Here is a 57,671-nt window from a genome sequence, read left to right as displayed (position 1 = left end):
ACGCAACAGCAGCATACAGCGGGGCACATGCGGGTGTCAAAACCATCTTGCAAGCACTTAGCATCCCCGAGGTCAAAACTCAATTAGCTGCTGTTTTTGGGGAAATGAGACAACTCCTGATTGCCAAATGGGATTTTACTGAGGATGCTTTGAAGGCTTATCATGCTGTTATTATCAGTCGATTTGAAAACCCTTACATAGTTGATGATGTTAGTCGGGTGGCGCGGACGCCGCTTCGCAAATTAGGCTACGATGAACGCTTTATTCGTCCAATCAGAGAATTGAAAGAGCGCAGCTTACCTTATGATAATCTCCTTAAAACGGTAGCTTACGTCTTTACTTATCGTGATGACAATGACGAACAAAGTCAGCAATTGCAACAGATGCTTTCTGAAACTGACCTACCACAAGTGGTGAAAGAGGTTACCGGCTTAGAAGACCAGGACTTAATTGCTGAAATTGTGGCCGCTATTGAGCAGGTTAGAGCTTAAGCAAACTTTCCTTAGACAAGCTTGCTGACTACTAGCTTGCTGAAGATAGACACTATAAAAATCGGGTTGGCACTGAGACTTAAAAAGCATGAGAACTTGGTCTTAAGACCATTGCTTCGGGAGTGCTAGTCATGAATCATGGATTAGTTGATATTATCTATAACTACAGTCTCGCACTAACGTGTCTAATGACCTCAGAAAGTCTTGTAAAAAAAGTAAGAACTAACACATATGGTTGCATAACGATCAGGTGTGTTAGTTCTTGCTTTTGATTTAGGTTATTTTGCTAATGTGATAGTGTTTGTGTTTAACTGACGCGATTTTCTTTTGAATGGGGGTTACTTGGTGATGACGTAAGTACCACGTCTCCTTTCGCCGCCAGAGACTGGTGTGCAGGTAGCCATCTAACTCATAAGAAAGCAGCTTTGTTTTTTGACTGAGTGAAACAAAAGAGATGTTTTCAATCTCGGTTCGTTGGGAGTAAACGTGGCTATCTAGTTGCGCCTTGGTTAAACTCTTGCCACTAGAATCAATAAGCAAAAAGTCGTCTGAGAGCAGCTCTTGGTACTGGGGAATTTTTGCCAAGATCATTTTTTCCTGACGCAGGAGCTTTGCTTGCACATTTGCTGGAATCTCATCTTCAGGGATGCGAGAAGGCTCAACATGAATATCAATATCATAAACAGCAAAGCGTTCGCTGAGCATTTGCTCAACTTGTTCGGTAATAGCATGGCTTTCATAAACAGATAAATCAGGATGCATTTCTAAGACAATATCCAGATAAACATTACTGCCATAAGTCCGTCCGCGTTGCGATTTAACGGCATTAACCTTGGGAATTTCTAAAATAGCTTGCTCATATTTTTTTAAATGCCGGTTATCAAAACCGTCCGACAAACTAAAGGCACTTTGCATAAAAATATCAAAGGCTGTCTTTAAAATGAAGAAGGTAATGATAATCGCGGCAATTCTATCAATAATGGTTAAATGCAGCGAAGCAGCCGAAATAGCAACCGCTGTGCCGATCGAAGTGACCGCATCTGATAAGTTATCTTTAGAAGCGGCGGCCAATGCACTGGATTTGACGCGCTTAGATAAGCGCTTATTGTAGGTATAGACAAAAAACATTATTAGGGCGGATACCAGCCCAACAATGGCTCCAAGGGGGTCAACAGCAGTTTGATCATTTGCGATAATCGCCTCAATCGTTTGAGTGAGCACTTGAAATCCGACAAAAAACATCATAAAAGAAGTTATCAAACTGGAGATGTCTTCAAACTTCCAATGGCCAAAGCGGTGATTGTTATCAGCAGGCTGGCTAGCTAAATGAAGACCAATCAAGAGGGCTACATTTCCGACAATATCGGATAAGTTATTAAAACCATCAGCTATCAGAGAGTTGGAGTGCCACAGGGTCCCCATGACGAGTTTTGCAATACTAATCACTAAGTATGCACAAATACTAACAAGGGGACCACGTTTAGCCATTTTTACATTATCAATTGGATCTTGCTTCATCTTATCTCCTCTATACAATCCCCATTATATCATATGGCGTTCGTTTTTTTCAGCTGACTAGTAGGTCTTACGCCTGGTAAGAATATAACAAACGAGGTTTGTCAGCTGTCACTGTCTGTGATTATGAAAATAAGCTTGTGTTTCTTGGATGACTACTGGAGCAAGGGCCAACAAAGCAATTAGATTAGGAATCGCCATGAGGCCATTGACAATATCAGCCAGTATCCAAACAAAGTCTAACTTTAGATAGCCACCAAGTGCGACCATAGTGACAAATAGCAGCCGAAAATAATTCAGGTGGGCAGAACCCGCTAAAAAGGCGAAGCACCTTTCACCATAGTAGCTCCAACCAAGGATGGTGGTAAAGGCAAATAAGATCAAGGAAATCATAAAGGCAATCTGACCTAAATGGCCAAAAATAGAGGCAAAAGCAGCTTGCGTCAAAGGTGCCCCTTCAAGAGAAGAGGTCCATTGGCCAGAAACTAAAATAGCTAAGCCTGTTAAGGTACAGATAATGATGGTGTCAATAAATGTTCCTGTCATAGAGACTAAACCTTGCTCGACAGGTTGTTTTGTTTTAGCAGCAGCAGCTGCAATCGGAGCTGACCCAAGTCCGGCTTCATTGGAAAAGACCCCTCGAGCAATTCCTTTTTGGATAGCTTCTTTGACTAGGGCTCCGCCAAAGCCGCCCATGGCAGCAAGGGGAGTGAAAGCTGATTTAAAGACCAGTCCTAACATTGGCAGTAATTGGGTGTAGTGGCTACAAATAACCATTAATGTTGCTAGGATATAGGTAATAGCCATGAAGGGTACTAATTTTTCTGCGACTTTGGAAATACTCTGGATACCTCCAAAAATGATGAGAGCTACCAGGAGAGCTAGGAGGATGCTCAGCCATTTTGGTGATAAGCCAAAGCTATGATTGACTGCTGAAGTGATGGCATTGACTTGGGCGAATGTTCCAATCCCAAATAGGGCAACCAGAGTGCCAAAAAAGGCAAAGCAAGTGGCCAGTGGCCGCCATTTTTTGCCCATGCCTTGGGTGATGTAATACATCGGGCCTCCAGCCACCTGCCCCTTGTTATCAAGCGTACGGTATTTGATAGCTAATACGCCTTCGGCATATTTAGTGGCCATTCCCAGAAACGCCGCAACGCACATCCAAAAAAGGGCACCTGGTCCACCGGTTTTAATGGCTGTCGCCACCCCGACCATGTTACCGGTACCTACGGTGGCTGCAAGCGCCGTTGCTAAAGCAGCAAAACTCGAAATGTCCCCCTTGCCGTCGCTTTTTCGAAGAATCAGTGTCAAGGCAAAGCCTAATTTTTTGATTTGTAAGAAACCCAAGCGGATACTATAATAAAGCCCTGTACCCACTAGCAAAATCAGTAAGGGCGGTCCCCAGACGAGATTGTCAAGTTGGTTTGCTAAAGATGTCATCCTCTTCTCCTTTGTCAAAATGCCCATAACATCAAAAAAAGAAGTTATCCAAGGATAACTTCTGGTATGTAAAGACAAAAAGATACAAAAATAGAGATGTTTTGCATGCTTGTTTATCTTCTGTCCTTTTGCCTGAGAGATTGAGCAGGATTGCCTTGCCCCTTCGGCGCCATTGACTGGTCTCTCCAGAAGTTCGTCCATCAAGCAGTCCCGTTCAACAAGAGAACACCTGAGAGTATTAATCCTTCGGCGAAATGCTTTTCTTCTCCTGCTTGACATCATTCGATATTATGAAATTTACATCTATTTTACAAAAAGCGACAAAGAAAGTCAAATCTTATACCTGACTCATCAGGTGCTACTTAATGCTCACTAGCAAGCGTCCTTTTATCACGTATTACCTGGTCTGGGTCCTGGGCAAGCAGTAAGCTATCAAGCCTTACAGGCCGTCTTTTGGATGATAGTTTCTATTATCTTCAAGCAAAATGTCAGCAGCAGTTTATATTAAATAGCAATGCCTTAACAAGGTATTAAAACAAGGCATGGAGCTAAAAAGCGTACATGTTTTTTCATGCCTATGGCGGGGGGCAAATCTGTCAAATGGTTTAGTTTTTAGCTGTCTCATGTTATAATTGTAACGTTATAGGTCTGCCATTGACAGACCAAGTTAGGATAATTTTGGGAGATATGATGAATCCTTTATTGAATGGAATGAATGACAAACAGGCCTTGGCTGTGCAGACCACAGAAGGTCCCCTCTTAATTATGGCTGGTGCAGGTTCTGGTAAGACACGGGTCTTGACCCATCGCATTGCTTATTTGATTGATGAAAAATGTGTTAACCCCTGGAATATTTTAGCTATCACTTTTACCAATAAAGCGGCGCGTGAGATGAAAGAGCGGGCTTTGGCCCTTAATCCCGCTATACAAGATACCTTAATTGCTACTTTTCATAGCATGTGTGTTCGCATTTTACGGCGTGAGGCAGACCGGATTGGCTATAATCGCAATTTTACGATTGTTGATCCGGGTGAGCAGCGCACATTGATGAAGCGTATCCTTAAACAGCTCAATATTGATCCCAAAAAATGGAATGAGCGCACCATCTTGGCCACTATTTCCAATGCAAAAAATGATTTATTAGACGAAGTTGCTTATGAAGCGCAAGCTAGTGATCTTTATAGCCAGATTGTGGCCAAGTGCTATCGCTTATATCAAGAAGAGTTGCAGCGCAGCGAAGCGATGGACTTTGATGATTTGATTATGATGACCCTACGTCTTTTTGATCACCATCAGGACGTGTTGGCTTACTATCAACAACGCTATCAGTATATCCACGTTGATGAGTACCAAGATACAAACCACGCTCAATATCAATTAGTCAAATTACTGGCCTCTCGTTTTAAAAATATCTGTGTTGTAGGTGACGCCGATCAGTCTATTTATGGCTGGCGCGGCGCGGATATGCAAAATATACTTGATTTTGAAAAAGATTATCCCGATGCAAAGGTTGTCCTATTAGAAGAAAACTATCGCTCTTCTAAAAAAATTCTAAAGGCTGCTAATGATGTGATTGCTAATAATGCCAATCGCAGGCCCAAGGAATTATGGACGCAAAATCCCGAAGGTGAACAGCTCGTTTATTACCGGGCCCATGATGAGCAAGACGAAGCTGTCTTTGTAGCCTCGACTATCAGTAACATGGCACAAGAACTGGGCAAAGCCTTTAAAGAATTTGCAGTTTTGTACAGGACTAATGCACAATCTCGAACGATTGAAGAAGCTTTGTTAAAGTCAAATATTCCTTATACAATGGTTGGAGGAACGAAATTCTATAGCCGCAAAGAAATTCGTGATGTTATTGCCTATTTGACAGTCATCGCCAACCCAGCAGATAATCTATCATTTGAGCGAATTGTCAATCAACCCAAACGAGGTGTAGGACCAGGTACCTTGGAAAAATTACGGCAGTTTGCCCAAGGCAGTCAATTATCATTACTAGAAGCCTCATCTAATCTGCTCATGTCGCCTTTAAAGGGCAAAGCTGCCCAAGCAATGATGGAACTTTCTTCTATATTATATGAGTTGCGAGGAACGATGGACCGCTTGAGCGTCACCGAATTGACTGAGCAGTTATTAGATAAGACCCATTATTTAGAAGCATTAAAGGTCGAAAACACCTTAGAGAGTCATGCCCGCATTGAAAACATTGAGGAATTCTTAACTGTTACCAAGCATTTTGATGAACAAGAAAAGCTCGAAGCAGATGAGAGCGGTCTTGATCGATTAGGACGTTTTCTAAATGATTTGGCTTTAATCGCTGATACTGATGATGGTCAAACTGAAGCAGCCCAAGTAACGTTAATGACGCTACACGCTGCTAAGGGACTAGAGTTTCCAGTGGTCTTTTTAATCGGAATGGAAGAAGGTGTCTTTCCCTTGTCGCGTGCCAGTGAAGATCCTGATGAATTAGAAGAAGAGCGGCGCTTAGCCTATGTTGGCATCACACGTGCAGAACAACACCTCTTTTTAACCAATGCAAATACGAGAACTCTTTTTGGTAAGACTAGTTATAACCGCCCGACACGCTTTTTGCATGAAATATCCGAAGATTTGTTAGCTTATCAAGGCTTAGCTCGTCCAGCAAATAGTTCCTTTGGTGTTCGCTATAGCCAAGCGCAGATCCAGCAATTTGGTCAAGGGATGAGCTTATCCCAAGCTATTCAAGCGCGCAAAGCTCAAGAACAAGCTCGCTTGCAAGCGTCAGCTATTTCCCAAAAGCAAACCTCACAAGGGCTTGTTCCGGCGTGGGAGATTGGCGATATTGCCCACCATAAAAAATGGGGAGATGGTACAGTTCTTGAGGTCTCAGGAAGTGGCCCCACGATGGAATTAAAGATAAAATTTCCCCAAGTGGGTTTAAAGAAACTCTTAGCCAGTGTAGCCCCGCTTGAAAAACGTTCCTAAACATGTTTAACCTAGGTCTTTGGCCTAGGTTTTTTGTGAAAAAAGCTGAGCATAATGCTTGCCATCTCACTTCGAAGTTGTATAATTACAATATAAATTAAATAAAGAGTGGTCACTTTTTAGAAAGCTTTAAATATAAGCTTTTTAACATTAGTGATAAAAGGTTTATTCTAGCTATTTGCTAAATGACACTTATTGATTTAATTCATATAGTCACTTTTAAGAATAATAATATTCTTAAAAGATAACTTACATAAAGGAGAATGGTTATGGGAACTATTTGGTCGCTAATTGTAGGTGGACTCATCGGCCTTGTTGCTGGTGCAATTACTAAAAAAGGTGGCTCTATGGGCTGGATTGCCAATATTGTAGGTGGACTTGTTGGGGCTTATGTTGGTCAAGCATTATTAGGTACGTGGGGACCATCACTTGCGGGGATGGCACTGATTCCCTCTATTATCGGTGCCGTTATTGTTGTTATCGTTACTTCGCTGATTCTTAATCGGATGCCTAAATAGGCGTAGTGAAAAAAACTTTGCAAAATCAAGTCATATTACTTGCTATTATTTTCTGAGGGTGTATAATAACAATATAAACAATAAATAGTGTGGTCACTTAATAAAGTTTAAGTTTTAAGCAATAATCTCCTAGAGATAGGGCTTAAAAAATTTTACATTTTAAAATAACAACACTAAAATGAATTTGAGTAGTCACATTTTTGGGCTGACTCAAATTGTAAGAAAAAGGAGAAACATCATGGGAGTTATTTGGACATTAATCGTTGGCGGAATCATCGGCCTTGTTGCTGGTGCGATTACTAAAAAAGGTGGCTCTATGGGCTGGATTGCTAACATTGTAGCTGGTCTTGTTGGAGCCTATGTTGGCCAAGCATTGTTGGGTTCTTGGGGACCATCACTTGCTGGGATGGCACTGATTCCATCTATTATTGGTGCAGTAGTTGTAGTAATTATTACCTCACTAGTGCTAAGTAAAATGCATGATTAACAGTAGGTAAATCTTAAGCATAATGGGACTACTGAGAAATAGGTGCGAGTCATTCTGTTTATTTACCTTAAATTTTATAAGATTAAATCGAAGTGTCATTGGCTAGTTGAAAGCTAATTTTGGCTTAGCAGTGCTGGATGACTGATTTAGGAAAAAGGAGAATTATTATGGGAACTATTTGGACATTGATTGTTGGAGCTATTATTGGGGTGATTGCTGGTGCAATTACCAAAAAAGGCGGCTCCATGGGCTGGATTGCTAACATTGTAGCTGGTCTTGTTGGGGCCTATGTCGGTCAAGCATTATTGGGTTCTTGGGGACCATCACTTGCTGGAATGGCACTGATTCCCTCTATTATTGGTGCAGTCATTGTTGTTGCCGTTACTTCGTTTGTTCTTAGTAAGCTTCGCTAATAGGTCATAGCCTAGTTAGTGGAAGTTCTTCCATAGAGAAAAGAGGTAAATATGGCAAAGTCTTTGAAAATTATTTTCAGTCTTATTAGTCTGGTACTCTTATCTATTTTGCTGCTGGTGATTACAGCTACAGCGGGATATGTGAATTTACCAGCTAGTTATGATTGGCTCAGTTGGGATACTAACCAAGTCCCCTATTATCTAAATCCTGGTTTGTACTATTATTTCTTCTGGGCTGCTGTTGTGTTGGCAATAGTGGTTGTAATCGGATTATTAGTGGTGATTTTCTATCCACGTACCTATACCGAAATTAAGCTTGCTAAAGATAATGGCACCTTAATGTTGAAGAAAACGGCTATTGAAGGTTATGTTCGCTCGGCTGTGCAAGAAACTGGCTTAATGAAACGTCCCAATGTGAACATCTCAATGTATAAGCGTAAGTTTAAAGTGGATGTTGCTGGTCAGTTAGCCTCACGAGTAGGAGCAGCAGAGCAAATCAGCGGACTTAAAAAAGGCATTGAGACTGGTTTAAGTCAATTTCTTGGCCTTAATCGCCCAGTAAACTTTACTGTCCGTGTCAAAGATATTAAATCTACTGACCTCAGAACGGTTGACCATGATCGTGTAGAATAGGAGCATTCAGATGACATTTTTTGAAAAATATAAATATCCCATCATTGGTGCTGGAATTGGACTAATTTTAGCTATCTCATTTATTTCCTTTGGGTTTTGGAAAACCATTCTTGCATTAGTGTTTACTGCCCTAGGTGCCTATTTAGGATTGTATTTAAAGAAAACAGGCTTGTTGGAACAATTTCGTAACCGCAGATAATTAAGCAAAACTTAGTCCCAATCATATCAAAAAGGAGAATTACCATGACTGAAACTTACATTAAAAACACAACAAAAACAAACACTCATTTGGATGCTTCTGGTATCCGCGGCCAACTCACTTATGAAGATAAAGTTATCGAAAAGATTGTTGGGCTAGCCCTTGAAAATATTGATGGTTTACTAGCTGTTAATGGTGGCTTTTTCTCAAATCTTAAAGGAAAATTAGTTAACTCTGATTCCGTAAGAGATGGTGTTAATGTCGAGGTTGGTAAAAAACAAGTCGCAGTTGACTTAGATATTATTGCTGAATATCAAAAGCATGTGCCAACTATCTTCAAGCAAATTAAAGAAGTGGTTGAACAAGAAGTTAAAAAAATGACTGATCTTGATGTTATTGAAGTAAATGTCAATGTTACTGACATTAAAACACGTGCCCAATACGAAGCTGATCAAGTATCACTCCAAGATAAAATGAGCGATGCTGCCCAAGCTACTAGCCAATTTACCAGTAAACAAGTAAATAACGTCAAATCTTCTGTCAATAATGGAGTTGATAATATGCAAACGGAACCTCGTGTGCAATAATAACTGATTTTTGAGATTTAATTTAAGAAAGGTGGCCTATCATGTCTGAAGAAAAATGGAATGCAAAAGTTGATCAAGCAGGTGGTAAAATCAAAGAAGGTCTAGGAAAAGTGACCGGTGACAAATCATTAGAATCAGAAGGAAAAGTTGAAAAAGTTTCTGGTAAATTTGATGAATTTGTGGCTAATGCTAAAGATACATTAGAAGGTCTTTCTAAAGGGTTGAAAAAAGACAAAGATGAAGAAAGGAAATAAGATGGCAGAAAATACAATTAAAACAAAACTAACTTATGATGATAAGGTTATTGAAAAAATTGTGGGTCATGCCCTTGAAAATGTTGATGGCTTACTAGCTGTTAGTGGTGGCTTTTTCTCTAACATTAAAAACAACATGGTCAATTCTGACTCTGTCACCGATGGGGTGAATGTTGAGGTAGGTAGCAAAGAAGTAGCTGTTGATTTGGATGCTATTGTTGAGTACGGTAAGGATATTCCAAAAGTCGTTGAAGGCTTAAAACAAATCGTTGCCCAAAATGTTGATGTTATGACACACTTAAAAGTTGTTGAAGTTAATGTCAATGTGGTGGATATTCGGACCAAGGAAGAGCAAAAAGAAGCTGAAGTAACTGTTCAAGATCGTGTATCAAGTGCTGCAAGCTCAACTTCCAATTATGTCAGTGAAAAAACTGATCAAATCAAAACATCAGTTGCTGAAAAGTCTAATACCCATTCATCAACTAACTAGATTTGTTTTAAATACTCATTTTGATAAGACAAAGGGCTGGTTGACTAACCAGCCTTTATTTTAAACTGGATTAAAATGAGTTAAGATTGAAATTGCAATGTGATAAAAAAGATAGTAAAATGTAATAAACACTGCGATATTCAAAAGAAAGGAGTGGAAAATGACGAAAGCGAATCAAAAGGAGCTGACCAGCTCAAAATATCAACAAATCGCCATCTCTGTGGCCGGGCGAATTGCCAATGGAGAATATGAAGTTGGGGAAAAGCTAAAATCACGGACTACTATAGCTTCAACCTTTAATGTATCGCCAGAGACAGCACGTAAGGGTTTGAATATCTTAGCGGATTTGAAAATTTTAACTCTCAAACACGGTAGCGGGGCCATTGTCTTATCAAAGGAGAAGGCGATTGAATTTATAAAGCAGTATGAAACGACCCATTCTATTGCTGTTATCAAAGAAAAGATTCGGCAAAATATTGCTGCTCAGCAAAATGATATGGATCAGCTGAATGTGTTAGTAAATGACTTTTTAATGCAAAGTCAGTCGATTAGTAAGCAATATCCTTTGGCACCTTATGAAATTATAGTAAGCCGTGATACAGAACACTTTGGTAAATCGATTGGTGTGCTTAATCTTTGGCATCAAACAGGTGCAACAGTAGTTGCAATAGAGCATGATGGCAAGTTTCTAATCTCGCCAGGCCCGTATGCAGTTATTGAAAAAGGTGATCATATCTACTTTGTTGGAGATGATACGGTTTATTCTCGAATGAAAAATTTCTTCAATCTTTCTATGGGATTATAGCATCCTTACCTGATATCGTTTAGATTGAAGAAAAGGGTCATTACCAACAATTTTCTTCAATCTTTTTTTAAAGCAAAACCATACTCAAAAAGTAGCAGCGCTGCTTAGTCAAAAAACGCAAGGAAATGTTACCATTTCACGGTTTTTCTTTTGATGGTAGTTGGCAACGTTATTGCTATTGTGAGCTAGAGTGTTTCTAGCTTTTTATTTTTAGAAAGAAATCCATCGCTCTGCTATAGAAGAGAGCAAGCAGAATAGGGAGGACAATCAAATGCCATTAGTTAAAGGACAAAGCTGTAGACTTAGCTGGGCCACCACTACTGTTGTAAGTTGGTGATGTTGTACCTGATGTCAAGCAATTTAGCAAATGCCCCCTTAAACTAAAAGCTGCGAGGTCAGACTGCTAGAAATGCAAAGCCAGAAGACTATTCTAAAACGAATGAGGGAAATCAAGTGCCAGTCAAAAAGATTGGGCACCAACTTCATTCGTTTTTTGTCATCCTTGAATGCCTTCACAGTTTTGGTCTAAATCCACTTCTGTTTACTTTACGATTAAAAACACGTGCCAGGTTTCTTGAAAAATGGTTCGCGCTTCTTCAAACACTTGTGAAAGCTCTTTCATAATCATATAATAGACTTAGAACATAAAAAAGCTTTTTTGACAAAGCTTTATGGCACAGGTAACAGGGGAGGCTGATTTTGTCCTATATCTCATTAGATGAAGTATCACGGTTTTATAAGATGGGGGATCATACGATTTATGCGAATAAAGACATCACCTTTACAATAGAAAAAGGCGAGCTAGTGGTTATCCTAGGTGCTTCTGGTGCAGGAAAATCTACTTTATTAAATATTTTAGGTGGAATGGATCAAGCTGATCAGGGGCAGGTTCTGATTGATGGGCAAGATATTACCCATTTTAATAGCAAGCAATTGACGGCTTACCGCCGTGAGAATGTCGGCTTTGTATTTCAATTTTATAATTTAGTTCCCAATCTTACTGCTAAGGAAAATGTTGAATTGGCAGTTGAGCTTGTCCGGCATCATCGTGATCCTAGTGAGGCATTGGCGGATGTTGGCCTTAAGGAAAGGCAAAATCATTTTCCCAGTCAGTTATCAGGCGGGGAGCAGCAGCGCGTTTCGATTGCTCGCGCCTTGGCTAAGTCGCCTAAGCTATTGCTTTGTGATGAACCTACGGGAGCTTTAGATTATCAAACTGGTAAGCAAGTTTTGACATTATTGCAAGACCCTCGCACACACCCAAGCTACCACGGTCATTATTGTTACGCACAATAGTGCTTTAGCTTCGATGGCTGATCGAGTGATTCGTTTGCATGATGCTAAAGTCGAGTCTATCACGGTTAACGCCCAGCCAGTTCCTATCGCTAATATTGACTATTAAAAGGAGCAGTAAATGCATACGCTATGGAAATCGCTTTTTCGATTGATTAGGGAAACCAAGGCACGTTTTATCTCACTCTTTTTATTAATGACTTTGGGTTCGTTTGCTTTAGTTGGTTTAAAAGCAGCAGGACCTGACTTAGAGCAAACAGGAAATGCCTTTATTAGACGCCACCGGGTGGCTGATGTGATGGTACTAGCAAATCAAGGCTTTTCAGAGCGGGAAAAAGAGCGATTGGCTCACCTAGACAAGGTTGATACGAGTTATAGCCGAGTGTTAGAAGCAACTATGGGTCACAAAGGAAAGCAGGCTATCCGTTTGTTTCAAAAACCGAGCCAGCAGTCCTTATTTCAGCTTACAGCAGGGCGCTTGCCTCAAATGAAGACCGAGGTTGCACTAGCTCCCTGGTTAGAAAAGCAATATCCTTTAGGTAGCTCGATTAGCTTAAAGCCGCAAAATCACGGCACTTTAAGATATAGAGATTATAAGGTGGTAGGCTTTGCCTATTCTTCAGAAATTTGGTCAAAGACCAACCTTGGTGCTTCTACACAAGGTGATGGGAATCTTAAGGCCTATGCGGTACTCTCAAAAGAAGCTTTTCAAATGCCTGAGAATATGGCCCGCATCTCTTATCAGGATTTAGCTCCTCTTGGTGGCTTTACTAAGGCCTATAAAATGCAACTTCAAAAGTATCAAGCAGCCCTTGATCAAAAACTAAAAACGCTGACACAAGAAGCTAAGCAGCGCCAGCAAAAAGTCCTCCAACAGACCAAGGACAACAAAAAGATAGGGAAAGAAAGGTTTCTAGAGTCACCTAGGTTTACAAGCTTTAATCGGATGACTCTAGCTGGGTCAGAAGGTTATCAGTCGTATGATACTGCTATTAGGTCCATTCAGATGATTGGTCAAATCTTCCCCCTTGTTTTATACATAGTGGCTGCCCTAGTGACCTTTACTACGATTTCACGCTATGTTGATGAAGAGCGGCTCAATTTAGGTTTATTGTTAGCTATGGGCTACTCTAAACAGGCCACTGGAATGACGGTAATAACCTATGGCTTTTTGGCTAGCTTTTGGGGCAGCTTATTGGGAATTATTGGTGGAACCTATTATCTAGCTGATTTGATTGCAGGTATTATTGTTAAGCCACTGGGCCTTGGACAAGTTAGTCTTGTTTTTGATGTATCATCTGCAGCCTTGGCCCTTGTTTTTGCTATGGTTGCGGCAGTTTTACCAGCCTTTTTGGTCGTTCGACAGACCCTTTTAGCTCGTCCAGCGCAGCTATTGGTGCCAAAACCACCCACTAAGGGGGCAAAGGTATTTTTAGAATATTGGCCTTGGCTTTGGGGTAAGCTATCGTTTACGCAAAAGGTCACTACCCGTAATATGTTACGCTCCAAAAAAAGGATGATGATGACCTTGCTTGGGGTGGCAGGTTCTGTGACTTTAATGTATGCTGGCCTTGGGCTTCAAGCTTCTTTGTCGTCTATGGTAAAACAACAGTTTCATCAATTGACGCCTTATGATTTACTGGTTTTTGTGAAAAAGCAAAGGCAAACAAGAGATTTTAAACGGTTAGAGCATACTTTGGAAAGCTCTGCTATTGCTGATAAGCAAGAGGTCCGGATTAGTCAGCTGCAGGTCACTATTGACGGCCAGACGAATAAGCAAGCTGTTACGATCTTAGTGAGCCCAAATGCCAGCCTACACCCTTTTATTGGGCTATATGACGCTCGTTTTGGCCAGTGCCTTCGGGTGCCTGAGCGAGGAATCCTTTTATCCGATCTTTTATCCAAAGCCTATCAGGTCAAAGAGGGGCAGATGCTAACGATTACAGACGATCAAGGTCAAACCTATCAAGCACGCGTTGCGGGTATTATTGATATGAAGGTTGGGCATTACATAGTGGTTTCACAGGGTTATTATCAACATGTCTTTGCTCAGCTTCCTGTAGAAGATGGCTATTTTCTTCAATTACAGTCTAGGCGAGCAAGTGCGATTAAAGCAGCAGCAAGTACCATTTTAAAGGAGCCAGCAGTTAGCCATGTCAGTCAACAATTGACACTGCGCCATTCTGTAGAAGCTACTGTTCGCTCCTTACGTCATATCATGATTCTTTTGGTGGTTTTAGCTACGGTTTTAGCTTTGGTGATTCTGTATAATTTAACAGCTATCAACATGGCTGAGCGGGCACGAGAACTCTCAACCCTAAAAGTCTTAGGTTTTTATGATGGAGAAGTTACCTTTTATATCTATCGTGAAACGCTTGTTTTGACAGGGCTTGGTATCTTACTTGGTTTGCTTGGGGGATGGGGCCTTCACCGATTGATCATGGCACAGTTAGTAACGGAGTCCATGCAATTTGGTCATGCTATTGCGTGCTATGTGCTGGCTCTACCTATTTTTACCATTTGTTTGGTCGTTGCCAGCTTAGCTTTTTGGGTTCATTATCAGCTTAAGCGCATGGATATGCTTGAAGCCTTGAAGTCGGTTGACTAAAGTCAGAAAAAAGGCAGTAGTGGGATATATCAGCCCTTGTTTTTCATTTTTCACTTGAGGAATTAGGAGAAATGTAGTAGTATTTAAATACTATATTTTAATAGAAGGATACTAGAGTAATGCAAGAGCAGATTAGGGCTTATTTGGAAGATGGCCGTCCTAAGATTCGTTTAGCTGAGGTGACAGAATGCTTTAAAGGAAAAGCGATCGCTAAGCAGCTGCCACCAGGTGACTTTCGCCTTATTAATTTATCAGATATGGGCAATGAAGGCATTCATTATGAGAGCCTGCGCTCTTTTCAACAGGATCGCAGGCAACTCCTGCGCTATATTCTAGAAGATGGTGATGTGCTGATTGCTTCTAAGGGTACCGTCAAAAAGGTCTGTGTCTTCCATCAACAAGACCATGAAACGCTTGCTTCTTCCAATATAACGGTGCTACGTCCCACATCACATGTGCGTGGTTACTACATTAAATTTTTCCTAGATTCGATGATTGGCCAGGCATTTTTGGAGGCAGTTGACCGTGGTAAAAATGTGATGAACCTCTCAACAAAAGAATTACTGGAAATTCCGATTCCAGAATTACCTCTAGTCAAACAAGATTATCTCATTAGCCGTTATCTTAGAGGCTATAATGATTACCAACGCAAGATGCTGCGGGCCAAGCAGGAGTGGGATCACCTTCGTGCTGAAATTGAACGCCATCTTAATTAACATAATTCCATTAAAAAGAGAAAGAAAATGAAAGAAATAAAATGTCCGCATTGCCAGACTGTTTTTACGATTGATGAGTCTGAGTACAGTCAACTCCTGGCTCAAGTACGAGGAGAGGCGTTTGACAACGAGCTGACTGATCGCTTACACAAAGAGGTCCAGCTCCTTGAGGAACGTTCGCAGTCGCAACTGCAAAAAGCTATCTCAGAAAAGGAACAAGAGATTTTAGGATTACAAAGTCAGCTTGAGCAGCTTGCAAAAGAGCAAAACTTTAAACAAAATCAGCTTTTGGCTGACAAAGAAAAAGAGATCTTGACACTAGAGAGTAAGCTATCTCAGCTCAGCTCCCAAAACGCATTGGACTTGGCCAAAGGCTTAGCAGCTAAAGAAAAAGAAGTCTCCCAGTTACAACATCAACTAGATAAACTCTCACTTGAGCAAGCGCGTGCTTACCAGGAGCAATTAGTGAAAATCGAAAAAGAACGGGATCAGGCGCAAAGCCAGCTGGCTCTGCAAGAAAAAGAAAGTCAATTATCAGTTAATGCATTGAAATCTTACTATGATGCTCAATTAACCGCTGCAAATGAACAAGTTGCTTTTTATAAAAATTTTAAAGCGCAGCAATCCACTAAAGCCATTGGCGAGAGTCTGGAAAACTATGCTGAAACCGAATTTAATAAGGTGCGTAGCTATGCTTTTCCCAATGCAACTTTCACCAAGGATAATACCCTATCAGCACGTGGATCCAAGGGAGACTTTATTTACCGCGAAACAGATGAAAATGGCGTCGAGCTGCTTTCGATTATGTTTGAGATGAAAAACGAAGCTGATACGACCAAAACCAAGCATAAAAACAGTGATTTTTTCAAGGAATTGGATAAAGATCGCACTGAAAAAGAATGTGAATATGCTGTACTTGTGTCCATGCTTGAGGCAGACAATGACTATTATAATACAGGGATTGTTGATGTTAGTCATGAATTCCCCAAGATGTATGTTGTTCGTCCGCAATTATTCATCCAGTTGATTGGCTTATTGCGTAATGCCGCTTTAAATGCTCTTCACTACAAGCAGGAACTAGCTCTTGTAAGGGAACAGCATATTGACATTACCCATTTTGAAGAAGATCTGGATCACTTCAAGACTGCTTTTGCTAAAAACTATAATTCTGCCAGCCAAAACTTTAAAAAGGCGATTGACGAAATTGACAAATCAATCAAACGCATGGAGGAAGTCAAGCGTTTCTTAACGACCAGCGAAAACCAGTTGCGTCTAGCTAACAATAAACTAGAGGATGTGTCTGTGAAAAAATTAACGCGACACAATCCAACGATGCGAGCCAAATTTGATGAGCTCTAGATAATCGGATAAGAACACTCAGTGTACGCTTGATACTTTGACATTGCAAGTTGGTGACGACTAAGACTGATTGCTTGTCAAAGTTCTTTCAATGGCGTTATAATAAATAAGTTATAAGAAAGAATAAAGTAGATGAAATCGGGAATTATCAATGTCAAAAAAGACGCAGGTATGACTTCGCATGATGTTGTATTTAAGCTGCGACGGATGCTTCATGAGAAAAAAATTGGACACGGAGGGACCCTGGACCCGGATGTAGTGGGAGTGTTACCGATTGCAGTTGGACGAGCAACGCGGGTCATTGAATACATGAGCGATGCTGGTAAGAGCTACCACGGTCAAATCACCCTGGGTTATGCCACATCAACAGAAGATGCTAGTGGTGAGATTGTTCAGAGGACGCCAGTGTCTTCTGATCTGACCGAAGCAATGGTTGATCAGGCTATGACTAGTTTTTTAGGTGAAATTGAACAAATTCCTCCGATGTATTCTGCAGTAAAAGTCAAGGGACGTAAGCTGTACGAATATGCCCGTGCTGGCCAATCAGTAGAGCGTCCGAAGCGCCAGGTTCAGATTAAAAGCTTTGAACGCACAACGCCGCTTGTCTTTGAAAAAGACTTATGCCGTTTTGGTTTTAAGGTCACCTGTGGCAAAGGGACTTATGTGCGAACACTGGCTGTAGATTTGGGGCAAAAACTAGGTTACGCCAGCCATATGTCTTATTTACAACGAACGGCTGCTGCCGGCTTAGCTATTGATTCAGCACTTAGCCTAGAAGAAATTTCGTCTAAGCTAAAAGCCAACGATTGGTCCTTCTTATTGCCCATCGAAGCAGGAGTAGCAGATTTGCCACAGGTTCAACTTAGTCAAGCTGCCTATACTGATATTAGCTTTGGTCGACAGGTCATCTTAGCCGTAGAGGCGCCATTAGTGGCTGCTTTTTATAAACAAAAATTGGTTGCCATTTTAGAGCGTAGATCAAAAGCTTACAAACCCAAAAAAGTATTAATAGAATAAATAGGAATATTATGGACATTCAACAGATTGAAACCTATCAAGACATTCATGAATCCAAGCCGACAGTGCTTGTTTTAGGCTACTTTGATGGCTTACACCGAGGACATAAGTCCTTGTTTGATAAAGCGCAGACTCTAGCCCAGGCAGAAGGACTTGATGTGGTTAGTTTCACCTTTAATGAAAGTCCCAAGCTTGCTTTTGTTAAATATCAACCAGATCTTCTCTTACATATTACACGCCCTGATTTACGTTACCAAAAATTTGCCGAATATGGTGTTAAGCGTTTGTATTTAACAGATTTTACCACAACCTTTTCAAAAATTTCCTCGGATGACTTTATTGAATCGTTTATCGGAAAACTTAACCCTAAGTATATCGTGGTGGGCTTTGATTATAAATTTGGTCATAATCGCACCGATAGTGATTATTTGCGACGTAATTTTGCAGGTACTGTCTATACCATGCCAAAATTGCAAGAAGCTGGTCGGAAAATTTCCTCCACCTGGATACGAGAGGCTATCTATGCTGGCGAAGTTGCCCAGGCTAATCGCTTGCTAGGTTATCAATTTTCTACACGAGGTATGGTTGTTCATGGTGATGCTCGTGGTCGGACCATTGGTTTTCCTACAGCAAATTTAGCACCGATTGACCGCACTTTTATCCCAGCCGATGGGGTCTATGTGACTGATGTCGTGGTCCGGGGGAATCGCTACCGCTCTATGACCAGTATTGGTAAGAATGTCACTTTTGGTGGAAAAGAGATGCGCTTAGAAGTTAATATCTTTGGTTTTGATGGTGAACTTTATGGTGAGTCTTTAGAAATTATCTGGCTTGATAAGATTCGTAATATGGAAAAATTTGAGGGCATTGAAGAACTAGTGGACCAACTTAACCATGATAAAGAAATTGCATTAAATTGGAAAAAAGATAGCCAATTTAATTAAATTTTTGTATAATGAGGTAAGCAAAAACAATTGAGGAATGATATGGTTACCTTATTTTTATCACCAAGTTGTACTTCTTGTCGTAAAGCAAGAACATGGCTCTTAAAGCATGAAGTTGATTTTGAAGAACATAATATTATAACAAGCCCCTTGAATCACGATGAATTGATGACCATTTTGTCGTTTACAGAAAATGGAACAGAAGATATTATCTCTACACGGTCTAAAGTCTTTCAGAAACTGGACATTGATGTTGAAGATTTGTCGATTTCGGATTTGATTGAATTGATTGCCACCAATCCAAGTTTGCTGCGCCGGCCAATCATCATGGATGATAAGCGGATGCAGATAGGTTTCAATGAAGATGAAATTCGTGCCTTTCTTCCTAGAGACTATCGCAAACAAGAACTACGCGAAGCCACAATTCGTGCAGAAATCGAGGGATAAGATGACTACCAATTATCACTATCCTCTCGATGCAAGTTGGAGCACTGATGAAATTGTCTCAGTGCTTCATTTTTTGAATCAGGTCGAATTAGCCTATGAGTCAAAAGCTGATGCAACGACAGTACTACAAGCATATCATGCCTTTAAACAAGTTGTTAAAAGCAAGGCGCAAGAAAAACAAATTGATAAGCAATTTGGTAAAAGCAGTGGCTATTCTACCTATAAAACAGTCCAAAAGGCTAAGGAACTTAAAAAAGGATTTTTTACAGTTGAAAAATAAGTTTGAATTTGCAAAAACAATGATTAATCAGGCTGCTGACTATCTCAAAGTCCATCAGCAAGGACAACTAGATGTCCACGTCAAGTCTAAGGCCGATGATTTGGTTACAAATCTAGACAAGGAAATTCAGAACCTTCTTATTGAGGCCATTCACGAGCGCTATCCAGATGATCACATTCTAGCAGAAGAAGACAATGTTCGCCATGATATAACAGATGGTTCTGTTTGGGTTTTAGATCCCATTGATGGCACGCTGAATTTTGTTGTTCAAAAGGATAACTATGCCATCATGGTTGCCTATTATGAGAATGGTCATGGTCAGTTTGGCTTAATCTATGATGTGGTACAAGACTTATTATTAGCTGGTGGCGGTCAATTTCCGGTCACTGTGAATGACCGCAGTGTCGAACCACTTCAAGAGGTCAACTTGGAGCGCTCACTTGTTGCCTGTAATGCAGGACTTTTATTGGCTAATGACCATAATATTCAAGCGTTTATCAATCAGACCTTAGGAGTCCGAATATATGGTAGCGCGGGCATTTCGATGATGCGGGTTATGCGCCAGCAATTGCTTGCCTATTTTTCCTATATCCAACCATGGGACTATGCAGCTGCTAAGATTTTAGGCGAAGCCTTGGGTTATCAGACTCTAACTATTGATGGACAGGAACCAGATTTTATGAGTCCCCAGAAAATTATGTTTGTGCCGAAATCACTCGTACCGGCCATCTTAGCAATTACACAAAAGGGTGAACAGTAAGCAATATGAATCTACCGACTGATTTTATGAATAAATACAAAGCAATACTTGGCTTAGAAGCTGAAGTATTCTTTTCTTCTTTTGATGAAAGTGCAGTTAGTGCTTTTCGAGTTAACCCACTAAAGCCAGTTGTTAAAACCTATGAAAACCCAATTCCCAAGACACCATGGGGGTATTATGGAAAGATTTCAGGGAGAAGTATTGATCATGTGACTGGTCTGGTCTACTCACAAGAACCGGCAGCGCAAATGGTCGGCCAAGTCGCTCAGCCCTCACCTGGGATGAAAGTATTAGATTTAGCAGCAGCACCAGGCGGCAAATCAACTCATTTACTTGCTTACTTGAATAATACAGGTTTGCTTGTCAGTAATGACATTTCCAAAAAGCGAAGTCAGACTCTGGTTGAGAATATCGAACGTTTCGGTGCTCGTAATGTGATTGTCACTAATGAATCTGCTCAGCGGCTTGCGAACGTTTTTCGAGACTATTTTGATATGATTGTTTTAGATGCGCCTTGTTCTGGCGAAGGAATGTTTCGTAAAGATCCAGCAGCGATGGCTTATTGGCACCCGAATTATCCTAAGGAATGTGCTGAACTGCAAAAAGAAATCCTACAGGATGCTTTAAAAATGTTAAAACCAGGTGGTGTTTTGGTTTACTCAACGTGTACCTGGTCGCCTGAAGAAAATGAAGAAGTTGTCCAGTGGTTGTTAGACGATTACCCACTAGAACTTGAGGAACTGCCACTACTTAATGGAATGACTCCTGGCCTAGGCCTTTCTCAGGTGGCGCGCATGTATCCCCATCACTTTGTGGGTGAAGGCCAGTTTGTCGCGAGATTGCGTGATACGAGGCCAATTGGTAAAGAACCAAGGCGTAAAAGCTCGAGAAGCAACCTGACACAAGAGCAAAAGCAGCTCTGGCATGCATTTGCAAAGCACCACTTGGCCACTTCTTTAGATGGCATTTTGCAGACCTTCGGTGATCACCTCTACTTGCTACCTAGTGATTTACCTGACCTACGTGGCATTCGTATCGCTAGAAACGGCCTAGAACTTGGCACTTTTAAGAAAAAACGCTTTGAGCCGTCCTTTGCTTTGGGCTTAGCACTTGGCCCCAAGGACGTCAACCTAAGCCTAGCTATTGATGAAGAGGCTTTTAGAAAATATGTTGCCGGGCATTCCCTAAAACTAAGCCAGACTTTGCCTACTGACTGGTATTTAGTGACTGTCCAGGGGCTAGGAATTGGTTTTTCAAAGGTAGTCGGAGATACCTTAAAAAACAGTTTCCCAAAGGGGTTACGTTTTTAGTAACCTTACTTTTGCGACATTAATTTTAAGTCGAAATGACTTTTAAAGGTTTAATAGATATGGTACTATAGTTTTTGAGCTAAAATTAGCATATTATCTCATTTTTTAGTCTAACGTTAGGAAAATAATCATGCATATGAAAAAGAAATTCTTTTTAGTCAGCTTGTTAGCAGTATCAAGTTTCTTGTTAACAGCTTGTTCTAGCTGGATTCAAAAAGGCGAGTCCATTACGGCGGTGGGCTCAACAGCGCTCCAACCCTTGGTAGAGGCGGTTGCAGACGAATTTGGTCATCACCACTTAGGAAAGACGATCAATGTCCAAGGGGGCGGCTCTGGTACCGGACTGTCACAAGTTCAGTCAAAGTCAGTCCAGATTGGGAACAGTGATTTGTTTGCTGAAGAAAAAGAAGGGATTAATGCAACAAAACTAGTTGATCATCAAGTGGCTGTAGCAGGCTTAGCTGTGATTGCCAACTCCAAAGTCAAGGTCTCTAATTTAACTACTGAGCAGTTGCGCAAGATTTTTGCTGGTGAGTATACCAACTGGAAGCAAGTTGGTGGCCAGAATTTAGAGATTTCTGTAATCAACCGCGCAGCAAGTTCAGGTTCACGTGCGACTTTTGATACGGTGATCATGGGCAATACCCATGCCAAACAAGCACAAGAACAAGATTCCAATGGCATGGTTAAATCCATTGTTTCTCAAACGCCTGGAGCCATCTCCTATCTAGCTTTCTCCTATGTTGATGATTCTGTTAAATCCTTAACATTGAACGGTTTTGAACCCAATGCAAAAAATGTTGCAACCAATGACTGGCCACTCTGGTCTTACGAACATATGTATACCAATGGTCAAGCAGAGGGGCTTACCAAAGAATTTCTTGACTTCATGCGCTCAGAAGAAGTTCAAACAAAGATTGTGAAGCACATGGGATATATCTCTATCTCAGATATGAAAGTCGTTAAAAGCTATGACGGCACAGTATCTAAAAAGTAGTGGGGGAATTATGAAAAATCAGGATTTGGCTAAGACATTAGCATCACCTTCAAAAAATTCGCGCTTAGAAAAATTTGGTCGCACAATTACCTTTTTATGTTTAGCATTAATTGTTTTTATCGTGGCAATGATTTTAATCTTTGTGGCCCAAAAAGGCCTGTCAACATTTTTTGTTAATCATATTAACTTATTTGATTTCCTGTTTGGTAAAGAATGGCAACCCAGTGTAAAAGATAGCAGGGGTCTTCCTTATTTGGGAGCTTTACCAATGATTTCTGGTTCCTTTTTGGTGACCATATTATCGGCTTTGATTGCCACACCTTTTGCCATTGGCGCAGCTGTTTTTATGACGGAAATTTCACCAAAGTACGGTGCTAAATTGCTACAACCAGCAGTAGAATTACTGGTTGGCATTCCTTCGGTTGTGTATGGGTTTATTGGTTTGCAGATTGTTGTCCCATTTGTCCGTTCCATTTTTGGTGGTACCGGCTTTGGGATCCTCTCAGGTGTATTTGTCCTCTTTGTTATGATTTTACCAACCGTTACATTTATGACAACAGATAGCTTACGAGCAGTGCCTAGGCATTATCGCGAAGCGAGTATGGCAATGGGAGCTACTCGCTGGCAGACTATTTGGCGTGTTGTCTTAAATGCTGCTCGCCCGGGTATCTTTACGGCGATTATCTTTGGGATGGCTAGAGCTTTTGGTGAGGCGCTAGCGATTCAAATGGTTGTCGGCAACTCAGCTGTCATGCCAACTTCTTTGACTACACCAGCGGCCACTCTAACGTCTGTACTTACAATGGGAATTGGTAATACTGTAATGGGTACGGTTCAAAACAATGTTCTATGGTCCTTGGCCCTTGTGCTTTTATTAATGAGTCTTGCCTTTAATACCTTAGTCAAATTAATTACGAAAGAGAGAAAGAGAAACTATGAACGCTAAAAAGCTCGATAAATTAGCAACAGGTATTCTTTATAGTATTGCTGGAATTATTGTAGCTATCTTGGCTTCACTAATTCTCTTTATCTTACTGCGTGGTTTACCACACATTAGCTGGCATTTTCTGACAGGACAATCTTCCTCTTACGAAGCTGGCGGTGGGATTGGGATTCAATTGTATAACTCCTTTTTTCTATTAGTTATTACCTTATTAATTTCCATTCCCTTGTCAACAGGTGCTGGAATATATTTAGCAGAATATGCTAAAAAAGGCCCATTGACTAATTTTATTCGCACTTGTATTGAAATTTTGTCTTCCTTACCATCAGTGGTTGTTGGTTTATTTGGTTACTTGATTTTTGTGGTCCAATTTCAATATGGTTTTTCCATTATTTCTGGTGCCTTAGCTCTTACAGTATTTAATTTACCCCAGATGACCCGAAATGTTGAGGACAGTTTACTGCACGTACACCATACGCAGCGGGAAGCAGGGCTTGCTTTAGGCCTTTCTCGTTGGGAGACAGTCTTTTATGTTGTCGTACCAGAGGCACTACCTAGTATCGTAACGGGTATTGTGCTTGCTTCAGGCCGTATTTTTGGTGAAGCAGCAGCCCTCATTTATACAGCTGGTCAATCTGCACCAGCGCTTGATTGGCATAATTGGAACCCTCTAAGCGTCACGAGCCCCATCTCTATCTTTCGTCAATCAGAAACCTTAGCTGTGCATATTTGGAAGGTTAATAGTGAAGGGACTATTCCAGATGCCACCTTAGTTTCTGCTGGTAGCGCAGCAGTCTTACTAGTCTTTATACTATTATTTAATCTATCAGCTCGTTTTATTGGTAAGAGACTGCATTCTCGATTAACAGCAGCAAAATAAGTCAGAAGGAGAAAAGATGACTGAATATAATTGGAACGAACGCCATATCGTTACGTTCCCTGAAGAATCAATCGCCCTATCCACAAAGGACTTACATGTATATTATGGCAATAAAGAAGCTATCAAAGGCATTGATATGCAGTTTGAAAAAAATAAAATCACCGCTTTGATTGGTCCATCTGGTTGTGGTAAATCAACTTATTTGCGTAGCTTAAATCGCATGAATGACACCATTGATATAGCTAAGGTTACTGGCGAAATCCTATATCAAGGAATAGATGTCAATCGTAAGGACATGAATGTGTATGAAATACGCAAACATATTGGTATGGTTTTCCAGCGCCCGAATCCCTTTGCTAAATCCATTTATCGTAATATTACTTTTGCCCATGAGCGTGCTGGTGTTAAAGACAAACAAGTCCTAGATGAAATTGTCGAAACTTCCTTGAAACAAGCTGCCCTTTGGGAGCAGGTCAAGGATGATTTGCATAAGTCTGCCTTTACCTTATCAGGTGGTCAGCAACAACGCCTCTGTATTGCTCGGGCGATTTCTGTTAAACCAGATATTTTGCTCATGGATGAGCCAGCATCAGCTTTAGATCCAATTGCCACCATGCAATTAGAAGAGACCATGTTTGAATTGAAGAAAGATTATACGATTATCATCGTTACCCACAATATGCAGCAAGCAGCGCGTGCTAGTGATTATACCGCTTTCTTTTATTTGGGGGATGTTATCGAATACGATAAAACACGAAATATCTTCCAAAATGCAAAATGTCAATCGACCAATGATTATGTATCAGGTCATTTTGGATAGAAAGGAATATGATGGCAGAACCTATATTAACCGTCAATGATTTATCGGTTTACTATAACAAAAAGAAAACCTTAAACAATGTTAGTCTTGAACTCTATCCAAATGAAATTACCGCTTTTATTGGCCCGTCAGGCTCTGGAAAGTCTACCTTACTACGAGCTATCAACCGGATGAGTGATTTAAATCCGGAAGTAACAGTGACCGGTTCTATCGTCTATAATGGGCATAACATTTATAGTCCACGCACGGATACTGTTGATTTGCGTAAAGAAATTGGCATGGTTTTCCAACAACCCAATCCTTTTCCTATGTCTATTTATGAAAATGTCGTGTATGGGCTGCGCTTAAAAGGCATACGTGATAAGCAGATGCTTGACCAAGTTGTTGAATCCGCTTTAAAGGGGGCATCTATCTGGGATGAAGTAAAAGATCGCTTACACGATTCAGCCTTAGGCTTATCAGGCGGCCAGCAACAACGTGTTTGCGTTGCGCGTGTTTTAGCAACTAGCCCTAAAATCATTTTATTGGATGAGCCAACTTCAGCCTTGGACCCTATATCCGCTGGAAAAATCGAAGAAACCTTATTTGCCTTGAAAAAAGAATACACCCTAGTTATTGTTACACGCTCAATGCAGCAAGCTTCGCGTCTATCTGATCGAACTGGTTTCTTCTTAGCGGGTGATTTACTTGAATTTGGTAATACCAAAGCCATGTTTATGAATCCTAAACGAAAAGAAACAGAAGACTATATTTCTGGTAAATTTGGCTAATTAGGATTTGTTAGAAAAGAAGGAAAACAAATGTATGTTAAGAACAAAATTTGAAGAAGAATTAGATAAATTACATAATCAATTCTACTCAATGGGGACTGAAGTGCTAGCACAGCTTAACAAAACAGTTCGTGCTTTTGTGAGTCATGACCGCGACTTAGCAAAAGAAGTCATTGAGGATGATGAACTTATCAATGAATTTGAAGCAAAACTCGAAAAGAAATCGTTGGAGATTATTGCTTTGCAACAACCCGTTTCCAATGATTTACGAACAGTTATTACGGTTTTAAAGGCTTCTAGTGATATTGAACGAATCGGTGACCACGCTGCTTCCATTGCGAAGGCTACTATCCGGATGAAGGGTGAGGAACGTATCCCGATTGTTGAAGAAAAAATTAACCAGATGGGAAAAGAAGTTAAGTATATGGTTGAGGATGCTTTGAATGCCTATATCAATTCCGATGACAAAAAGGCTTACGAAATTGCAGCTCATGATGAAATCATTGACAACTATTTCCGAGATATTCAAGCCTTAGCGGTTGAAGAGGTTCGTAAAACGCCAGATGCAGTCTTTGCTGGTAAAGAATATTTTCAAGTTTTGATGTTTTTAGAGCGCATTGGAGATTATGCTCGCAATATTTGTGAGTGGGTAGTTTACCTTAAAACCGGTAAAATTATTGAATTATAACAAAATGTGCTATAATAGTGATTAAGTATTATCTAATCACTATTTTTAGTTATCATAAGGAGATTTATGAAAGCAGTAGAACATTTGATTAAAAAATTTGTTCCAGAAAACTATAATATCTTTTTAGATATTAATCGTAAGGAAAAGACATTTTCCGGAAATGTTGCCATTACTGGCGAAGCCTTGGATAATGTTATTTTGTTGCACCAAAAAGATTTAGCTATTCACTCAATTTTGTTAGATAACGAAGCTGTCCCTTACCAAGTTGATGCAGATAATGAGACAGTACGCATTGAGTTACCTATCACTGGTGTGATGACTTTAGTTATTGAGTTTTCCGGTCAGATTACAGATAACATGACGGGAATCTACCCATCTTACTACACACGCGAAGGCCTCAAAAAAGAAGTCATTTCCACACAGTTTGAGAGTCACTTTGCACGTGAAGCTTTTCCATGTATTGATGAACCCGAAGCAAAAGCAACTTTTGATTTAAGTATTAAGTTTGATCAAGAGTCCGATGAAATCGTTTTGTCAAACATGCCAGAGATTAATATTGATTTGCGACAAGAAACAGGGATTTGGACTTTTGATACGACACCGAGAATGTCCTCTTACTTGCTTGCTTTTGCCTTAGGTGATTTGCACGGCTTAACAGCAAAAACCGCTAATGGAACTGAAGTTGGTATTTTTGCCACTAAAGCACATCCAAGTTCTTCATTAGAATTTGCTTTGGATATTGCTGTGCGCGCAATTGAATTTTATGAGAATTACTTTGGCGTCAAATACCCAATTCCGCAATCTTACCATATTGGTCTGCCTGATTTTTCAAGTGGCGCAATGGAAAACTGGGGACTGGTGACCTACCGCGAGATTTATTTGTTAGTTGACCAAAACTCTACAGCAGAGAGTCGCCAACAGGTTGCACTGGTTATTGCTCACGAGTTAGCTCACCAATGGTTTGGTAACTTGGTCACCATGAAATGGTGGGACGACCTATGGCTCAATGAAAGCTTTGCCAATATGATGGAATATGTCTGTGTTGATGCCCTTGAGCCTGAGTGGAATATCTTTGAAGATTTCCAAACAGTCGGTGTACCAAATGCGCTTAAACGTGATGCTACAGATGGCGTCCAATCTGTGCATGTTGAGGTGAATCATCCAGATGAAATTAACACCTTATTTGATCCAGCCATTGTGTATGCAAAAGGTAGCCGTTTAATGCATATGTTGCGTCGTTGGCTAGGTGATGAAGCTTTCAGAGAAGGCCTTAGAGCTTACTTTGAGAAACATCAATATTCCAATACCGTCGGACGTGATTTATGGGACGCTCTTTCAGAGGCATCTGGTAAGGATGTAGCTGGCTTTATGGATGCTTGGTTAGAACAGCCCGGTTATCCTGTTTTGCATGCGCGTTTAGTGGATGACCAGTTAATTCTTAGTCAAGAGCAATTCTTTATTGGAGAAGCAAGTGATAAAGAACGCCTTTGGCCAATTCCTTTAAATGCTAATTGGTCAGGTCTGCCTGAGATTTTAAATGAAAAAGAACTCGTTATTGAGCATTATTCACAACCTGCTCAAGCTAATGAAGGGGCTCTGCGGTTTAATACCGAAAATACGGCTCACTACATTACCTTCTATGACGACCAGTTGTTCGCTGATTTGGTAGCGCAAGTCCAAGAGCTTGATAACACATCGCTCTTGCAGCTCCTCCAAGAACGTCGCCTTCTGGCAGAAAGCGGCCAGCTTGCCTACGCTGAATTACTACCATTGATCAGCAAGTTTACTGGTAAAAAATCATTCATGGTTGCTGAGGCGATTCGCCAAATCGTTATGGGCTTGAAGCGCTTTGTGGAGGAAGAATCTCCTGAGAATGCAGCCTTTAAGCGTAGTGTGATTGCTATTTTCCATGAAGACTTTAGCCACCTTGGTTTTGAAAAAACTGCTTTTGAAACGGACCAAGATGAAATGGTGCGGCAAATTGCTCTGACGCAGTTGATTACTATGGGTAGTTCAGATGTCATCGAACAAGCGCATGCGATTTTCCAAAATCATCGATCTGATATTTCAGGGCTTCCTGCAGCGATTCGCCGCTCGATCCTCTTGAATGAGATGATGTATTTTGAATCTCAAGAATTGGTTGAGCTCTTCTTTGAGACTTATATCCATACACGCGATAACAATTTACGCTCTGAGCTGGCCTTTGCCTTGTCGCATACGACCCAAGAAGATACGCTTGCACGCATTTTTGATAGTTTCACAAACAAAGATATTATCAAACCGCAAGACCTTTCGATGTGGTACCGTTTCTTGCTTGCTCGTCCTTTTACTCAAACAGCTGTTTGGGCCTGGGCGCGTGACAATTGGTCTTGGATTAAAGGAGCGCTTGGTGGTGATATGAGTTTTGATAAATTTGTTATCTATCCAGCAAATGAATTCCGCACATCACAACTGCTAAAAGAATATAAGGCGTTCTTTGAACCGCAATTAACTGATATGGCGATTAGTCGCAATATTGCAATGGGAATTAATGAAATTCAAGCGCGTCTAACCTTGATTGAAGCGCAAAAACCAGCTGTTTTGGCTCAATTAAAAGCCTAAGCAGTTGATGAAAGGGTGCTAGTACCAGTACCCTTTTGTTACCCATTTTATGCTAGCAAAGTTGCCTTGCACAGCTATTTGAGAAGGTTTAATGAAACAATAAAACAGTGATGAACATTGTTTTACTAAGAGGAGGTTGGGACAGTGTTCCAGCCTTCTTTTGCAAGGTGCTTTAGAATTGCTTAAGAAAACTATGTTAAGCTAACTCTTAATAATATAGCACTGTGCTAAATGAGACGAGGTATGTAATGATTAAGCTCTTACTGGTAGAAGATGACTTGAGTTTATCAAATTCCATTTTTGATTTTTTAGATGATTTTGCCGATGTCATGCAGGTTTTTGATGGAGAAGAAGGTATTTTTGAAGCTGAAAGTGGTGTTTATGATCTGATTTTGCTTGATTTAATGTTACCTGGAAAAAATGGTTTTCAGGTATTAAAAGAACTACGAGAGCACGGCATTAATACACCAGTTTTGATTATGACGGCTAAAGAAAGCCTTGATGATAAGGGACACGGCTTTGAACTTGGGGCCGATGATTATCTGACCAAGCCTTTTTACTTGGAAGAATTAAAAATGCGCATCCAGGCCTTGTTAAAACGCTCGGGTAAAATGAGTGATAATCATATGACCTATGGTGATATTGTGGTTGATTTAGAGCGAAATCATGTCGAAGCAAAAGGCCAAGAGGTCGAATTACTGGGAAAAGAATTTGATTTACTAGTGTATTTTTTACAAAATCAAAATGTTATCTTGCCAAAATCACAGATTTTTGATCGCCTTTGGGGGTTTGATAGTGATACAACTTTATCAGTTGTTGAAGTATATGTCTCCAAGGTCAGAAAGAAGCTCAAGGGCACAGATTTTTCGACTAATTTACAAACGTTACGGAGTGTAGGATATATTTTAAAGGCCGATGATTAAATTAAAAAAGTTTTACCAATCAGACCACTTTAACCATTTTTTTCATTTTTTTGCTGTATTCACGGGTATTTTTGTGGTTATGACGATTATTATCCTGCAAATCATGCGTTTTGGTGTCTATTCATCAGTAGATAGTAGCCTAGAGACCGTTTCAAAGCAGTCCAATCTCTATGCCAGTCGTACCATGGAACGGATTACTTCCTTTTATTTTTATAATGATAGTGCCCTAATCAATCCTAGTGAATTTAAGGCAAAATTAGCTAACCAACCCGTGACAAATACAGATATTATCCTTTTTAGTAGTAACGGGACGGTAATTAATGCTATGGATACTTTTTCTAATTTCCATCACTTTACCTTGGATAAAAGCCAACTCAATGAAATTGTAACGAAAAATCTAGAAAATTTTTATGGGCGACAGGAAAAATTCCATACCATTACAGTTCCAGTCCATTCTAAAAATTATCCAGCTGTGGCTTACATGATGGCAGTAGCCAATGTTCAGCAATTGGAAATTGCTAATGAACGTTATGAGCAAATCATTATTATTGTGATGGTTCTCTTTTGGACTATTTCAGTGTTTGCTAGTATCTATCTGGCTAATTGGTCGCGCAAGCCAATCTTGGAAAGCTATGAAAAACAAAAAATGTTTGTTGAAAATGCTAGTCATGAATTACGGACACCACTTGCTGTCTTGCAAAACCGGCTTGAAACCTTATTTCGAAAGCCAAATGAAAGCATTCTTGCTAATAGTGAAGCCATTGCTTCTAGCCTTGAAGAAGTTCGCAATATGCGCATATTGACCACAAACTTATTAAATCTAGCACGGCGAGATGATGGGATTGCACCTCGCTATGAGCCAATTGACCAAGCCTACTTTGAGACTATTTTTAATAATTACCACTTGATAGCAGAAGAATATGGCAAGACCTTCTCTGCTAAAGTGGAAATGTTGCACCCTTTTAAAGGAGATAAGGCACTTTTGAAGCAGCTAGTGACTATTTTGTTTGACAATGCGATGAAATACACTGATAAAGACGGGCAGGTGATGATTAGCATACGCAGTAGTGAAAAAAATCTTTTTATCCAGGTAGCTGATAATGGTCCAGGCATTCGCGATGAGGATAAGGAAAAGATTTTTGATCGGTTTTATCGTGTTGATAAGGCAAGGACCCGGCAAAAAGGAGGCTTTGGCCTTGGCTTGGCTCTAGCAAAACAGATTGTCACCGCCTTAAAAGGTAGCATTAAGGTTCGAGACAACCAGCCCCAAGGCACGGTATTTGATGTAAGAGTTTAACTAACTTTTGTTAGGCTTAGGCGCCCAAACAGCAAGCAGATTAAAAAACCAAGCTATCACTGAGCTGCCTCCCATTGGAATGCTGTTCAATTTAGCTTGTTTTTTATGCTTAATTTTCAGTGACTACTTTAACAAAAAAGCTGTGCAATTTACCAATGTGACCCTAAATAGTCGCAACATAAGGATTAGCTAGCTCCACTATAGGCACAGCCTTTAAGATAAGGGACAAGAGTTTGTGTAGATGAGGTGAGTTGAAAAATGCGTGATAGCCTTTTGCATGTTATCTGCTTGCCTAGCTGATATTTTTTTAGAAGGGTAGGTAGATTTAACAACCGGCAAAATAAAACTGACTCAAGGTATACTCTACTAACTTCCTGATTAAAAGTCATGACGTAGGTTCGCGAATGCCATCAGCACTAGTGACTAAAAGAAAAAACTCCTAGAGGAGTTTTCATTGGTTTATTATTAGCCAAGTTTAGCAGCAAGGCGTGCTTTATCGCGGCTTGCTTTATTTGCATGAATCAAACCTTTTGATTGTGCTTTATCGATGCTTGAAGAAGCAGCACGGAAAAGCTCTTCAGATGGGTTAGCTTCGAATGCTTTGATAGCCGTACGCATAGCTGACTTTTGTGCTGAATTTTTTTCGTTTGCTTTAACGTTAAGTTCAGCGCGTTTGATAGCTGATTTAATATTTGCCAATGTTTTCACCTCCAAATTAATCTAACTACACTATTATATAGAATTTGTCCCTGTTTGGCAAGCCTTTATCATTTTTTCAAATAAATTTCATCGATTTTGTGATCTTTTGCTTTATGGAGAATCAATTCGGCTCGGTTGCGAGTTGGCTCAATGTATTTTTCAAGATTGACCAAGTTAATAGTTGTCCAAACTTCCTTTGCAAAGCTCATCGCCTCAGTCTGAGAAAGAGAGGTAAAGCGGGCATAATAGTTGTTGTGATCATGCCTTGCCAAATCAAGTAAACTGGCAAAGCGTTCTAAGTACCAATTTTCAATGTGACGCCGATCGGCATCAATATAAATAGAAAAATCAAAATAATCACTCATATAGAGACGGTTATTTTGTTGGTTCTGGAAAACATTAATCCCCTCTACAATGAGAAAGTCAGGCGCAGCGATAGTTTGCCACTTGTTGGGCACAATATCGTAGATTTCATGGGAATAGACCGGGATAGCTGCCTTCTGGCCATTTTTCATAGTATCTAAAAAGTTTAATAGCTGCTCCATATTATAAGACTCAGGAAAACCTTTACGATTGAGAATGTTTTTAGCCATTAGCTCCTGGTTTGGGTAGATAAAGCCATCTGTTGTGACGAGCTGAACGTGGCTATTAGGATAGGTTCTGGTGAGTAGGAGTTGTAGTAAGCGGCTCGTCGTTGATTTACCGACAGCAACAGAGCCTGATATTCCGATAATAAAAGGACGCTTATGCGCTTCTTTTTTGAGAAATAGGCTTTTAGAAAATGTCAGATTTTCTTGGTTAATCTGGTATATTTGAATTAAATTGATTAGAGGCAGGTAAACTTCGATAACGTCATTTAAATCAATTTTATCATTAAGACTAGTAATTGTTTGAAGTTCATCAGGTGTTAAAGGTAATTTCGTTTCTTTGTGGAGATTTTTCCACGCAGAGCGGGTTAATCGTTCAAAGTTTACAAATTCACTTGTCATAATTCTCTCCTAGCTGAACACTGTTTTTATTATAACATTAAAGTAGCAAAAGAGGTTAAAAGTGGTATTTGCAAATGACAAAAGAAAAGCAGTTACTCTTGATAGGAGTTAATGAAAACAAATGAAAATAAACAAAAATAGCCTAAAATGGATGTGGCCAAGGGGAAATAGCAGAGCAAAAAACGAACATTATCTCGTGTTCCCTTTGCCAACAAGCGCCTTGTAAACCGTTACAAAGTGTGATAGAATGTATAATAATCTGGTAACGATAGGAAATTCAATGACAAACATGTATTATGATGAAAACCCTGAAAGTAAGCATGATTTGCATACCTTACAGGTCCGTTTATTAGAGCAACCCTTGTGTTTTAAGACAGATGCCGGGGTTTTTTCAAAAAAAATGATCGACTATGGGAGTCAAGTGTTGTTACATACGCTTGACTTTTCAAAAGGCAGCACCGTCTTAGATGTAGGGTGTGGCTATGGTCCCATGGGGATTGCATTAGCAAAGGCCTACCAAGTCAAAGCCACCTTAGTTGATATTAACAATCGCGCTCTTGCTTTAGCTAAGGAGAATGCAAGAGCCAATCACGTTGATGTGACTATTTTTCAGTCAAATATTTATGATTCCGTGGAGGGTAGTTTTCAACATATTATCAGCAATCCACCTATTCGCGCTGGAAAGCAGGTTGTCCATGCGATAATTGAAGATAGCTTGAAATATTTAGAAGACCAAGGTGACTTGACTATTGTTATTCAAAAAAAACAGGGTGCACCGAGTGCTAAAGAAAAAATGCAGTCGGTCTTTGGCAATGTTACCACTCTAAAAAAAGATAAAGGCTATTATATTTTAAGAAGTATCAAAACTGCAAAAAGTTAACGGTCATTCCTTCTTAAAAATAGCACAGCTTTAAGCTGATTGCCTATGGGAATAACTTGCTTAACGTATATCATTAGTATCATCTGGCCTTATCTAAACGCCTCTGATGAGCCGTCACAAGTGCCAGTTAGGGCTTATAGATTTTACTAACTCAGGCGAGCTGATAGCTAAACAAGCTCCCTTGAAAAAAGGATTAGTCTCAGAATGTGCTAACCCATAAAGTAAAAAGTGTTTTTGAAAGTCTGACTGCTTCACCTGGTGTCCTAAGCAGCATTCTAGAGCCTATCTTGGGAAGACTCGGTAGGATTAAAGAGGTCAAAACAGCGCTGTTTGATGGGAAAAATAGCCTTAGAGCTGACAAAAAACAAAAAAACTTGCCACAAACCATGTGGTGTAAACTGATTTTTTTCACAAGAAGAAATCACTGAAAAACAGGCTTACAGAATCTGAAAAAAATGGTAAAATAGGGGATGAACAATTTACCCCTAAAAAATTGGAAAAAAAGTATTTCCTAAGGAGGAAAACAGTGGAAATTAATCAGTATATTGACCATACTCTTTTAAAGGCTGACAGTGTTAAAGTGCAAATTGACCAACTCATTGCAGAAGCAAAAGACTATCATTTTGCAAGTGTCTGTATTAATCCCACATGGGTTGCTTATGCTGCTAAAGCCTTAAAAGATAGCGATGTAAAAGTTTGTACCGTTGTTGGCTTCCCCTTAGGCGCAACAAGCTCAGCAACAAAAGCTTTTGAAACTCAAACAGCTCTTGCTGATGGAGCAGATGAAATTGATATGGTGATCAATATCGGTGCCCTAAAAGATGGCGACAACCAGGCCGTTGAAAAGGACATTAGAGGAGTGGTCAAAGCTAGCGGCGACAAATTGGTCAAAGTTATCATTGAAACCTGTCTATTGACTGATGAGGAGAAGGTCAGAGCCTGCCAATTAGCTGTCAAAGCAGGAGCAGATTTTGTTAAGACTTCAACCGGTTTTTCAACAGGAGGTGCAACGTTTGCTGATGTTAAGTTGATGCGCGAAACGGTCGGACCTGATTTTGGAGTCAAGGCATCAGGAGGAGCTCGCTCGTTTGAGGATGCCAAAGCATTTATTGAGGCTGGGGCAACGCGGATTGGTACCTCTGCTGGCGTTGCAATTATGAAAGGTGACATTGCAAATGGCGGATACTAATCTTGTAGATTTGGCAGTTACAGCAAGCAAGCAGGCCTATGTTCCTTACTCGCATTTTCCCGTAGGAGCTGCAATTGTAACCGCAGATGGGACAGTATATACTGGCTGTAATATTGAAAATGCTAGCTTTGGGTTAACCAATTGTGCTGAACGTACAGCTATCTTTAAAGCGGTGTCTGAAGGTCACAAAGAATTTTCAGAAATTGCCATATACGCTCAGACAGAAAAACCTGTTTCCCCCTGTGGTGCTTGTCGTCAAGTGATAACGGAGTTTTTTCCAAAAGACGCTAAGGTTACTTTAATTGCTAAAGATCAGTCAACACTTGAGACAACGATTGGTGAGTTACTTCCCTATTCCTTTACAGATTTACATTAAATCTGCTTTATTATGTTATTGAGCCATAATGGCAAAATAAGTTTTCAGCAAGCAATTGCTAGATGTTTTTTAGGAGGGTTCATCTTCATGAACAAAAAATTTATTGGCCTTGGATTAGCATCTGTTGCTCTTCTAAGTTTAGCTGCATGTGGCAACCGTGGTGCTTCTAAATCTGGTGAAAAAGGAAAGACAGATTTGAAAGCTGCTATCGTGACTGATACGGGTGGTGTGGATGACAAGTCCTTTAACCAATCAGCTTGGGAAGGCTTGAAAGCTTGGGGTAAAGAAAACGACCTCAAAAAGGGCGCTGGCTTTGATTACTTCCAATCTACTAGTGAATCCGAATATGCTACCAACCTAGATACTGCTGTATCAAGTGGTTACAAACTTATCTATGGTATTGGTTTTGCACTTAAAGATGCCATTGTCAAAGCAGCAGGTGATAACTCAGAGGTCAACTTCGTTATTATTGATGATGTTATCAAAGGCAAGAACAATGTTGCTAGTGTTACATTTGCTGATAACGAAGCGGCTTATTTGGCAGGAATTGCTGCCGCTAAAACAACAAAAACCAAAGTAGTTGGTTTTGTCGGTGGTATGGAAGGCACTGTTATCACACGTTTTGAAAAGGGCTTTGAAGAAGGCGTTAAATCTGTTGATAAAGACATCAAGATTAAAGTCGACTATGCTGGTTCCTTTGGGGATGCCGCTAAAGGAAAAACCATTGCCGCAGCCCAATATGCTGCCGGTGCCGATATTATTTACCAAGCAGCAGGCGGAACAGGAGCTGGTGTCTTCAATGAAGCAAAAGCTGAAAACGAAAGAAAAAATGAAGCCGATAAAGTTTGGGTACTTGGTGTTGACCGTGACCAAAAAGACGAAGGAAACTATACATCAAAAGATGGTAAAAAATCAAACTTTGTCTTAGCCTCTTCTATTAAAAAAGTTGGCCATGCGGTTCAATTGATCAACAAAAAAGTTGTTGATGGCAAATTCCCAGGTGGTAAAACAACGGTTTATGGCTTGAAAGATGGTGGGGTTGATATTGCCACTACAAACCTTTCTGAAGATGCTGTTGCTGCAATCAAAGAAGCAAAAGCTAAAATTATTGCCGGCGACATTAAGGTCCCAGAAAAATAAAAGCTATTTGAAAACAAACTAGGGCAAACCTAGTTTTGCTTCTGCTAGTTAGTCTTACTCTTAATAACGCAGCCGTCTCATATCAGCCAAGAGATTATCTGATAACTTGCTTGGTATGTGCCGCTGCCGGAGTGGTACGACGAACTCTTTAGTCTTATCGAGTTTTCGTATCACTCCCTTTTTCAACTGAGATTACTTTTATCTCAGTAAAGCTTAAGGTTTGTGGCAAGCTTTATTGAAATAAAAGATTGCATTGAAAGGAATACTTTTATGACGGAACATGTCATTGAAATGAAGGAAATCACGAAGACCTTTGGTGATTTTGTTGCCAATGATCACATCAACCTGTCTGTTCGCAAAGGCGAAATTCATGCTCTTTTAGGAGAAAATGGAGCTGGAAAATCAACTTTGATGAATATGCTGGCTGGTTTGTTAGAGCCAACAGATGGTGAGATTGTTATTAATGGAAAAACAGAAGTTATTGATTCACCATCAAAATCTTCCAATCTGGGAATCGGGATGGTTCATCAACATTTTATGTTGGTAGAAGCTTTTACGGTTGCTGAAAACATTATTTTAGGAAATGAAGTGGTCAAAAATGGCATCATTGATTTGAAAGAAGCAAGCAAAGAAATTAAAGAACTTTCAAATAAGTATGGCCTTTCTGTTGATCCAAATGCAAAAATTGCCGATATCTCAGTCGGAGCACAACAACGTGTTGAAATCTTAAAAACCCTCTACCGTGGTGCTGATATTTTGATTTTTGATGAACCGACTGCAGTTCTTACACCAGCAGAAATCAAAGAATTGATGATTATCATGAAAAATCTGGTTAAAGAAGGCAAATCCATTATTCTTATTACGCATAAATTAGATGAAATTCGTGCAGTGGCAGACCGAGTGACCGTCATTCGGCGTGGTAAAAGTATCCAAACGGTTGATGTTGCTGGTACAACCTCACATGATCTTGCAGAAATGATGGTCGGTCGGTCAGTATCCTTTACGACAAATAAAATCAGTGCCCAGCCTAAAGAAGTTGTACTGTCAATTAAAGATTTAGAGGTTGATGAGAATCGTGGCGTTTTAGCTGTTAAAGGCCTGTCATTAGCTGTTAAAGCAGGTGAAATAGTTGGTATTGCTGGTATTGATGGTAATGGACAAAGCGAATTAATCCAAGCTATTACAGGTTTACGCAAAGCCAAAAACGGTTCTATTACTATTAAGGGTAAAGAGGTGACACATTTAACCTCTCGAAAAATCACTGAACTATCCGTTGGTCATGTTCCAGAAGACCGGCACCGTGATGGCTTAATCCTTGACATGTCTATGGCAGAAAATATAGCTATCCAGACCTACTACAAAGAACCTTTAAGTAAAAATGGTATTTTAAATTACCGTAAAATTAATGAGTATGCACGTTACTTGATGAAAGAGTTTGACGTGCGCGGAGCTAGTGAACTTGTGCCAGCCCGTGGCTTTTCGGGAGGGAATCAACAAAAAGCAATTATTGCCCGTGAAATAGATCGCGATCCGGATTTATTGATTGTTAGCCAACCAACACGTGGTCTTGATGTCGGCGCTATTGAATACATTCACCGTCGTTTGATTGAAGAACGTGATAAAGGCAAAGCCGTACTGGTGGTTAGTTTTGAACTAGACGAGATTTTGAATCTATCTGATCGCATTGCTGTTATTCACGATGGTAAAATTCAAGGGATTGTCTCACCTGAGCACACAAATAAGAAAGAATTGGGTATCTTAATGGCTGGTGGCTCAATTGACAAGGAGGAAAAGCATGCCTAAAAAAGCACAAAAAATAGCAGTTCCAGTGATTTCTGTTTTGCTAGGATTTCTACTTGGTGCTATTATTATGTTTATATTTGGTTATGATCCCGTTTGGGGTTATGAAGGCTTGTTTCACATTGCCTTTGGCAGTGTGAGGAATATTGGTGAAATTTTCCGGGCAATGGGGCCACTAATTCTGATTGCGCTTGGCTTTACAGTTGCTAGTCGTGCTGGGTTTTTCAATATTGGTTTATCAGGTCAAGCATTAGCGGGTTGGTTAGCTTCGACCTGGTTTGCCTTGGCGCATCCTCAGATGTCTCGTCCCTTGCTTATTCTAATTACAGTGCTTATTGGGATGATTGCAGGAGGAATTGCTGGCGCTATTCCAGGGATTCTTCGTGCCTTTCTTGGAACTAGTGAAGTTATTGTAACGATTATGATGAACTACATTATTTTATACGTTGCAAATTTTATCGTCCAAAAAGGCTTACCGCAAGCTTATAAACAAAGTATTGACTCGACCATCCAGGTTAGTAAAAATGCTAGTTACCAAACAGAATGGCTTTCAGCTTTAACCAATCACTCACGGATGAATATCGGAATTTTCTTTGCTATTATTGCCATTGGTCTGATTTGGTTCTTACTGAACAAAACGACACTAGGTTTTGAGATTCGCTCAGTCGGACTTAATCCTCATGCTAGCGAATATGCTGGAATGTCTGCTAAGCGAACAATCATCTTATCTATGGTTATTTCAGGAGCTCTAGCTGGACTTGGTGGTGTTGTTGAGGGTCTTGGAACCTTCCAAAATGTCTTTGTTCAAGGAGCTTCATTAGCCGTTGGTTTTGATGGAATGGCTGTTAGTTTACTAGCTGCCAATTCACCAGTTGGCATTGCCTTTTCAGCATTCTTGTTTGCCGTTTTAAATGTTGGGGCACCAGGGATGAATATTGCAGGGATTCCACCTGAATTGGTGAAAGTTGTGACAGCTTCCATTATCTTCTTTGTTGGTTCTCATTATTTAATTGAAAAATATATGTCTAAATCTAAAAAATCTGTAAAGGGAGGCAATTAAGATGTCAGTTATCACTATCTTATCGCTCCTTGTATCATCCATGCTTATCTACGCAACACCGCTCATATTTACAAGTATTGGTGGAACCTACTCTGAGCGTGCTGGCGTGGTTAACGTTGGCTTAGAGGGAATCATGGTTATGGGGGCTTTTTCAGGAATTGTCTTTAACCTTGAATTTGCAGAAACATTTGGCAAAGCTACTCCTTGGCTAGCTGTTTTAGTCGGTGGACTTGTTGGTTTGGTCTTTTCCTTGCTTCATGCAGTAGCAACGGTTAACTTTCATGCTGATCATATTGTATCTGGTACCGTCTTGAACTTATTGGCACCTTCTTTAGCGATCTTTTTGGTTAAGGTCATGTACAACAAAGGACAAACAGATAATATTCAACGTTCATTTGGGAAGTTTGATTTTCCGATTCTATCGAAAATACCGGTAATTGGTGACATTTTCTTTTCAAATACGACTTTGATAGGTTATCTTGCTATTCTCTTTTCGATTTTAGCTTGGTTTGTTTTGTATAATACACGTTTTGGTTTACGTCTAAGATCTGTGGGAGAACATCCACAAGCAGCTGATACTTTAGGTATTAATGTTTACCTAATGAAATATTATGGTGTAATGATTTCTGGTTTTCTTGGTGGTGTTGGAGGAGCAGTCTATGCGCAATCTATCTCGGTTAACTTTGCCGTAACCACGATCTTAGGACCGGGCTTTATTTCCTTAGCGGCAATGATTTTTGGGAAATGGAATCCAATTGGGGCGATGTTATCCAGTCTGTTCTTTGGTTTATCACAAAGTTTGGCCGTTATTGGCAGCCAATTACCATTATTAGAAAGCATCCCAAAGGTTTATCTCCAAATTGCCCCTTACTTGCTAACCATCATTATCTTAGCAGCCTTCTTTGGCCAAGCGGTTGCGCCTAAGGCGGATGGGATTAACTACATTAAAACAAAATAGGCAGTGGCAAACACTGTTTAGTAACGGTTATCGTTGGTCCAAATCCCAGCGGTGGGAGGCAGAAAGTCACTCTTTACCCCAGCTGACAGTCCTCACTTGTTTAAAAAAATTACCGACTTCTAATCATTAGATGAAAATCTAATGATTAGAAGTCATTTTTTTGAGGACTTATAATCAGCTGTGCTTGACCTGTCTTATTAGCAAAATTAGTAGAAAAAACAGTCTATCTGCTAGCCTTGGAAAAGCTGTTAGATAAACTGTTGAAGTGTCTAGAAGACTATGTTTAAATTGATAATTACAAGTAAGAATGGTGTCTTATGTTAATTATCAATAAAGGTATTGATTTCCGTTTCAATAGCGGCGATTTTTTGTTCTGCATCAGCAAAAGAATGCCCTACCGTAGCAATGTAAAATTTAATTTTAGGTTCAGTACCTGAAGGACGAACAGCAAACCAAGAATCATCACTTAAGGAATACTTCAAAACATTGCTTGGTGGCGTTGTGAGAGGTGAGACGGTCCCATCAGCCGCTGTTGCTGTTTGGGCTTGGAAATCTTCTAAAAGTTGAACAGCCGTGCTGTTAAATTGTTTTGGTGCCTTTTCACGGAACTTAGTCATAATTTTTTGAATTTCAGCAGCCCCATCCATACCAGATAAGGTCACAGAAATGGTTTTTTCGGCAAAATAGCCGTATTCTTTATAAATCTCATCAATACCATCGGCCAAGGTTAGACCACGCGAGCGGTAATAAGCAGCAATTTCAGCTACAATTAAGACAGCTTGAATGGCGTCTTTGTCACGCACAAAAGGTTTAAGCAGATAACCAAAGCTTTCTTCAAAGCCAAACATATAGGTATAATTGTGCTTTTCTTCAAATTCCTGGATTTTCTCTGCGATGAATTTGAAACCAGTTAGCACATTAAACATGGTTGCACCATAACTCTCAGCAATCTTAGTGACTAATTCAGTTGAGACAATTGATTTTGCTAAGGCTGCATTTGCTGGAAGGGTACCAGCAGTTTTATGTGCTTCTAAGATGTACTTGGCGATAATAGCACCAATTTGGTTTCCTGATAAGTTGCGGTAGGACCCGTCTTCTTGACGAATTTCCACACCCAGACGGTCAGCATCTGGATCGGTGGCAACTAGGACGTCGGCATTAACAGCTCGGCCTAATTCTTCAGCTAAGGCAAAAGCAGCTTGGTTTTCGGGATTAGGTGAATCAACGGTTGAAAACTCAGGGTCAGGTTTAGCTTGGGCTTCAACAACTTGGACAGAATCAAAGCCAGCTTGCGCTAAGGCTCTGCGTGTTAGCATTTCTCCTGTACCATGTAGTGGAGTATAAACAATTTTCATATCCTTGCCAAATTGCTCAATTAAGTCGTGATTAATAGTGACTTCCTTGACTTCTTTTAGGTATGCTGCATCTACAGCTTCGCCAATAACTTCAATGAGTCCATTTTCTTTAGCGACTTCTAGATCGGCTAGCTCAATGGCAAAAGGATTATCAATGGAACGAATATAAGTGGTTAAGGCATCAGCATCAACGGGTGGCATTTGTCCGCCATCGGCACCATAAACTTTGTAGCCATTAAAGGGAGCGGGATTATGGCTTGCTGTAATCATAATCCCAGCAAATGTCTTGAGATGGCGCACTGCAAAAGATAATTCTGGGGTTGGTCGTAAACTTTCAAAGACATAGGCCTTGATGCCATGCGCAGCTAGGACTTGGGCTGATTCAAAGGCAAATTCTTGGGAAAAATGACGTGAATCATATGCAATGGCGACACCAGCTTTTTTGGCAAGGTCTCCCTTGGTTTCAACCAATTTGGCTAGGCCTTTGGTTGCTTGGCGAACAACGTAAATATTGATACGATTAGTCCCTGCGCCGATGTAGCCCCGCATGCCAGCTGTGCCAAATTCTAGATTAGTGTAAAAGGCATCTTCTTTTGTTTTTTCATCCATAGCTTTTAGTTCATCATGCAGATAAATTGGTAAGCCTGGATGGTTGACCCATTTGTCATAATTGTCTTTATAAGTCATTTCGGTTCTCCTTTGTATTATTAAACGCTTTCATTATACCATTTTGAAAAGAAAAAAGCACTAACTTTTAGATTGGTTTGCAGTCTTTTTCATGATGTTGAAAATCATACTTCAAGCTTATTGGAAACAAAAAAGGTTGTAAAAGTAATCTGAGCACTTTTACAACCAGTAAGTGATAATCACAGTCCAAAAGCTATTGCTTAAAAGTTAGCAAACGAGGGACCAATATTTGGGTGATGATTGCTGAGATAATGACCTCAGCCAATGCATTTGTGGAAATAATCGCCGTTAATAAGGCCTTGATACTGCCATTAAAGACTGAACCAAAGAAAATAAAGATACCAGATAGGACAAAAACGGTGTTAGTTAACGATCCGACAATACCAGAAAGCATGGCGCCAAAGCGTAGGGAAAAGAGCTTGTAGGTGTAGTAAGGCAAAATACCAATCAAAACGCGAGGCACAATGGCAATAACCAATGAATAAATGTTCCCATGCTCAACAAAAGGTGAAAAGAGGTAGCTAGTTGGTAGTAGCACAATTGTACTGTTAATAACGCTAATAGCTCCCATTAAACCACCTAAGGTAGCACCAATACGTGGTCCGTAGACAATCGAAGCAATGATAACTGGAATATGCACCAAAGTTGGCTTAATCGGAACAGGCCAGAGCATGAAGACAAAAGAGCTCAGAAAATGAATTAAGAGCATAACAGCAAAGAAGATAGCAACAATAGCTACTTGAGATGACTTATGTTGTTGATTCATGGATAACTCCCAAATTAATAATAAGATTAGATAAAGTGTGCTTGAACAGCAGTAACGATGTCTGAAAGATCAGCAAGAGCACCCTTGCCATAATCACCACAGGCCAAAAGGCTTTCCTTAGGGGCAATGATTTGGTAACCAAAGTTAGTTAAGCGCTCGCAATTTGCCTGAGTCAAAGGGTTTTGGTACATTTGGGTGTTCATCGCTGGCGCTAGTAATCTTGGTGTTTGGGCGGGTAGGGCTAGGGCCACAGCCGTCACAATAGAATCAGCAAAGCCATAAGCTAAACGAGCCAGGGTATTGGCAGAAGCAGGTGCCACCAGGAATAAGTCAGTTGACTTAGCTAGTTCAATATGATTAACTTTGGTAACATCTGGTTCATGCATGATATCGGTATGGACCTCATGCTTTGATAGAACTTGAAGGGTCAAGGGAGTAATAAAAGCTTGTGCCGCTTCAGTCATTAATACAGTGACTTGATAGCCTAGTTTGGTTAGCTGACTGGTTAAATCAGCTGCCTTATAGGCTGAAATGCTGCCAGTAACAGCTAAAGTAATGTGTTTAGTCATGAGTGATTACCTTTTGATAAATAAGATTAGCTAATTCTTGCTTGGTTTTAGCTGGATAAATCGCTGACTGGTCAACAAGATAGGCCAGATGTTGGTCGTCTGTAATATCCCTAAGGTCATTAGCTACAATATAATCGGCATGGTTCTTAGTTAAGCTGTGACGAGCAACGGTAATCAGCTCTTCTTGAGGAACATTCACTAATAATTTAAACCCAACCAGCAGGATTTTGGGATTCCAAGACTTTACCAAGGAAATAATTTTTGGTGTTCTTTTTAGAAATAAAACCTGATAATCGGCTGATGAAGAAATTTTGGCCTCTGAGTTAGAGTGGTGCAATAACTCATCAAGCTGCCTGTGTTTTTTAACGTCTTCTAGGTCTGTCATATAAATAGGACTATAGTCAGAAACAGCCATACTGTGAATCAGGACATCATGTGTTTTTACAAGAGGTTCTAATTGCGCCTGCAAAGAGGCCACATCAGTTACTAAAATAATGTGTAAATGGTCATGGCCTTGTGGTTTATAGGCACGCGTTGTGGTTACAAGTGTCACCTCGTGTCCCTTCGCTAAGAAACGCTCAGCAATTAACGCTCCCAAGCGTCCGCTAGCGTGGTTGGTAATGCTGCGAACAGAGTCAATAGCCTCAGAGGTGCCACCTGAGGTGATTAGTATTTTCATACTTCCATTCTACACAAAATCTCACTATTAGTAAATGAATTGCTAAAAAACATAGTAGTTACTCCTTTTTCAAGCTTTAAAATCGAACAAAAAACATGGTATTTTATAATTGACTAGCTGGTTGTTGAGCAGGATTTCAATCAAGACAGAATAAGACGTGCTGTGTCAAAAACAGCTTTATTCTAAAAAGGAGAAGAAGTCCTATTTTTATTGAAAATCTGTATTGATGCTCCTTAAAAATAGATGGATTCATTAATCAGTTAGTGAAAGAGTCCTCATTCAGCTTATGTTTAGTGGTCAGGACCTCTTTTTTAGTAATGAAAAAACGGATAATTGGTTCAAAAATTAAAATAATATATGTGTTTAGCGAAATGTGATATACTATTACCAATCTATCAAAAAGGAGTAGACATGAAATCAGATATCGAAATTGCTCAAAGTGTTACCCTAAAACCCATTAAAGAAATCGTTGCCCCATTTGGCATTAGTGAGGATGACCTTGATTTTTATGGTAAGTATAAAGCAAAACTTAGCTTTGAAAAGATAAAAGCGGTGGAGGCAAATACCAAAGGAAACTTGATTTTGGTTACTGCAATCAATCCCACACCGGCTGGAGAAGGCAAATCAACCATGAGTATTGGTCTAGCAGATGCTTTAAACCAACTGGGCCAAAAAACAATGCTTGCTTTACGTGAACCTTCGCTGGGTCCTGTTATGGGAATCAAAGGCGGAGCAGCTGGTGGCGGCCATGCACAAGTTTTACCTATGGAAGACATTAATTTACATTTCACCGGTGATATGCATGCCATTACCACGGCAAATAATGCCCTTGCGGCTTTAATTGACAACCACTTACAACAAGGAAATGACTTACAGATTGATCCTCGGCGGATCATTTGGAAACGCGTCCTTGATCTAAATGATCGGGCTTTACGCCATGTTACGGTGGGGTTAGGTGGCCCCTTAAATGGCGTTCCACGTGAGGATGGTTTTGATATTACAGTAGCCTCTGAAATTATGGCGATTCTTTGTTTAGCAAGAGATCTGGCTGATTTAAAAGAAAGACTAGCCTCAATTGTCTTTGCTTATGATATGAACCGTCAGCCGCTCTATGTACGTGACCTCAAGGTCGAAGGCGCCTTAGCCTTGCTTTTAAAAGATGCTCTTAAACCCAACCTTGTGCAAACTATCTCGGGAACACCAGCCTTTGTGCATGGTGGACCGTTTGCTAATATCGCTCATGGCTGTAATTCTGTATTAGCAACGTCAACTGCACTTGGCTTAGCTGATTATACGGTTACAGAAGCTGGTTTTGGTGCTGACTTGGGAGCAGAAAAATTCTTAGATATTAAGGTGCCACAATTACCTAAAGCTCCAGATGCCATTGTCATTGTTGCAACGATTCGTGCTCTTAAGATGCATGGCGGTCTGGCCAAGGCAGATTTAGCAATGGAGGATTGCCAAGCACTTAAGCGAGGATTTGCTAATTTGGAACGACATGTGGCAAATATGCGGCAATATGGTGTCCCAGTTGTGGTTGCCATTAATGAATTTGCAGCTGATACTCAAGCGGAAATTGCCACCCTCAAAGAACTCTGTCAAGCTATTGACGTACCTGTCGAGCTCGCCAGTGTGTGGGCCAATGGTGCAGAAGGCGGACTAGAGCTAGCACAAACAGTGGTTGATGTGATCGAGCAGCACCAAGCTCATTATAAGCGTCTCTACCAAGACACTCAGTCCATTGAGGAAAAAATTGCCGCCATTGTTAGCCGCATTTATGGCGGTAGCAATTATCAATTATCCGCTAAAGCCAAGCAGCAACTCAAGCAATTTCAAGCCTTTGGTTGGGATCACTTACCAGTATGTATGGCCAAAACGCAATATAGTTTTTCCGATAATCCAAGCTTACTCGGTGCTCCAACTGATTTTGAGGTCACGATTCGTGAATTCGTTCCCAAAACAGGTGCTGGTTTTCTGGTTGCATTAACTGGCGATGTGATGACCATGCCTGGCTTGCCTAAGCGACCAGCAGCCTTAGATATGGATGTGACTGAGCAAGGTGTAGCAGTAGGGCTGTTTTAAATGGCGCAATGATAGGCAGATAGTAACTGCCTATCTTGCTTTTTGTAAGGTAAATACGACAATCGCTTTTAGCCAATAAAGGGTGATTTTATGGTATAATGGAGTGGTTTATAATAGTCTGGAGGCCAAGAAAATTAAAAATAAAATTAAAGTGAGGCATCTGCTCCATAAGAGCAAAAGTGGTGTTTTGAGAGGGATTTTTAGTCGGGCAACCGTTATCATTTTATTCTTCTTGATCCAATTATTTTTTATTGTCGAGTCCTATATTTGGCTAGAACAGTATCGCTATATTCTGACCATTTTTGAAGCCTTTTTTGCGGTCGCTATTGTGCTTTATTTGGTTAATAGTGAAATGGATGCAACGTCTCGAGGGACATGGTTGATTTTGGTGATGGTCGCCCCCTTGCTAGGAGCTCTCTTATTTATTTATACTAAATTAGACTGGGGCTATCGAGGGTTAAAAAGACGGATCAATCAGTTAGTAGAAGCCAGCCAGCCTTATTTGCAAAATGATGAACAAGTGATTAAAGAAGTAAAAGATAGCACGTCAACCACTTATCATCTGGTGCAATACTTACAACACACTCGAGCAATCTTTCCGGTATATGGTAATACAAAAACCACCTTTTTCCCCAGCGGCGAAAGCTTTTTTAAAGTTTTCAAAGAAAAATTACTGGCTGCTGAGAACTATATTTTCATTGAATTTTTTATCATTGGCGAAGGCCGCATGTGGGGGGAAGTTCTAAACATCCTTGAGCGTAAGGTCAAAGAAGGAGTAGAAGTTCGGGTGCTCTATGATGGAATGAATGAGTTATCACGCCTATCTACGGATTATGCCAAACGTTTACGACATTTAGGAATAATGGCTAAATCTTTTTTGCCTATTTCACCTTTTATTTCCACCTACTATAACTATCGAGATCATCGGAAAATCGTGGTGATTGATGGGGAAATTGCCTTTACTGGTGGGGTTAATTTGGCAGACGAATACATCAATGAAATTGATCGCTTTGGTCATTGGGTTGATACGGCCATCATGCTAGAAGGGCAAGCTGTTGATAGCTTTTTGGTGCTCTTTTTGCAAATGTGGTCAATTACGGAAAAAGAAATGATTATCGAGCCGTATTTGGGCAACCATTTTCCCCCTCAGCCAACCGATGGTTATGTCATTCCTTATGGCGATTCTCCCTTAGATACTGATAAGGTAGGGGAGAATGTCTACATTGATATTCTCAATCACGCCAAAGATTATGTCTATATTATGACCCCTTATCTGATTTTAGATGGTGAACTAGAACACGCGATTCGATTTGCTTCTGAGCGTGGGGTAGACGTTCGGATTATTATGCCAGGGATTGCTGATAAAAAGATTGCTTACTACCTGGCCAAAACCTACTATAAATCCTTAATGTCTTCAGGCGTTACCATTTATGAATATAAGCCAGGTTTTGTTCATGCTAAAGTATTTGTCAGTGATGATGTGAAGGCTGTTGTCGGCTCGATCAATCTGGATTATCGTAGTCTTTATCACCATTTTGAATGTGCAACCTATCTTTACCGCTCGTCTACCATTTCAGATATTTATCAGGCCTTTCTTGATACCCAAGCCAAATGCCAAAAAGTGACCCCTGAAGAAGTGCAAAACCGACCTTTATACCAAAAATTAATTGGTTTATTAGTAAAAACGATTGCCCCACTCTTGTAAAGTCTGGGAACTTGAGGTATAATAAGAACATGCGATGAGTCGATTATGGTTAGTAACCATTTTTGCGCAGGGAAGTCATTAAGGCAGGAAGCCGACTTTGATAAATTGTGTGAACCATTTTATCACACTTCTTATGAAGTGCCCTAAGCCCTTGTGTTGTGCAGGGGCTTTTAATTTTGCGGTATTATAGACTTAGGCAGGTCTAACCAAGCTGTTCAGATGACTTGAGAATCTAGAGTGATTTAGCATCCATAAAAACTTCTCTTTGTTACTAACTGCGTAGAAGGGGAGTGATTTTCCATTACATTTGCCAATGGTCTAAGCTGTGTTTTTGGCTGGCTTCTCTAAAGGAGAGGGTAAATAAGAAAACTTGACAAATCTTCTTAAGATAAGGATAATGGAAGTAAGTTGAAAACAATGAAAAGAGGGCAAAAGATGCAAATTATTAAACGTGATGGCCAAGTCGTTGACTTTGACCCTAATAAAATTTACCAAGCAATCCTTAAAGCTGCCCAGACTGTTTATGTTATTGATGATACCTGGCGTCAAAATTTAACCAATGTTACTAAGAAAGTTGTTATTGACCTCGAAGAAGCTCAAGTAGAAAAACCCACCATTAATATGATTCAATCTCTAGTAGAGAATCGTTTGATGGATGCTGGTTATATTAACATTGCTGAGCATTATATTTCTTATCGACTACAACGTGATTTAGAGCGAAACGGCTATGCTGATAGCATTATCGTGCACCTTCGGTTTGAACAAATTAAATAAGGCTAATCTAAAAGAGCTAAGCTGTTACCACTTCTTATGATGGGACCAGCTTAGCTTATTTTTTTTGTAGTATTTCTAACAACTGCTCTAGGTTCAAATCCTGTAAAGCAAAGGAATAGTAGTTAGCATATCGCGTTGTGAGTTTAGTTGAAATAGCTGCTAGCTCTACCTCTAAAAAGTAGGCTCTTGTTGATAAAGCTTGCCTAAGTATGAGTTGTCGTGGGGTCAGGTGATAAGAGACTTGCGGTGGTAATTGTGTCAGACTTTGGCTAATGAATTGCTGCCGCTCAGCTAGGTAATGTTTTAATGACAGATTGTTCCTTGTAAACATCCCATTTGAGAGATAGAGCGCTAGCGCTTTTTGAATCATGCTATTTGTTCCTAAGTCCATCACTTTTTTGTAATTGAGAACAGCTTTCATGAGTTTATCTGGTAACACCAAGGCTGCTAGGCGTAGGGCAGGAAATAGAGTCATGGAAAAAGACTGGAGGTAGATGACGTGTTGAGTGGTGTCATAATAGTGTAAAGGCAAGGAGCCCGAGCTGGTAAACTCCCCCAAATAATCATCTTCTAGCAGGTAAACATCATATTGTTCAGCTAAGGCAACAAGTCGCTTTTTTTCAGCTTCTGTGTAACTAAGCCCCAAAGGATTGGAAAAATGAGGAACCGTATAATAATATTTAATATGGCCCTGCTGAAATAGTTTTTCTAGTGCATCAAAATCATAATGCTGATCTTCACGCTCAATCGTTTCAAACGCAAGATTAAGTTCTTTAAGCAAATTAATCATCCCTGCGTAGCTGGGTTTGTCTATCAATATGTGACTCCCTTGGTTGGGAAACTTAACCTGAGATAGAAGATATAGGGCTTGTTGCGATCCTGAGGTGATGAGAATCGTATCAGATTTAGTATAGACATTTTTGGCTTGTAAAATAGGAAGGAGACTGTCAATGAGCTCGCGGAGGCCTGCTTGATTGGGATAATCGTTTAGAGCCAGATGCTCATCTTTATCAAAGCTCTCAGTGAGACAGCGCTGGAAGTCCTGATAGGCTTTGTGATGGTAGTCTGCTATCTGTTGGATGGCTTTATCTGGTGTTTGACTGGCATCACCAAACACATAGTAACCACTTTTGGGCACTGCATAGATAAGGTTAGCATGAATTAATGATAAAAGGGCACGTTGGACAGTATCTTTACTACAGTGATACTCATGGCTAAGTTGGCGGATTGAGGGGAGTCGCTGTCCTGTTTGATAGACCCCCTTTTGAATGGCTGTGGTGATGTCTGTTAAGATTGCTTGATATTTCGTCATGACTTGATCCCTTACCGATTTAATGTTTCTATTGTAACCAAGCAGGAGTGTCTTTGCAAGTTGTATAGCTTTGGGTCATTGACAAATAAGGTGGTTTTTGACATAATAGCAATAAATTGCGCTCCAAGAGCGTCTTTTTTGATGACAAGAAAAGGAAAATAGGATGAGTATTTTAGAAGTCAAGCAGTTGAGTCATGGTTTTGGTGATCGGGCTATTTTTGAAGATGTGTCCTTTCGACTCTTAAAAGGAGAGCACATCGGCTTAGTTGGTGCAAATGGTGAAGGTAAGTCGACCTTTATGAGTATTGTTACTGGACACTTGCAACCTGATGAAGGAAAGATAGAATGGTCCAAGTATGTCACTTCAGGCTATTTAGATCAACATACTGTTCTAGAGCCGGGCCAAACCGTGCGTGATGTTTTACGCACCGCCTTTGATGACTTGTTTGATACTGAAGGCCGCATTAATGACATTTATCTAGCCATGGCAGAAGATGGGGCAGATATGGATGCTCTGATGGAAGAAGTCGGTGAATTACAGGACCGCTTAGAGACACGCGATTTCTACACGCTTGATGCCAAAATTGATGAGGTGGCCAGAGCGCTTGGTGTTATGGATTTTGGCATGGATAGTGATGTCACCACCTTATCTGGTGGGCAAAGAACGAAGGTACTTCTTGCAAAGCTCTTATTAGCAAAGCCTGATATTTTATTATTAGACGAACCGACCAACTACTTGGACGCTGAACATATTGAATGGCTTAAACGCTATTTGCAAAATTATGAAAATGCCTTTGTCTTAATTTCTCACGATATTCCATTTTTAAACGATGTCATTAATATTGTCTATCACGTGGAAAATTTAGATTTGGTGCGCTATGTCGGCGATTATCATCATTTTGAGTCTGTCCATGCGATGAAAAAGGCACAACTTGAAGCGGCTTATGAGCGGCAACAAAAAGAAATTGCTAATTTACAAGATTTTGTGAACCGCAATAAGGCGCGGGTGGCTACCAGGAACATGGCCATGTCGCGCCAGAAGAAGCTTGATAAAATGGAAAAGATTGAATTGCAAACCGAAAAACCAAAACCAAGCTTTGCCTTTAAGGAAGGCCGGACACCCAGCCGGTTTATCTTTCAAACACAAGAACTGATGATTGGTTACGATCGCCCATTGACACGTCAGCCCTTAAACTTGGTTTTTGAACGTCATCAGAAAATTGCTATTACGGGTGCAAACGGTATTGGAAAATCTACTTTGTTAAAAAGTTTACTAGGTTTGATTCAGCCGCTTAGTGGCCAGGTTGTCACAGGTGAATTTTTGGAAATTGGCTACTTTGAACAAGAAGTTGCTTCAGGCAATAAACAAACGCCCCTAGAAGCAGTCTGGGATGCCTTTCCTGCCTTAAACCAAGCAGAAGTTCGCGCCGCTTTAGCAAAATGCGGCTTAACCTCCAAACATATTGAAAGTCAAATCCAGGTTTTATCCGGAGGTGAGCAGGCTAAGGTGCGACTGTGCCTACTAATGAATAGTGAACATAACGTCCTTGTCCTAGATGAGCCGACCAACCATTTGGATGCTGATGCTAAAGCAGAGTTACAACGAGCTTTACAGGCTTTTAAAGGATCATTACTCATGGTTTGTCATGAACCAGAATTTTATAGCGGCTGGGTAACAGATATTTGGGATTTTAACCAGCTAACCTAGTGTTATGATGCAACCTAACAGCCAGCGGCTTTAGGTTTTTTGTTTTTAGAATGCTTTTTCTTTGACTAAAATGGCCATTCATTATATAATGACTATACAAACTAAATAATGTGTTGTCACTTTAGAAAGGTTGAGAATCATCTCAGCTTAGCTATTGCGGACAAACGAGAGGAAGTGCTTTGGTATGAGCGATATAAAACAAAAACTCAATGAATTAACCAGCGAGTTAGATCGACTCAAAGAAGAGATGAAGGAACGTTCATCTGAGCTAACAACGTCACTTAAGAAGGAGGCCCCTATGAAAAAACATCCCAAACATCAAACATCTCATAGTAAAGTCAAATTAACGGATATTGTTCAATTGGGCTTATTATTGGTACCGGTCTATAAACTAAGTAAAAAAATTTTAAACGATAAAAAAATGCGCTAATTTTCTTAGTAAAAAAGTTATTCTTAGATAAGACAATAGAAATAACTCCCAAGATGATAAGACAAAAACCTTACCTAGATCGTTTCTAGGTAAGGTTTTCTTTTGGTACAATAATCGAAATAGCTTGGCGAATAACCTCCAAAGAGACTGGCAGAAGATCACACTTATCCCCGTCAATACGTGTGCGTGGATTTGCGGATCGTCCTGGTTTGACAGCATTTAATTCAAGGGACTTGGTTTTAAAATGAACGATTTCTTCTGCTTGAGAAAAGTCACCTTGTTTAAATTCATGGATATGGCATAAAAATTTCCAGAAATGGAGTTTTTTCATCGTATAAACCTGCATATAGCCATCATCAACTAAGGCATCTGGAGAAAAAGAAGGAAACCCAGCAATCGTATTGGTCATGGTAATCAATAAAAACTTGGTTTTAATCACGGATATGGAATCGTCGTGCTTTAAACCAATAGTATAGGTACGATTGCGGCGTAAAATGCGCCAGCTATCCTTAAGAAATACCAAAGGACCAAATTTCCGTTTTTCTTCAGAAGTGACATTGGCTGCAATATCTGCCAGTAAACCCAAGGTCAAACTACTAATCATATAATGGTTATTGGCTTTACAGATATCGATTGGTTTAACGTGACCATTGAAAATCACATCAATCGCTGCCTCTAGTTCTAATGGAATGCCAAGGGCCTTGGCAAAATTATTGACTGAACCTGAGGGGACTAGGCCAATAAGACTGTTATTACCACCTTCATAGGCTCCACCGATAACTTTGTTTAAGGTACCATCACCACCTAAGGGAATGATTAAATCAACCTGCTCTTGCGAGGCTTTTTTGGCTAATGCAAAGCATTCCTTAGGAGTGGCTGGTTTTATCACTGAAATGTCTTGGGCAGCGATGCCTTTATCAATAAGTTTCTCTTGGATTAAATCAACTAAATCTGTTTGTTTTTTGCCAGATTTGGGGTTATAAAACAGATGTACTGTTTTGATTTTATAAGCATTTTCCATAGCTTCTTTATTATAGCATTAAAACTAAAAATTGCCTTAAAAATCATTGAAGAAATCTGAACTAAATTGTTCGACGAGTGAGCGCTGATTCTGAATTAGCAAGCGCTCCGCTGACTTTATCACTTTCTTTTTCTGCCACCTAGCTCAACCCCTTGTTAGCTTTGGATTTTTAGTAAGAAAGTTGGCAAGGGCAGTAAAATAAGCTAAATCATGGTATAATAAAGAATAGCTATGCTTTCTATGATTGATTTTCCTAGCCCCGTATCTGGCCTTACTTTCGAGAAAAATAGCTTTGATATTTTCTTCAAGTTCCGCTTCAGAGACTGGTTTAACAGCCTTGTAGTAATATCTAGAACGAGGAATGTTCAACCAACGACACATGGCTGAAATGCTATAGTTGTCTTTGTTAGCAGTGATTACTTCCCTTTTCGTGCCATAATCACCGCCGCTTGCTTTAGGATATCTAGCTGCATTTCGAGTTCTTTATTACGCTTTCGGAGTTCAATCAGCTCACGCTGCTCATCTGTAAGATTATCAATAGTTTTAAAGGAACCAGTTGTTTTTGCCTGACGTACCCACTTATCGAAGGTTGATGGGGTTAACTCATATTCTTTGATAAGCTCACTTCGTTTTATCCCTGCATTGTGAAGGTCAATGATTTGTTGCTTAAAGTCATCGGTGAAGTGGCGACGTATTTTTCTAGACATAATATTCTCCTATTTTCTTTAGTGTAGAACACTTTATAAGACTGTCTAGTTTAGTGTAACCTATTCACGAATCCTATTTCATTAGCAGCTTTGACAAGACCGAGCGCTGTAGTTCCTTCTTTAGTGGTTTTGGCTAATTCTCTTAAGTGTGCCAAAGAATAGTCTGAACCGTAAAACTTAGCCACAGATGCTAGAGCTGCAACGCCACAGTCTCTGCCATCTATCTGGGGGACAAAAGTACGTTTGTATGATGCCGTTTGTAATAATCCTTTCTGTTTTGTAACACCTTTATTATGCCAGTAAAATAGATAAACTTTGTCCCTATTTCCTAAACAGTCATCGAAACGTCTTGAATGATCATCAAAAGATTACACCAAGACGTGTTCTCCTTTCCTGAACGGTCGTCCAATAGACTTGAACGGTAAAAGCATTACCATTCAGGCAAGTTAAACGACTGTTCAGGCAATGAAGGATTATTTTTTCAAAAAAGAGTTATACTAAAGATGTCAAAGTTGCAACGAGATAAACGAAAAATTTAGGAGGTACTCATCATGAATACACAAACAATGAAACAATTTGAAATTATGGATACAGAAATGCTTGCTAGTGTTGAAGGTGGAGGAAAAATTGGTGGAGGTGAGGTTATGACCGCTGCATTTGCAGGCTGTGGATTAGGAGCAGCAGTTGGAGGTTTAGGCGGTTGTATTTTAGGTGCTCAGTATGGCACTGCTATTTGGACAGCTATACGTGTAGCGTAAAGGAAGAAATTATGAAAGAATTAACAGCTATTGAACTTTCTACGATTTATGGTGGAAATAAATTTTGGGGGTAATGTTTTCGTTGGTGCAATGGGAGGAGCCGGTACTGGAATAGGTTTATGTACAGCTTCAGGCCCCGCTTATGTAGCATGTGTTGCGGGATTTACCGCTGCTGGAGGAGCAATTGGTGGGTGGAATACATAAATTAAGATTATATAGCATTATATTGCTGATACTCCTTTCTCTCTATTGTTTTAACTTTGTATCACTATCTTTTACAAAAGCTAATTATATTTTGCTCATACAAGTAATTGTTCTATTTGTAGTTGACTATTTATCGCGGAAATACAGTATACGAAGGCACTACAATAAATTTGATTATTTCAATATTTTTAGAAAATTATCAGCAATAGCTATATCTACGTTGGGATTGTTACTTCTTTCGAAACAGGCTATCCTAGCAGTGAATTTAATTGTTATTACTTATATTTCTATGTATCTTTCAATGCAAAATGGCTATCTAGTTTATTTGTACAGAAAAGATATCGGTAAAAATGAATAAAGTAATTGCTGTAATTTAGCCAGTTCATACGAGCTGGCTTTTTATTACTTAAGATTTACAAGAGAATTGACCTTTTGATGCAGTATACAGAAGATGTTCTTATGAAATAATTCAGCTTGATTGTTGTTCAATAACTTATCAATGTAATCGTTTAAGGCATTTCAATGACCATTAAGGGTTTAGTGCATTTTTTGAAGCAGTTTTGATATAAAATAACGGTATCAAAACTAAAGGAGCTTTAAGATGAAAAAGAAATTATTACAATTACTACTATTTAGTACCGCTTTATTGGCAACTTTTGGAGGGCATGCTGCTCTTGCGGAAAATGTCGTGGGAGTGTCATCGACAGATGAAACCACACCATCATTAGTAGAGACAACTCCTTCTGAACCAGTTATCATACCTTCGTCTAACCAATCGGTCAATAGTGAAACTGTAGCAGAAACACCTGGGGCTAATCAGGCAGATAGTAGTGAAACTGTCCAAGAAAAATCAGTAGAAGAAACAACAGCAGAGCAAGAGGCTAATGTTACTGATGCTAAAGAGATAACACCAGAAGACTATGCAGAGAATGTCGCTGATTTTAAAAAGGTAACGATTGATGAGGTTCACCAGGTCTTTACAGAGGATAACCTTGAGCACACAATCTATTTTGGTCGCGGGACATGTTCACATTGTCGTCAATTTTCTCCAGTATTAAAAGAGTTTAATGTTTTAACTGATGGGGGAATATTATAATGTAGATGGCAAGGACTTTGATGATGCGGCTAAAGCATTTTTGTATGACACTGTAGGAATTCCAGGAACGCCGACCGTTCTTTATCTCAAAAAAGGTCAATTAGTTTCAGGCTGGGTTGGAGGCGGCATTACTGCCCAACAACTTTATGATTATCTTTATCTAGGTAAAAATCCTCAGCTAGCAGAAGAAAATCAAACAGGAGAAGAGCAAACAGACACTTCATTGCCCACAGAAAAGAAAGAAAATGACACGGTAGCTACACCATCTTCTGACAATACAAGCCCAAAGGTTGCTACAGAACAAACAATTGTTAAAGAGGAAGCCAAAGATGTGAAGCAATCACCGTCTAGTATCGCAGCTCAAACCCCTCAAGGAACCGTTGCAACTACCTTAAAATCTCAATCCAGCCCACGACCCATTCCCCTAATGAATCAATCAACTGTCACAGAACGTTCTACGACTTTACCTAAAACAGGAGAAAATAGATTTAATCTTATTTCTCTTATAGGTATCGTATTATTTACCAGTGAAGTTTTATATTTTTTAAGTGATTTAATAGCGAAGAAAAAAGATATTTAATTTTCTTATTACCGAAGTATCACTCATAGGATTTTACTAAGATAATATAGTCAATTGTGAGGAATTTATAGCGGTAGTCTCCCTAAGAGAAATTTAAAAGTATCCTATAGGTAATTGAATACTCTCAAAGGTTGGACTATTAAGTAATGATAAGGACTGAATCCTATATTGAACAGGAATCGGTCCTTTTAGTTTTCCTTTGTATTAAATATTGACTCATTTTCATAATAGAGGTCTTCAAACTCGTCATAAAAAAGACTTCATCATATCGTTATCTATCATCTTTTTCATGACGAGTCTCTATTTCGAACTACTTTGTGACATTTTGTCACAAAAATGAGGGATTATCAATAGCTTGGTTATACTCATTGTAAGGTTATTTTCAAATTGAAAAACCAATTCTGTCCGTTGACAACTGAATAAACCAAAGTGGGACTTTCTTATTTGTTGAGCAATTTAGTATGATACGCCATGATAGGAGCGAGAAACTATCAGCTATAAAATAGCTTGGTTTTCTATCTGCCATGATGACAAATAAAGATAATGATACTTCTGAACGTTCAGGCTGCCAGCGACAAAGGACAGCGGGTGAGATGCCCATGATTGATGAAACCAGTCATACCCACTGAAGGACAATAAAAAGAGAGAAATGAGTATGAAAATTAAATATGTGTCTGTTGATAATAGTATAG

At 39.9% G+C, this 57,671-nt stretch carries 54 protein-coding genes, 4 pseudogenes and 1 riboswitch (2 of these 59 only partly in view); of the genes and pseudogenes, 46 read left to right on the top strand and 12 right to left on the bottom strand.

The window, feature by feature from the left end; genetic code table 11:
* A protein-coding gene (locus tag K5J94_RS07400) for a mannitol-1-phosphate 5-dehydrogenase (protein ID WP_221912768.1) crosses the window boundary here: on the top strand, positions 1–491 show its final stretch. 661 nt of this gene lie to the left of the window's left edge; the window shows 491 of its 1,152 coding nt (coding positions 662–1,152); its start codon lies beyond the left edge, outside the window; the stop codon is at positions 489–491.
* A gap of 273 nt (positions 492–764) precedes the next feature.
* Here K5J94_RS07400 and K5J94_RS07395 read toward each other — a convergent pair whose 3' ends face one another.
* Together K5J94_RS07395 and K5J94_RS07390 are read right to left on the bottom strand one after the other, a co-directional pair.
* Positions 765–2,009: a cation diffusion facilitator family transporter gene (locus K5J94_RS07395; RefSeq protein ID WP_221912767.1), complete on the bottom strand. Its 1,245-nt coding sequence runs from the start codon at positions 2,007–2,009 to the stop codon at positions 765–767.
* Positions 2,010–2,117: 108 nt separating this feature from the next.
* Positions 2,118–3,449, bottom strand: a complete 1,332-nt coding sequence (locus tag K5J94_RS07390; RefSeq protein ID WP_221912766.1) for an alanine/glycine:cation symporter family protein — start codon at positions 3,447–3,449, stop codon at positions 2,118–2,120.
* Between the two features lie 110 nt (positions 3,450–3,559).
* Positions 3,560–3,648: riboswitch (glycine riboswitch) on the bottom strand.
* 488 nt (positions 3,649–4,136) lie between these two features.
* Between K5J94_RS07390 and pcrA the strand changes: the two genes are divergently transcribed.
* From pcrA to K5J94_RS07245, 29 genes and pseudogenes are all read left to right on the top strand, one after another.
* Complete coding sequence (pcrA, locus tag K5J94_RS07385) at positions 4,137–6,416, top strand: DNA helicase PcrA (protein WP_408022829.1); 2,280 nt, start codon at positions 4,137–4,139, stop codon at positions 6,414–6,416.
* Between the two features lie 269 nt (positions 6,417–6,685).
* Positions 6,686–6,934 (top strand): GlsB/YeaQ/YmgE family stress response membrane protein, encoded by a 249-nt coding sequence (locus K5J94_RS07380; protein ID WP_159564017.1) that lies wholly within the window; start codon positions 6,686–6,688, stop codon positions 6,932–6,934.
* Positions 6,935–7,172: 238 nt separating this feature from the next.
* Positions 7,173–7,421 (top strand): GlsB/YeaQ/YmgE family stress response membrane protein, encoded by a 249-nt coding sequence (locus tag K5J94_RS07375; RefSeq protein WP_221912764.1) that lies wholly within the window; start codon positions 7,173–7,175, stop codon positions 7,419–7,421.
* 167 nt (positions 7,422–7,588) lie between these two features.
* The gene (locus tag K5J94_RS07370; protein ID WP_159544022.1) at positions 7,589–7,834 is read left to right on the top strand and encodes a GlsB/YeaQ/YmgE family stress response membrane protein; all 246 of its coding nucleotides are present in this window, start codon (positions 7,589–7,591) and stop codon (positions 7,832–7,834) included.
* Positions 7,835–7,885: 51 nt separating this feature from the next.
* Positions 7,886–8,467 carry an alkaline shock response membrane anchor protein AmaP gene (gene amaP, locus K5J94_RS07365; RefSeq protein ID WP_159544020.1) on the top strand — a complete coding sequence of 194 codons (582 nt, stop codon included), beginning with the start codon at positions 7,886–7,888 and terminating at the stop codon, positions 8,465–8,467.
* 10 nt (positions 8,468–8,477) lie between these two features.
* Positions 8,478–8,666 (top strand): DUF2273 domain-containing protein, encoded by a 189-nt coding sequence (locus tag K5J94_RS07360; protein ID WP_159544018.1) that lies wholly within the window; start codon positions 8,478–8,480, stop codon positions 8,664–8,666.
* Between the two features lie 44 nt (positions 8,667–8,710).
* Positions 8,711–9,253: an Asp23/Gls24 family envelope stress response protein gene (locus tag K5J94_RS07355; protein ID WP_159549530.1), complete on the top strand. Its 543-nt coding sequence runs from the start codon at positions 8,711–8,713 to the stop codon at positions 9,251–9,253.
* A 41-nt stretch (positions 9,254–9,294) separates the two neighbouring features.
* Positions 9,295–9,507 carry a CsbD family protein gene (locus K5J94_RS07350; protein WP_159544014.1) on the top strand — a complete coding sequence of 71 codons (213 nt, stop codon included), beginning with the start codon at positions 9,295–9,297 and terminating at the stop codon, positions 9,505–9,507.
* 1 nt (position 9,508) lies between these two features.
* A complete protein-coding gene (locus K5J94_RS07345) occupies positions 9,509–9,997 on the top strand; it encodes an Asp23/Gls24 family envelope stress response protein (RefSeq protein WP_159549524.1) in 489 nt (162 codons plus the stop codon).
* Between the two features lie 160 nt (positions 9,998–10,157).
* On the top strand, positions 10,158–10,802 hold the full coding sequence (locus tag K5J94_RS07340; RefSeq protein WP_159544010.1) for a TrkA C-terminal domain-containing protein: 645 nt from the start codon (positions 10,158–10,160) through the stop codon (positions 10,800–10,802).
* Positions 10,803–11,501: 699 nt separating this feature from the next.
* Positions 11,502–12,204, top strand: a pseudogene (locus K5J94_RS07335) (ABC transporter ATP-binding protein).
* 12 nt (positions 12,205–12,216) lie between these two features.
* Positions 12,217–14,703 (top strand): ABC transporter permease, encoded by a 2,487-nt coding sequence (locus K5J94_RS07330; RefSeq protein WP_221912762.1) that lies wholly within the window; start codon positions 12,217–12,219, stop codon positions 14,701–14,703.
* A gap of 119 nt (positions 14,704–14,822) precedes the next feature.
* The gene (locus K5J94_RS07325) at positions 14,823–15,419 is read left to right on the top strand and encodes a restriction endonuclease subunit S domain-containing protein (protein WP_221912760.1); all 597 of its coding nucleotides are present in this window, start codon (positions 14,823–14,825) and stop codon (positions 15,417–15,419) included.
* Between the two features lie 27 nt (positions 15,420–15,446).
* Positions 15,447–16,778 (top strand): DUF2130 domain-containing protein, encoded by a 1,332-nt coding sequence (locus K5J94_RS07320; RefSeq protein ID WP_159564014.1) that lies wholly within the window; start codon positions 15,447–15,449, stop codon positions 16,776–16,778.
* 132 nt (positions 16,779–16,910) lie between these two features.
* Positions 16,911–17,795, top strand: a complete 885-nt coding sequence (gene truB / locus K5J94_RS07315) for a tRNA pseudouridine(55) synthase TruB (RefSeq protein WP_221912759.1) — start codon at positions 16,911–16,913, stop codon at positions 17,793–17,795.
* Between the two features lie 11 nt (positions 17,796–17,806).
* Positions 17,807–18,739 (top strand): bifunctional riboflavin kinase/FAD synthetase, encoded by a 933-nt coding sequence (locus K5J94_RS07310; RefSeq protein WP_159564013.1) that lies wholly within the window; start codon positions 17,807–17,809, stop codon positions 18,737–18,739.
* A gap of 42 nt (positions 18,740–18,781) precedes the next feature.
* A complete protein-coding gene (locus tag K5J94_RS07305; RefSeq protein WP_159543997.1) occupies positions 18,782–19,186 on the top strand; it encodes a Spx/MgsR family RNA polymerase-binding regulatory protein in 405 nt (134 codons plus the stop codon).
* A 1-nt stretch (position 19,187) separates the two neighbouring features.
* Positions 19,188–19,466, top strand: coding sequence for a UPF0223 family protein (locus K5J94_RS07300; RefSeq protein ID WP_159543995.1), 279 nt, complete (start codon positions 19,188–19,190; stop codon positions 19,464–19,466).
* On the top strand, positions 19,456–20,226 hold the full coding sequence (locus K5J94_RS07295) for an inositol monophosphatase family protein (protein ID WP_159549506.1): 771 nt from the start codon (positions 19,456–19,458) through the stop codon (positions 20,224–20,226). The genes K5J94_RS07300 and K5J94_RS07295 overlap by 11 nt, the downstream gene beginning before the upstream one ends.
* Positions 20,227–20,231: 5 nt before the next feature.
* Positions 20,232–21,536: an RsmF rRNA methyltransferase first C-terminal domain-containing protein gene (locus tag K5J94_RS07290; protein WP_221912758.1), complete on the top strand. Its 1,305-nt coding sequence runs from the start codon at positions 20,232–20,234 to the stop codon at positions 21,534–21,536.
* 130 nt (positions 21,537–21,666) lie between these two features.
* On the top strand, positions 21,667–22,533 hold the full coding sequence (locus K5J94_RS07285; protein ID WP_159543989.1) for a phosphate ABC transporter substrate-binding protein PstS family protein: 867 nt from the start codon (positions 21,667–21,669) through the stop codon (positions 22,531–22,533).
* A gap of 10 nt (positions 22,534–22,543) precedes the next feature.
* Positions 22,544–23,479, top strand: coding sequence for a phosphate ABC transporter permease subunit PstC (pstC, locus tag K5J94_RS07280; protein ID WP_159543987.1), 936 nt, complete (start codon positions 22,544–22,546; stop codon positions 23,477–23,479).
* Positions 23,469–24,356, top strand: coding sequence for a phosphate ABC transporter permease PstA (gene pstA, locus K5J94_RS07275; protein ID WP_159543985.1), 888 nt, complete (start codon positions 23,469–23,471; stop codon positions 24,354–24,356). The genes pstC and pstA overlap by 11 nt, the downstream gene beginning before the upstream one ends.
* Positions 24,357–24,372: 16 nt before the next feature.
* Positions 24,373–25,176, top strand: a complete 804-nt coding sequence (pstB, locus tag K5J94_RS07270) for a phosphate ABC transporter ATP-binding protein PstB (protein ID WP_159543983.1) — start codon at positions 24,373–24,375, stop codon at positions 25,174–25,176.
* Between the two features lie 11 nt (positions 25,177–25,187).
* Positions 25,188–25,946, top strand: a complete 759-nt coding sequence (pstB, locus tag K5J94_RS07265) for a phosphate ABC transporter ATP-binding protein PstB (protein ID WP_159544128.1) — start codon at positions 25,188–25,190, stop codon at positions 25,944–25,946.
* Between the two features lie 34 nt (positions 25,947–25,980).
* Entirely contained in the window at positions 25,981–26,634 is a 654-nt protein-coding gene (gene phoU / locus K5J94_RS07260; protein ID WP_159543981.1) for a phosphate signaling complex protein PhoU, read from the top strand.
* 66 nt (positions 26,635–26,700) lie between these two features.
* A complete protein-coding gene (locus K5J94_RS07255; protein WP_221912756.1) occupies positions 26,701–29,235 on the top strand; it encodes a M1 family metallopeptidase in 2,535 nt (844 codons plus the stop codon).
* 248 nt (positions 29,236–29,483) lie between these two features.
* A complete protein-coding gene (locus K5J94_RS07250; protein WP_159543977.1) occupies positions 29,484–30,158 on the top strand; it encodes a response regulator transcription factor in 675 nt (224 codons plus the stop codon).
* Positions 30,151–31,455: a sensor histidine kinase gene (locus K5J94_RS07245; protein ID WP_159543975.1), complete on the top strand. Its 1,305-nt coding sequence runs from the start codon at positions 30,151–30,153 to the stop codon at positions 31,453–31,455. The genes K5J94_RS07250 and K5J94_RS07245 overlap by 8 nt, the downstream gene beginning before the upstream one ends.
* A gap of 465 nt (positions 31,456–31,920) precedes the next feature.
* Here K5J94_RS07245 and rpsT read toward each other — a convergent pair whose 3' ends face one another.
* Together rpsT and coaA are read right to left on the bottom strand one after the other, a co-directional pair.
* On the bottom strand, positions 31,921–32,169 hold the full coding sequence (gene rpsT / locus K5J94_RS07240; protein WP_167547760.1) for a 30S ribosomal protein S20: 249 nt from the start codon (positions 32,167–32,169) through the stop codon (positions 31,921–31,923).
* Positions 32,170–32,222: 53 nt separating this feature from the next.
* Positions 32,223–33,143: a type I pantothenate kinase gene (gene coaA, locus K5J94_RS07235; protein WP_159543971.1), complete on the bottom strand. Its 921-nt coding sequence runs from the start codon at positions 33,141–33,143 to the stop codon at positions 32,223–32,225.
* Positions 33,144–33,423: 280 nt separating this feature from the next.
* On the opposite strand from coaA, the gene K5J94_RS07230 reads away from it, so the two are divergent.
* From K5J94_RS07230 to K5J94_RS07200, 7 genes are all read left to right on the top strand, one after another.
* Complete coding sequence (locus tag K5J94_RS07230) at positions 33,424–34,023, top strand: class I SAM-dependent methyltransferase (RefSeq protein WP_159564009.1); 600 nt, start codon at positions 33,424–33,426, stop codon at positions 34,021–34,023.
* Between the two features lie 526 nt (positions 34,024–34,549).
* Positions 34,550–35,212, top strand: coding sequence for a deoxyribose-phosphate aldolase (deoC, locus tag K5J94_RS07225; protein ID WP_159564008.1), 663 nt, complete (start codon positions 34,550–34,552; stop codon positions 35,210–35,212).
* A complete protein-coding gene (locus K5J94_RS07220; RefSeq protein WP_159564007.1) occupies positions 35,199–35,588 on the top strand; it encodes a cytidine deaminase in 390 nt (129 codons plus the stop codon). The genes deoC and K5J94_RS07220 overlap by 14 nt, the downstream gene beginning before the upstream one ends.
* A gap of 87 nt (positions 35,589–35,675) precedes the next feature.
* Positions 35,676–36,728 carry a BMP family lipoprotein gene (locus K5J94_RS07215; RefSeq protein ID WP_159564006.1) on the top strand — a complete coding sequence of 351 codons (1,053 nt, stop codon included), beginning with the start codon at positions 35,676–35,678 and terminating at the stop codon, positions 36,726–36,728.
* A 270-nt stretch (positions 36,729–36,998) separates the two neighbouring features.
* Positions 36,999–38,531 carry an ABC transporter ATP-binding protein gene (locus K5J94_RS07210; protein WP_159564005.1) on the top strand — a complete coding sequence of 511 codons (1,533 nt, stop codon included), beginning with the start codon at positions 36,999–37,001 and terminating at the stop codon, positions 38,529–38,531.
* Positions 38,524–39,588, top strand: a complete 1,065-nt coding sequence (locus tag K5J94_RS07205) for an ABC transporter permease (protein ID WP_159543957.1) — start codon at positions 38,524–38,526, stop codon at positions 39,586–39,588. Before K5J94_RS07210 ends, K5J94_RS07205 begins: the two co-directional genes overlap by 8 nt.
* Before the next feature lies 1 nt (position 39,589).
* Positions 39,590–40,546: an ABC transporter permease gene (locus K5J94_RS07200; RefSeq protein ID WP_159543955.1), complete on the top strand. Its 957-nt coding sequence runs from the start codon at positions 39,590–39,592 to the stop codon at positions 40,544–40,546.
* A 320-nt stretch (positions 40,547–40,866) separates the two neighbouring features.
* On the opposite strand, the gene K5J94_RS07195 is transcribed toward K5J94_RS07200, so the two are convergent.
* The 4 genes from K5J94_RS07195 to K5J94_RS07180 all read right to left on the bottom strand — a co-directional run bounded on the left by K5J94_RS07195 (position 40,867) and on the right by K5J94_RS07180 (position 44,602).
* On the bottom strand, positions 40,867–42,588 hold the full coding sequence (locus K5J94_RS07195; protein WP_159564004.1) for a phospho-sugar mutase: 1,722 nt from the start codon (positions 42,586–42,588) through the stop codon (positions 40,867–40,869).
* Positions 42,589–42,781: 193 nt separating this feature from the next.
* Entirely contained in the window at positions 42,782–43,354 is a 573-nt protein-coding gene (locus tag K5J94_RS07190) for an ECF transporter S component (RefSeq protein WP_221912755.1), read from the bottom strand.
* Positions 43,355–43,380: 26 nt separating this feature from the next.
* Positions 43,381–43,923: a phosphopantothenoylcysteine decarboxylase gene (gene coaC / locus K5J94_RS07185; protein ID WP_159565165.1), complete on the bottom strand. Its 543-nt coding sequence runs from the start codon at positions 43,921–43,923 to the stop codon at positions 43,381–43,383.
* A complete protein-coding gene (locus tag K5J94_RS07180) occupies positions 43,916–44,602 on the bottom strand; it encodes a phosphopantothenate--cysteine ligase (RefSeq protein ID WP_159565167.1) in 687 nt (228 codons plus the stop codon). Before K5J94_RS07180 ends, coaC begins: the two co-directional genes overlap by 8 nt.
* A 411-nt stretch (positions 44,603–45,013) precedes the next feature.
* Between K5J94_RS07180 and K5J94_RS07175 the strand changes: the two genes are divergently transcribed.
* The 3 genes from K5J94_RS07175 to K5J94_RS07165 all read left to right on the top strand — a co-directional run bounded on the left by K5J94_RS07175 (position 45,014) and on the right by K5J94_RS07165 (position 49,163).
* On the top strand, positions 45,014–46,684 hold the full coding sequence (locus tag K5J94_RS07175) for a formate--tetrahydrofolate ligase (RefSeq protein ID WP_221912754.1): 1,671 nt from the start codon (positions 45,014–45,016) through the stop codon (positions 46,682–46,684).
* Between the two features lie 187 nt (positions 46,685–46,871).
* Positions 46,872–48,389 (top strand): cardiolipin synthase, encoded by a 1,518-nt coding sequence (gene cls / locus K5J94_RS07170; protein ID WP_408022828.1) that lies wholly within the window; start codon positions 46,872–46,874, stop codon positions 48,387–48,389.
* A 435-nt stretch (positions 48,390–48,824) separates the two neighbouring features.
* Positions 48,825–49,163 (top strand): ATP cone domain-containing protein, encoded by a 339-nt coding sequence (locus K5J94_RS07165; RefSeq protein ID WP_159543943.1) that lies wholly within the window; start codon positions 48,825–48,827, stop codon positions 49,161–49,163.
* 55 nt (positions 49,164–49,218) lie between these two features.
* Here the strand turns inward: K5J94_RS07165 and K5J94_RS07160 are convergent, their stop codons facing one another.
* A complete protein-coding gene (locus tag K5J94_RS07160; protein WP_221912753.1) occupies positions 49,219–50,475 on the bottom strand; it encodes an aminotransferase-like domain-containing protein in 1,257 nt (418 codons plus the stop codon).
* A gap of 163 nt (positions 50,476–50,638) precedes the next feature.
* Here K5J94_RS07160 and K5J94_RS07155 point away from each other — a divergent pair, with 163 nt between their 5' ends.
* Positions 50,639–52,183 carry an ABC-F family ATP-binding cassette domain-containing protein gene (locus K5J94_RS07155; protein ID WP_159565173.1) on the top strand — a complete coding sequence of 515 codons (1,545 nt, stop codon included), beginning with the start codon at positions 50,639–50,641 and terminating at the stop codon, positions 52,181–52,183.
* A 184-nt stretch (positions 52,184–52,367) separates the two neighbouring features.
* Complete coding sequence (locus K5J94_RS07150) at positions 52,368–52,613, top strand: hypothetical protein (RefSeq protein ID WP_159543931.1); 246 nt, start codon at positions 52,368–52,370, stop codon at positions 52,611–52,613.
* Positions 52,614–52,698: 85 nt separating this feature from the next.
* Here K5J94_RS07150 and K5J94_RS07145 read toward each other — a convergent pair whose 3' ends face one another.
* The 3 genes and pseudogenes from K5J94_RS07145 to K5J94_RS07135 all read right to left on the bottom strand — a co-directional run.
* The gene (locus K5J94_RS07145) at positions 52,699–53,616 is read right to left on the bottom strand and encodes a diacylglycerol/lipid kinase family protein (RefSeq protein ID WP_159565177.1); all 918 of its coding nucleotides are present in this window, start codon (positions 53,614–53,616) and stop codon (positions 52,699–52,701) included.
* A gap of 264 nt (positions 53,617–53,880) precedes the next feature.
* Positions 53,881–54,341 (bottom strand): annotated as a pseudogene (locus K5J94_RS07140) (transposase); the annotation flags it as partial.
* 59 nt (positions 54,342–54,400) lie between these two features.
* Positions 54,401–54,592 (bottom strand): annotated as a pseudogene (locus K5J94_RS07135) (cysteine peptidase family C39 domain-containing protein); the annotation flags it as partial.
* Between the two features lie 300 nt (positions 54,593–54,892).
* On the opposite strand from K5J94_RS07135, the gene K5J94_RS07130 reads away from it, so the two are divergent.
* From K5J94_RS07130 to K5J94_RS07115, 4 genes and pseudogenes are all read left to right on the top strand, one after another.
* On the top strand, positions 54,893–55,099 hold the full coding sequence (locus tag K5J94_RS07130) for a Blp family class II bacteriocin (RefSeq protein WP_159565070.1): 207 nt from the start codon (positions 54,893–54,895) through the stop codon (positions 55,097–55,099).
* A gap of 805 nt (positions 55,100–55,904) precedes the next feature.
* Positions 55,905–56,399, top strand: a complete 495-nt coding sequence (locus tag K5J94_RS07125) for a thioredoxin domain-containing protein (protein ID WP_159565066.1) — start codon at positions 55,905–55,907, stop codon at positions 56,397–56,399.
* The gene (locus K5J94_RS07120) at positions 56,383–56,979 is read left to right on the top strand and encodes an LPXTG cell wall anchor domain-containing protein (protein WP_221912752.1); all 597 of its coding nucleotides are present in this window, start codon (positions 56,383–56,385) and stop codon (positions 56,977–56,979) included. Before K5J94_RS07125 ends, K5J94_RS07120 begins: the two co-directional genes overlap by 17 nt.
* 655 nt (positions 56,980–57,634) lie before the next feature.
* Positions 57,635–57,671: pseudogene (locus tag K5J94_RS07115) on the top strand (DNA-binding protein); it runs 198 nt beyond the window's last position.

Source organism: Streptococcus halichoeri, assembly GCF_019774635.1.
Lineage (GTDB): Bacteria > Bacillota > Bacilli > Lactobacillales > Streptococcaceae > Streptococcus > Streptococcus halichoeri.
Note: the sequence above shows the minus strand (reverse complement) of the source record. Positions and strands in the feature narration are given on the sequence as shown.

Coding starts and splice junctions, on each gene's coding strand:
- K5J94_RS07395 (WP_221912767.1), bottom strand. CDS start 2,009: ATGAAGCAAGATCCAATTGATAATGTAAAAATGGCTAAACGTGGTCCC.
- K5J94_RS07390 (WP_221912766.1), bottom strand. CDS start 3,449: ATGACATCTTTAGCAAACCAACTTGACAATCTCGTCTGGGGACCGCCC.
- pcrA (WP_408022829.1), top strand. CDS start 4,137: ATGATGAATCCTTTATTGAATGGAATGAATGACAAACAGGCCTTGGCT.
- K5J94_RS07380 (WP_159564017.1), top strand. CDS start 6,686: ATGGGAACTATTTGGTCGCTAATTGTAGGTGGACTCATCGGCCTTGTT.
- K5J94_RS07375 (WP_221912764.1), top strand. CDS start 7,173: ATGGGAGTTATTTGGACATTAATCGTTGGCGGAATCATCGGCCTTGTT.
- K5J94_RS07370 (WP_159544022.1), top strand. CDS start 7,589: ATGGGAACTATTTGGACATTGATTGTTGGAGCTATTATTGGGGTGATT.
- amaP (WP_159544020.1), top strand. CDS start 7,886: ATGGCAAAGTCTTTGAAAATTATTTTCAGTCTTATTAGTCTGGTACTC.
- K5J94_RS07360 (WP_159544018.1), top strand. CDS start 8,478: ATGACATTTTTTGAAAAATATAAATATCCCATCATTGGTGCTGGAATT.
- K5J94_RS07355 (WP_159549530.1), top strand. CDS start 8,711: ATGACTGAAACTTACATTAAAAACACAACAAAAACAAACACTCATTTG.
- K5J94_RS07350 (WP_159544014.1), top strand. CDS start 9,295: ATGTCTGAAGAAAAATGGAATGCAAAAGTTGATCAAGCAGGTGGTAAA.
- K5J94_RS07345 (WP_159549524.1), top strand. CDS start 9,509: ATGGCAGAAAATACAATTAAAACAAAACTAACTTATGATGATAAGGTT.
- K5J94_RS07340 (WP_159544010.1), top strand. CDS start 10,158: ATGACGAAAGCGAATCAAAAGGAGCTGACCAGCTCAAAATATCAACAA.
- K5J94_RS07330 (WP_221912762.1), top strand. CDS start 12,217: ATGCATACGCTATGGAAATCGCTTTTTCGATTGATTAGGGAAACCAAG.
- K5J94_RS07325 (WP_221912760.1), top strand. CDS start 14,823: ATGCAAGAGCAGATTAGGGCTTATTTGGAAGATGGCCGTCCTAAGATT.
- K5J94_RS07320 (WP_159564014.1), top strand. CDS start 15,447: ATGAAAGAAATAAAATGTCCGCATTGCCAGACTGTTTTTACGATTGAT.
- truB (WP_221912759.1), top strand. CDS start 16,911: ATGAAATCGGGAATTATCAATGTCAAAAAAGACGCAGGTATGACTTCG.
- K5J94_RS07310 (WP_159564013.1), top strand. CDS start 17,807: ATGGACATTCAACAGATTGAAACCTATCAAGACATTCATGAATCCAAG.
- K5J94_RS07305 (WP_159543997.1), top strand. CDS start 18,782: ATGGTTACCTTATTTTTATCACCAAGTTGTACTTCTTGTCGTAAAGCA.
- K5J94_RS07300 (WP_159543995.1), top strand. CDS start 19,188: ATGACTACCAATTATCACTATCCTCTCGATGCAAGTTGGAGCACTGAT.
- K5J94_RS07290 (WP_221912758.1), top strand. CDS start 20,232: ATGAATCTACCGACTGATTTTATGAATAAATACAAAGCAATACTTGGC.
- K5J94_RS07285 (WP_159543989.1), top strand. CDS start 21,667: ATGCATATGAAAAAGAAATTCTTTTTAGTCAGCTTGTTAGCAGTATCA.
- pstC (WP_159543987.1), top strand. CDS start 22,544: ATGAAAAATCAGGATTTGGCTAAGACATTAGCATCACCTTCAAAAAAT.
- pstA (WP_159543985.1), top strand. CDS start 23,469: ATGAACGCTAAAAAGCTCGATAAATTAGCAACAGGTATTCTTTATAGT.
- pstB (WP_159543983.1), top strand. CDS start 24,373: ATGACTGAATATAATTGGAACGAACGCCATATCGTTACGTTCCCTGAA.
- pstB (WP_159544128.1), top strand. CDS start 25,188: ATGGCAGAACCTATATTAACCGTCAATGATTTATCGGTTTACTATAAC.
- phoU (WP_159543981.1), top strand. CDS start 25,981: ATGTTAAGAACAAAATTTGAAGAAGAATTAGATAAATTACATAATCAA.
- K5J94_RS07255 (WP_221912756.1), top strand. CDS start 26,701: ATGAAAGCAGTAGAACATTTGATTAAAAAATTTGTTCCAGAAAACTAT.
- K5J94_RS07250 (WP_159543977.1), top strand. CDS start 29,484: ATGATTAAGCTCTTACTGGTAGAAGATGACTTGAGTTTATCAAATTCC.
- K5J94_RS07245 (WP_159543975.1), top strand. CDS start 30,151: ATGATTAAATTAAAAAAGTTTTACCAATCAGACCACTTTAACCATTTT.
- coaA (WP_159543971.1), bottom strand. CDS start 33,143: ATGACAAGTGAATTTGTAAACTTTGAACGATTAACCCGCTCTGCGTGG.
- K5J94_RS07230 (WP_159564009.1), top strand. CDS start 33,424: ATGACAAACATGTATTATGATGAAAACCCTGAAAGTAAGCATGATTTG.
- K5J94_RS07220 (WP_159564007.1), top strand. CDS start 35,199: ATGGCGGATACTAATCTTGTAGATTTGGCAGTTACAGCAAGCAAGCAG.
- K5J94_RS07215 (WP_159564006.1), top strand. CDS start 35,676: ATGAACAAAAAATTTATTGGCCTTGGATTAGCATCTGTTGCTCTTCTA.
- K5J94_RS07210 (WP_159564005.1), top strand. CDS start 36,999: ATGACGGAACATGTCATTGAAATGAAGGAAATCACGAAGACCTTTGGT.
- K5J94_RS07205 (WP_159543957.1), top strand. CDS start 38,524: ATGCCTAAAAAAGCACAAAAAATAGCAGTTCCAGTGATTTCTGTTTTG.
- K5J94_RS07200 (WP_159543955.1), top strand. CDS start 39,590: ATGTCAGTTATCACTATCTTATCGCTCCTTGTATCATCCATGCTTATC.
- K5J94_RS07195 (WP_159564004.1), bottom strand. CDS start 42,588: ATGACTTATAAAGACAATTATGACAAATGGGTCAACCATCCAGGCTTA.
- K5J94_RS07190 (WP_221912755.1), bottom strand. CDS start 43,354: ATGAATCAACAACATAAGTCATCTCAAGTAGCTATTGTTGCTATCTTC.
- coaC (WP_159565165.1), bottom strand. CDS start 43,923: ATGACTAAACACATTACTTTAGCTGTTACTGGCAGCATTTCAGCCTAT.
- K5J94_RS07180 (WP_159565167.1), bottom strand. CDS start 44,602: ATGAAAATACTAATCACCTCAGGTGGCACCTCTGAGGCTATTGACTCT.
- K5J94_RS07175 (WP_221912754.1), top strand. CDS start 45,014: ATGAAATCAGATATCGAAATTGCTCAAAGTGTTACCCTAAAACCCATT.
- K5J94_RS07165 (WP_159543943.1), top strand. CDS start 48,825: ATGCAAATTATTAAACGTGATGGCCAAGTCGTTGACTTTGACCCTAAT.
- K5J94_RS07160 (WP_221912753.1), bottom strand. CDS start 50,475: ATGACGAAATATCAAGCAATCTTAACAGACATCACCACAGCCATTCAA.
- K5J94_RS07155 (WP_159565173.1), top strand. CDS start 50,639: ATGAGTATTTTAGAAGTCAAGCAGTTGAGTCATGGTTTTGGTGATCGG.
- K5J94_RS07150 (WP_159543931.1), top strand. CDS start 52,368: ATGAGCGATATAAAACAAAAACTCAATGAATTAACCAGCGAGTTAGAT.
- K5J94_RS07130 (WP_159565070.1), top strand. CDS start 54,893: ATGAATACACAAACAATGAAACAATTTGAAATTATGGATACAGAAATG.
- K5J94_RS07125 (WP_159565066.1), top strand. CDS start 55,905: ATGAAAAAGAAATTATTACAATTACTACTATTTAGTACCGCTTTATTG.
- K5J94_RS07120 (WP_221912752.1), top strand. CDS start 56,383: ATGGGGGAATATTATAATGTAGATGGCAAGGACTTTGATGATGCGGCT.